At 67.4% G+C, this 57173-nt stretch carries 50 protein-coding genes, 1 tRNA gene and 2 pseudogenes (2 of these 53 cut by a window edge); 33 read left to right on the top strand and 20 right to left on the bottom strand.

Annotated elements, in window-relative coordinates; genetic code table 11:
- The 11 genes and pseudogenes from HEQ16_00865 to HEQ16_00815 all read left to right on the top strand — a co-directional run.
- A protein-coding gene (locus HEQ16_00865) for a cell division protein ZapE (protein ID MCO4052625.1) crosses the window boundary here: on the top strand, positions 1-647 show its 3' portion. It extends 493 nt beyond the left edge of the window; only the last 647 of its 1140 coding nucleotides appear in the window; its start codon lies off the left edge, out of view; it ends in the stop codon at positions 645-647.
- 32 nt (positions 648-679) lie between these two features.
- Positions 680-1255 (top strand): TetR/AcrR family transcriptional regulator, encoded by a 576-nt coding sequence (locus HEQ16_00860; GenBank protein ID MCO4052624.1) that lies wholly within the window; start codon positions 680-682, stop codon positions 1253-1255.
- 331 nt (positions 1256-1586) lie between these two features.
- Positions 1587-2552: a malate dehydrogenase gene (gene mdh / locus HEQ16_00855; protein MCO4052623.1), complete on the top strand. Its 966-nt coding sequence runs from the start codon at positions 1587-1589 to the stop codon at positions 2550-2552.
- 100 nt (positions 2553-2652) lie between these two features.
- Positions 2653-3846 (top strand): ADP-forming succinate--CoA ligase subunit beta, encoded by a 1194-nt coding sequence (sucC, locus tag HEQ16_00850; protein ID MCO4052622.1) that lies wholly within the window; start codon positions 2653-2655, stop codon positions 3844-3846.
- A 10-nt stretch (positions 3847-3856) separates the two neighbouring features.
- Positions 3857-4741 (top strand): succinate--CoA ligase subunit alpha, encoded by an 885-nt coding sequence (gene sucD, locus HEQ16_00845; protein ID MCO4052621.1) that lies wholly within the window; start codon positions 3857-3859, stop codon positions 4739-4741.
- Between the two features lie 11 nt (positions 4742-4752).
- Positions 4753-4950: a YqaE/Pmp3 family membrane protein gene (locus tag HEQ16_00840; GenBank protein ID MCO4052620.1), complete on the top strand. Its 198-nt coding sequence runs from the start codon at positions 4753-4755 to the stop codon at positions 4948-4950.
- A gap of 39 nt (positions 4951-4989) precedes the next feature.
- A complete protein-coding gene (locus tag HEQ16_00835) occupies positions 4990-7950 on the top strand; it encodes a 2-oxoglutarate dehydrogenase E1 component (GenBank protein MCO4052619.1) in 2961 nt (986 codons plus the stop codon).
- A 43-nt stretch (positions 7951-7993) separates the two neighbouring features.
- A pseudogene (gene odhB / locus HEQ16_00830) lies at positions 7994-9254 on the top strand (2-oxoglutarate dehydrogenase complex dihydrolipoyllysine-residue succinyltransferase).
- On the top strand, positions 9254-9973 hold the full coding sequence (locus HEQ16_00825) for a hypothetical protein (GenBank protein ID MCO4052618.1): 720 nt from the start codon (positions 9254-9256) through the stop codon (positions 9971-9973). Before odhB ends, HEQ16_00825 begins: the two are co-directional and overlap by 1 nt.
- A 6-nt stretch (positions 9974-9979) precedes the next feature.
- The gene (locus HEQ16_00820; GenBank protein MCO4052617.1) at positions 9980-11392 is read left to right on the top strand and encodes a dihydrolipoyl dehydrogenase; all 1413 of its coding nucleotides are present in this window, start codon (positions 9980-9982) and stop codon (positions 11390-11392) included.
- A 31-nt stretch (positions 11393-11423) separates the two neighbouring features.
- On the top strand, positions 11424-12236 hold the full coding sequence (locus HEQ16_00815) for a hydratase (GenBank protein MCO4052616.1): 813 nt from the start codon (positions 11424-11426) through the stop codon (positions 12234-12236).
- Between the two features lie 88 nt (positions 12237-12324).
- Here the strand turns inward: HEQ16_00815 and HEQ16_00810 are convergent, their stop codons facing one another.
- Positions 12325-13509, bottom strand: a complete 1185-nt coding sequence (locus tag HEQ16_00810; protein ID MCO4052615.1) for a pyridoxal phosphate-dependent aminotransferase — start codon at positions 13507-13509, stop codon at positions 12325-12327.
- 240 nt (positions 13510-13749) lie between these two features.
- Here HEQ16_00810 and HEQ16_00805 point away from each other — a divergent pair, with 240 nt between their 5' ends.
- From HEQ16_00805 to HEQ16_00790, 4 genes and pseudogenes are all read left to right on the top strand, one after another.
- Positions 13750-15558 carry a dihydroxy-acid dehydratase family protein gene (locus HEQ16_00805; protein MCO4052614.1) on the top strand — a complete coding sequence of 603 codons (1809 nt, stop codon included), beginning with the start codon at positions 13750-13752 and terminating at the stop codon, positions 15556-15558.
- A gap of 10 nt (positions 15559-15568) precedes the next feature.
- Complete coding sequence (fosX, locus tag HEQ16_00800) at positions 15569-15982, top strand: FosX/FosE/FosI family fosfomycin resistance thiol transferase (GenBank protein ID MCO4052613.1); 414 nt, start codon at positions 15569-15571, stop codon at positions 15980-15982.
- Positions 15979-16299, top strand: coding sequence for a hypothetical protein (locus HEQ16_00795; protein ID MCO4052612.1), 321 nt, complete (start codon positions 15979-15981; stop codon positions 16297-16299). The genes fosX and HEQ16_00795 overlap by 4 nt, the downstream gene beginning before the upstream one ends.
- A gap of 27 nt (positions 16300-16326) precedes the next feature.
- Positions 16327-16596, top strand: a pseudogene (locus tag HEQ16_00790) (GNAT family N-acetyltransferase).
- Position 16597: 1 nt separating this feature from the next.
- Here HEQ16_00790 and HEQ16_00785 read toward each other — a convergent pair.
- The 4 genes from HEQ16_00785 to HEQ16_00770 all read right to left on the bottom strand — a co-directional run bounded on the left by HEQ16_00785 (position 16598) and on the right by HEQ16_00770 (position 20343).
- Positions 16598-17920 carry an MFS transporter gene (locus HEQ16_00785; protein MCO4052611.1) on the bottom strand — a complete coding sequence of 441 codons (1323 nt, stop codon included), beginning with the start codon at positions 17918-17920 and terminating at the stop codon, positions 16598-16600.
- Positions 17921-18027: 107 nt separating this feature from the next.
- A complete protein-coding gene (locus tag HEQ16_00780) occupies positions 18028-18702 on the bottom strand; it encodes an LON peptidase substrate-binding domain-containing protein (GenBank protein ID MCO4052610.1) in 675 nt (224 codons plus the stop codon).
- A 31-nt stretch (positions 18703-18733) separates the two neighbouring features.
- Entirely contained in the window at positions 18734-19651 is a 918-nt protein-coding gene (trxA, locus tag HEQ16_00775) for a thioredoxin (GenBank protein ID MCO4052609.1), read from the bottom strand.
- Positions 19652-19773: 122 nt separating this feature from the next.
- On the bottom strand, positions 19774-20343 hold the full coding sequence (locus HEQ16_00770) for a prolyl-tRNA synthetase associated domain-containing protein (GenBank protein ID MCO4052608.1): 570 nt from the start codon (positions 20341-20343) through the stop codon (positions 19774-19776).
- 161 nt (positions 20344-20504) lie between these two features.
- Between HEQ16_00770 and HEQ16_00765 the strand changes: the two genes are divergently transcribed.
- Positions 20505-20579 (top strand) — tRNA-Gly (locus HEQ16_00765).
- 144 nt (positions 20580-20723) lie between these two features.
- A complete protein-coding gene (locus HEQ16_00760; protein ID MCO4052607.1) occupies positions 20724-22550 on the top strand; it encodes an ABC transporter ATP-binding protein in 1827 nt (608 codons plus the stop codon).
- Between the two features lie 7 nt (positions 22551-22557).
- Here the strand turns inward: HEQ16_00760 and HEQ16_00755 are convergent, their stop codons facing one another.
- From HEQ16_00755 to HEQ16_00745, 3 genes are all read right to left on the bottom strand, one after another.
- Positions 22558-23286: a dual specificity protein phosphatase family protein gene (locus tag HEQ16_00755; GenBank protein ID MCO4052606.1), complete on the bottom strand. Its 729-nt coding sequence runs from the start codon at positions 23284-23286 to the stop codon at positions 22558-22560.
- A gap of 79 nt (positions 23287-23365) precedes the next feature.
- Positions 23366-24958, bottom strand: coding sequence for a bifunctional phosphoribosylaminoimidazolecarboxamide formyltransferase/IMP cyclohydrolase (gene purH, locus HEQ16_00750; GenBank protein ID MCO4052605.1), 1593 nt, complete (start codon positions 24956-24958; stop codon positions 23366-23368).
- Between the two features lie 175 nt (positions 24959-25133).
- Positions 25134-26960, bottom strand: coding sequence for an autotransporter domain-containing protein (locus HEQ16_00745; GenBank protein ID MCO4052604.1), 1827 nt, complete (start codon positions 26958-26960; stop codon positions 25134-25136).
- 237 nt (positions 26961-27197) lie between these two features.
- Between HEQ16_00745 and HEQ16_00740 the strand changes: the two genes are divergently transcribed.
- Positions 27198-28811 carry an AMP-binding protein gene (locus HEQ16_00740; protein ID MCO4052603.1) on the top strand — a complete coding sequence of 538 codons (1614 nt, stop codon included), beginning with the start codon at positions 27198-27200 and terminating at the stop codon, positions 28809-28811.
- Here the strand turns inward: HEQ16_00740 and HEQ16_00735 are convergent.
- The 4 genes from HEQ16_00735 to HEQ16_00720 form a co-directional block, all read right to left on the bottom strand.
- Entirely contained in the window at positions 28801-30018 is a 1218-nt protein-coding gene (locus tag HEQ16_00735) for a GNAT family N-acetyltransferase (GenBank protein MCO4052602.1), read from the bottom strand. The genes HEQ16_00740 and HEQ16_00735 overlap by 11 nt on opposite strands.
- A gap of 215 nt (positions 30019-30233) precedes the next feature.
- A complete protein-coding gene (locus HEQ16_00730; GenBank protein MCO4052601.1) occupies positions 30234-31274 on the bottom strand; it encodes a GTP-binding protein in 1041 nt (346 codons plus the stop codon).
- A gap of 95 nt (positions 31275-31369) precedes the next feature.
- Positions 31370-32275 carry a DMT family transporter gene (locus tag HEQ16_00725; GenBank protein MCO4052600.1) on the bottom strand — a complete coding sequence of 302 codons (906 nt, stop codon included), beginning with the start codon at positions 32273-32275 and terminating at the stop codon, positions 31370-31372.
- A 48-nt stretch (positions 32276-32323) separates the two neighbouring features.
- Positions 32324-33943, bottom strand: coding sequence for a D-alanyl-D-alanine carboxypeptidase (locus HEQ16_00720; GenBank protein MCO4052599.1), 1620 nt, complete (start codon positions 33941-33943; stop codon positions 32324-32326).
- A 210-nt stretch (positions 33944-34153) separates the two neighbouring features.
- Between HEQ16_00720 and HEQ16_00715 the strand changes: the two genes are divergently transcribed.
- The 3 genes from HEQ16_00715 to HEQ16_00705 all read left to right on the top strand — a co-directional run bounded on the left by HEQ16_00715 (position 34154) and on the right by HEQ16_00705 (position 37641).
- Positions 34154-35044, top strand: a complete 891-nt coding sequence (locus HEQ16_00715) for a DMT family transporter (protein MCO4052598.1) — start codon at positions 34154-34156, stop codon at positions 35042-35044.
- Positions 35045-35147: 103 nt separating this feature from the next.
- Positions 35148-36314 carry an acetyl-CoA acetyltransferase gene (locus HEQ16_00710; GenBank protein MCO4052597.1) on the top strand — a complete coding sequence of 389 codons (1167 nt, stop codon included), beginning with the start codon at positions 35148-35150 and terminating at the stop codon, positions 36312-36314.
- 118 nt (positions 36315-36432) lie between these two features.
- Positions 36433-37641, top strand: a complete 1209-nt coding sequence (locus HEQ16_00705; protein ID MCO4052596.1) for an MFS transporter — start codon at positions 36433-36435, stop codon at positions 37639-37641.
- 71 nt (positions 37642-37712) lie between these two features.
- On the opposite strand, the gene HEQ16_00700 is transcribed toward HEQ16_00705, so the two are convergent.
- Positions 37713-38672, bottom strand: coding sequence for a zinc ABC transporter solute-binding protein (locus HEQ16_00700; GenBank protein ID MCO4052595.1), 960 nt, complete (start codon positions 38670-38672; stop codon positions 37713-37715).
- A gap of 199 nt (positions 38673-38871) precedes the next feature.
- Between HEQ16_00700 and HEQ16_00695 the strand changes: the two genes are divergently transcribed.
- The gene (locus tag HEQ16_00695) at positions 38872-39300 is read left to right on the top strand and encodes a transcriptional repressor (protein MCO4052594.1); all 429 of its coding nucleotides are present in this window, start codon (positions 38872-38874) and stop codon (positions 39298-39300) included.
- 30 nt (positions 39301-39330) lie between these two features.
- On the opposite strand, the gene HEQ16_00690 is transcribed toward HEQ16_00695, so the two are convergent.
- From HEQ16_00690 to HEQ16_00680, 3 genes are all read right to left on the bottom strand, one after another.
- Positions 39331-40194, bottom strand: coding sequence for a metal ABC transporter permease (locus HEQ16_00690; GenBank protein MCO4052593.1), 864 nt, complete (start codon positions 40192-40194; stop codon positions 39331-39333).
- Between the two features lie 21 nt (positions 40195-40215).
- Positions 40216-41169, bottom strand: coding sequence for an ABC transporter ATP-binding protein (locus HEQ16_00685; protein MCO4052592.1), 954 nt, complete (start codon positions 41167-41169; stop codon positions 40216-40218).
- Positions 41170-41298: 129 nt separating this feature from the next.
- On the bottom strand, positions 41299-41595 hold the full coding sequence (locus tag HEQ16_00680; GenBank protein MCO4052591.1) for a BolA family transcriptional regulator: 297 nt from the start codon (positions 41593-41595) through the stop codon (positions 41299-41301).
- 85 nt (positions 41596-41680) lie between these two features.
- Between HEQ16_00680 and HEQ16_00675 the strand changes: the two genes are divergently transcribed.
- From HEQ16_00675 to HEQ16_00655, 5 genes are all read left to right on the top strand, one after another.
- Positions 41681-42301 (top strand): DnaJ domain-containing protein, encoded by a 621-nt coding sequence (locus HEQ16_00675; GenBank protein MCO4052590.1) that lies wholly within the window; start codon positions 41681-41683, stop codon positions 42299-42301.
- A gap of 196 nt (positions 42302-42497) precedes the next feature.
- Positions 42498-43484 (top strand): cobaltochelatase subunit CobS, encoded by a 987-nt coding sequence (cobS, locus tag HEQ16_00670; GenBank protein ID MCO4052589.1) that lies wholly within the window; start codon positions 42498-42500, stop codon positions 43482-43484.
- An 8-nt stretch (positions 43485-43492) separates the two neighbouring features.
- A complete protein-coding gene (locus HEQ16_00665) occupies positions 43493-43909 on the top strand; it encodes a GNAT family N-acetyltransferase (GenBank protein MCO4052588.1) in 417 nt (138 codons plus the stop codon).
- A complete protein-coding gene (cobT, locus tag HEQ16_00660) occupies positions 43906-45819 on the top strand; it encodes a cobaltochelatase subunit CobT (protein MCO4052587.1) in 1914 nt (637 codons plus the stop codon). Before HEQ16_00665 ends, cobT begins: the two co-directional genes overlap by 4 nt.
- Entirely contained in the window at positions 45816-46838 is a 1023-nt protein-coding gene (locus tag HEQ16_00655) for a twin-arginine translocation pathway signal (protein ID MCO4052586.1), read from the top strand. Before cobT ends, HEQ16_00655 begins: the two co-directional genes overlap by 4 nt.
- A gap of 8 nt (positions 46839-46846) precedes the next feature.
- On the opposite strand, the gene HEQ16_00650 is transcribed toward HEQ16_00655, so the two are convergent.
- Both HEQ16_00650 and rpmB read right to left on the bottom strand, forming a co-directional pair.
- Positions 46847-47089, bottom strand: a complete 243-nt coding sequence (locus HEQ16_00650) for a hypothetical protein (GenBank protein MCO4052585.1) — start codon at positions 47087-47089, stop codon at positions 46847-46849.
- A 70-nt stretch (positions 47090-47159) separates the two neighbouring features.
- Positions 47160-47447 carry a 50S ribosomal protein L28 gene (gene rpmB, locus HEQ16_00645; protein MCO4052584.1) on the bottom strand — a complete coding sequence of 96 codons (288 nt, stop codon included), beginning with the start codon at positions 47445-47447 and terminating at the stop codon, positions 47160-47162.
- A 282-nt stretch (positions 47448-47729) separates the two neighbouring features.
- Here rpmB and HEQ16_00640 point away from each other — a divergent pair, with 282 nt between their 5' ends.
- The 6 genes from HEQ16_00640 to HEQ16_00615 all read left to right on the top strand — a co-directional run bounded on the left by HEQ16_00640 (position 47730) and on the right by HEQ16_00615 (position 55192).
- Entirely contained in the window at positions 47730-48548 is an 819-nt protein-coding gene (locus HEQ16_00640; protein ID MCO4052583.1) for a DUF3108 domain-containing protein, read from the top strand.
- 562 nt (positions 48549-49110) lie between these two features.
- On the top strand, positions 49111-52452 hold the full coding sequence (locus tag HEQ16_00635) for a helicase (GenBank protein MCO4052582.1): 3342 nt from the start codon (positions 49111-49113) through the stop codon (positions 52450-52452).
- A 31-nt stretch (positions 52453-52483) separates the two neighbouring features.
- Complete coding sequence (locus HEQ16_00630; protein ID MCO4052581.1) at positions 52484-52753, top strand: RNA-binding S4 domain-containing protein; 270 nt, start codon at positions 52484-52486, stop codon at positions 52751-52753.
- 88 nt (positions 52754-52841) lie between these two features.
- Entirely contained in the window at positions 52842-53180 is a 339-nt protein-coding gene (locus HEQ16_00625; GenBank protein ID MCO4052580.1) for a ferredoxin family protein, read from the top strand.
- A 345-nt stretch (positions 53181-53525) separates the two neighbouring features.
- A complete protein-coding gene (locus HEQ16_00620; GenBank protein MCO4052579.1) occupies positions 53526-54110 on the top strand; it encodes a CarD family transcriptional regulator in 585 nt (194 codons plus the stop codon).
- A 209-nt stretch (positions 54111-54319) separates the two neighbouring features.
- The gene (locus HEQ16_00615; GenBank protein MCO4052578.1) at positions 54320-55192 is read left to right on the top strand and encodes an RNA polymerase factor sigma-32; all 873 of its coding nucleotides are present in this window, start codon (positions 54320-54322) and stop codon (positions 55190-55192) included.
- Between the two features lie 20 nt (positions 55193-55212).
- Here HEQ16_00615 and HEQ16_00610 read toward each other — a convergent pair whose 3' ends face one another.
- Complete coding sequence (locus HEQ16_00610; GenBank protein ID MCO4052577.1) at positions 55213-56712, bottom strand: M48 family metalloprotease; 1500 nt, start codon at positions 56710-56712, stop codon at positions 55213-55215.
- A 9-nt stretch (positions 56713-56721) separates the two neighbouring features.
- Positions 56722-57173: the 3' portion of a hypothetical protein gene (locus HEQ16_00605; protein ID MCO4052576.1), read on the bottom strand. The gene runs 349 nt beyond the window's last position; 452 of the gene's 801 nt are visible here — the last part of the coding sequence; its start codon lies beyond the right edge, outside the window — the gene reads right to left on this strand; the stop codon is at positions 56722-56724.

Here is a 57173-nt window from a genome sequence, read left to right as displayed (position 1 = left end):
AGCCCTCGCGGCTTTATGAGGGTGGGCTCAACCGCACGCTGTTCCTGCCCTTCATCGCGCAGATTGAAGAACGGGTGGATGTGCTCAGGCTCGACGCGCGCGCCGATTTCCGACTCGAGAAGCTGGCGGGCGCGGCCGTCTATCACCAGCCGCTGGGCCTCAGGGCCAGCGCTGCGCTCGATCTCGCCTTCCGGCGCCTCACGGGCCAGGACCGCGGGGAGGTGGCGGCGCTGGATGTGAAAGGCCACCGGCTGGTGGTTCCGCAGGCCGCCTTCGGCGTGGCCCGCGCCTCGTTCGCTGATCTGTGCGCGCAAGCCTATGGCGCTGGCGATTACCTCGCTCTGGCGCAGCGCTTCCACACGCTCATCCTCGATGACGTGCCGATCCTGCATCAGGAGAACCGCAACGAGGCGAAGCGCTTCATCATCCTGGTCGACACGCTCTACGAGAACCGGGTGAAGCTGGTGCTCTCCGCAGACGCCGAGCCGCACAGGCTCTATCTTGGCGAGCACGGGCGGGAGGCCTTCGAGTTCGACCGCACCGCCTCGCGCCTGATCGAGATGCGCGGCGAGGACTATCTCGCTCTTCCCCATGGCAGGCCGGGCTCTGCGGAGAAGAGCAGCTCCGCCGGTCTGGTGGAAACCTGATGGCGCCGTTCCAGTCCCGCGAGCCGACGGACATGCGCCTTCTGGCGCTGGCGTCGGAGCACCTGCGGCTGATGGGCGCCAAGCGGCTGACCGTGGTTGCGATCGCGGAGGCGGCCGGCATGACCCATGCCAATGTCTACCGCTATTTCCCCTCCAAGGAGGCGCTGATCGACGCGGTGGTCGATGCCTGGATCAAGTCGGTGGAGACGCGGCTGACCGACATCGCGGACGGGCCCGACCCTTCCGACGACAAGCTGGAGCGCATGATCCTCGCGCTGGCGCGCGCCAACCGCGACGGGCTGAGCGAGAACCCTGCGCTTTACGCCGCCTTCCGCGATGCGATGAACAAGCGCCGGGCCGTGGCGCGCCGCCACCGGGTGCGGGTGCGCACGCTGCTTGACCGCGTGATCGAGGAAGGCATCAATGCCGGCACTTTCGAACCCAGGGACAAGGACCGGGCGGCCGTCTTCGTGCTCGATGCCTGCTTCCGCTTTGTCCATCCGGCGGCGGTGGAGCTGGAGGCGGATGTGCCGCAGACCCAGTTCGACCAGCGCCTCGGCAGCGTCGTCAGGGTGGCCCTGCGCGCCCTGGCCAGCGGCGTGATCTGAGGGATTTTGACTGACAAATGACATTATATGTCATTTGAAACCAAATTTTTCTGTCTTAACCTTTTGTTCAGACAGTCGCCTGAAAAGTAAGCAAGCTATTGAATTAGACCGCTTTTCAATCGTTTCGCATAAGGCTGGCCATACCGTTGGCCGGCGGCCTCCACCATGGGTCCAACTTGCCGCAAGGGCGGGCTTGAGTCACAGAAGCCCCGATTTCGCGTGGCTGCGCTGCGGCCATGACCGGTCAATGTCAATGGCACTTCAATGACCCGGAGCCGGCCCATCCAGTGGCCCGGCTGCCTGGCTCAAGCTTCAAGGGAAAGCGCTTCTCATGGCTCGCAAGAAAATCGCCCTCATCGGCGCAGGCCAAATCGGTGGCACGCTCGCCCATCTCGCCGGCATCAAGGAACTGGGCGACATCGTCCTGTTCGACATCGCCGAGGGCATCCCGCAGGGCAAGAGCCTCGATCTGGTCGAGTCCTCCGCCGTGGACGGCTTCGACGCGCTCTACAAGGGCACCAATGATTATGCCGACATCGCCGGCGCCGATGTGGTGATCGTCACCGCCGGCGTGCCGCGCAAGCCGGGCATGAGCCGCGACGATCTGATCGGCATCAACCTCAAGGTCATGAAGGCGGTGGGCGAGGGCATCCGGCAGTACGCCCCCAAGGCCTTCGTGATCTGCATCACCAACCCGCTCGACGCGATGGTCTGGGCGCTGCAGAAGTTCTCGGGCGTCAAGCCGAACATGATCTGCGGCATGGCAGGCGTGCTCGATTCGGCCCGCATGGCCTACTTCCTCGAAGAGGCCACGGGCGTCTCGATCAAGGACATCAAGACCTTCGTGCTCGGCGGCCATGGTGACGACATGGTGCCGCTGGTGCGCTACTCGACCGTCGGCGGCATTCCGCTGCCCGATCTCGTCAAGATGAAGTGGATCACGCAGGAGAAGGTGGACCAGATCGTCGAGCGCACCCGCAAGGGCGGCGGCGAGATCGTCAACCTGCTCAAGACCGGCTCGGCCTTCTACGCGCCCGCCGCCTCCGCCATCGCCATGGCCGAGAGCTATCTCAAGGACCAGAAGCGCGTCCTGCCCTGCGCCGCCTCGCTCAAGGGCCAGTATGGCGTGAAGGGCATGTTCATCGGCGTGCCGGTCGTGATCGGCGGCAAGGGCATCGAGCGCATCGTCAAGATCAAGCTCAACAAGGGTGAGCAGGCCATGCTGGACAAGTCGGTGGCTTCCGTCTCCGGCCTGATCGAGGCCTGCAAGACCATCGACCCGTCTTTGAAGGACTGAGGGCAACAGGCAGTCGGCAACAGGCGGTCGGAACATCGACGCCAACGCCGGAACGACTGCCTGCTGCCGACTGCCCATTGCCAATCCGAAGGATATCAAGATGAACATCCACGAATACCAGGGCAAGGCCGTCCTCAAGGAGTTCGGCGCGCCCGTCTCCAGGGGCCATGCGGCCTTCACCGTCGAGGAAGCCGAGGCCGCCGCCAGGCAACTGCCCGGTCCGCTCTATGTCGTGAAGAGCCAGATCCATGCGGGCGGCCGCGGCAAGGGCACGTTCAAGGAGCTGCCGGCAGGCTCCAGGGGCGGCGTCCGGCTCGCGAAGTCCATCGAGGAGGTCAAGGCGCACGCCGCCGAGATGCTCGGCAACACGCTCGTCACGATCCAGACGGGCCCGGCCGGCAAGCAGGTCAACCGGCTGTACATCGAGGATGGCTCCGACATCGAGAAGGAGTTCTACCTCTCGATGCTGGTCGACCGCGAAACCAGCCGCATCGCCTTCGTGGTCTCCACTGAAGGCGGCATGAACATCGAGGATGTGGCGCACGACAGCCCCGAGAAGATCATCACCTTCTCGGTCGATCCGGTGACGGGCGCCATGCCGCTGCACGGCCGCAAGGTCGCGAAGGCGCTGGGTCTGTCCGGCGACCTCGCCAAGCAGGCGGAGAAGCTGGTGGCCCAGCTCTACACTGCCTTCACCGCCACCGACATGGCGATGCTGGAGATCAACCCGCTGATCATCACCAAGGATGGCCAGCTCAAGTGCCTCGACGCCAAGATCAGCTTCGATTCGAACGCGCTCTATCGCCACCCGAACATCGTCGCCCTGCGCGACGTGACCGAGGAGGACGACAAGGAGATCGAGGCCTCGAAGTACGACCTCGCCTACATCGCGCTCGACGGCACCATCGGCTGCATGGTCAACGGCGCGGGCCTCGCCATGGCGACCATGGACATCATCAAGCTCTACGGGGCCGAGCCCGCCAACTTCCTCGATGTCGGCGGCGGCGCCTCCAAGGAGAAGGTCACGGCGGCCTTCAAGATCATCACCGCCGATCCGGCCGTTAAGGGCATCCTCGTCAACATCTTCGGCGGGATCATGAAATGCGACGTCATCGCCGAGGGCGTGATCGCTGCGGTCAAGGAAGTCGGGCTCAAGGTGCCGCTGGTGGTGCGCCTCGAGGGCACCAATGTCGAGCTCGGCAAGAAGATCATCAACGAGAGCGGGCTGAACGTCATCTCCGCCGATGATCTCGACGACGCCGCGCAGAAGATCGTCACGGCCGTGAAGGGCTGAGGGAAAACAGATGTCCATCCTCATCGACAAGAACACCAAGGTCATCTGCCAGGGCTTCACCGGCAAGAACGGCACCTTCCACTCCGAGCAGGCGATCGCCTATGGCACGGTGATGACGGGCGGAGTCTCGCCCGGCAAGGGCGGTTCGGTCCATCTCGGGCTGCCGGTCTTCGACACCGTGGAGGAAGCGGTGGGCGCCACCGGCGCGACCGCGACCGTGATCTACGTGCCGCCCGCGGGCGCCGCCGATTCGATCCTCGAGGCCATCGACGCGGAAGTGCCGCTCGCGGTCTGCATCACCGAGGGCATCCCGGTCACCGACATGATCAAGGTGAAGCGCGCCCTGATCGGCTCGAAGACGCGGCTGATCGGGCCCAACTGCCCCGGCATCGTCACCGCCGGCGAAAGCAAGATCGGCATCATGCCGGCCAACATCTTCAAGCCCGGCACGGTGGGCATCGTCTCGCGTTCGGGCACGCTCACCTATGAGGCCGTGTTCCAGACCACGCGCGAGGGGCTGGGCCAGACCACGGCCGTCGGCATTGGCGGCGATCCTGTCAAGGGCACCGAATTCATCGACATGCTCGAAATGTTCCTTGCCGATCCGAAGACCACGTCGATCATCATGATCGGCGAGATCGGCGGCTCGGCCGAGGAAGACGCGGCCCAGTTCATCAAGGACGAGGCGAAGCGCGGCCGGAGCAAGCCGATGGTCGGCTTCATCGCCGGCCGCACGGCGCCTCCGGGCCGTCGCATGGGCCATGCCGGCGCGATCATCGCCGGCGGCAAGGGCGGCGCCGAGGACAAGATCGCCGCGATGGAAGCGGCCGGCATCAAGGTCTCGCCCTCGCCGGCGAGGCTCGGCAAGACGCTGGTCGAGGTTCTGAAAGGCTGAGGACGTCCATGATTTATCTTGTCGCGATCCTGCTGCCGTTCCTGGCGCTCATGATCCGCGGCAAGGTCTGGCAGGGCCTGCTCTGCCTCATTCTTCAGTTCACGCTGATCGGCTGGATCCCTGCGGCGGTCTGGGCGGTTCTCGTGGTCAACAACGACAACGCCGAGCGGCGGCACCGCGAGACGATCGAAGCACTGCACCGCCGTTGAAGACAGCGCCAGCCCTCAAGGGCGCAAGGAGACAGACAGATGGGACGCCAGGACGCCAACGACGTGTTCGCCCAGACCTCGTTCCTCTATGGAGGCAACGCGGCCTATATCGAGGACCTGTTTGCACGCTACCAGTCCAATCCCGCCTCGGTGGATGCGGACTGGCAGGCCTTCTTCGGCGCGTTGAAGGATGATGGGGCGGCCGCCGGCGACAAGCCGCGCGGCGCCTCCTGGCAGCGTCCCAACTGGCCGATCCATGCCAATGGAGACCTGATCTCGGCGCTCGACGGCAATTGGGCCCAGGTCGAGAAGACGGTCGGCGACAAGCTCAAGGGCAAGGCGCAGACCAAGGGCATCGAACTCAGCCAGGCCGACGTGCAGCAGGCGACACGGGATTCGGTGCGCGCGCTGATGCTGATCCGCGCCTACCGCATGCGCGGACACCTCCATGCCCAGCTCGATCCTCTCGGAATCGAGGCCAAGAAGGCCAACGAGGAGCTGGACCCTGCGTCCTATGGCTTCACCGCCGCCGACATGGACCGCAAGATCTTCATCGACCACGTGCTCGGCATGGAATTCGCGACCATCCGCGAGATGGTGGCCGTGCTGGACCGCACCTATTGCCAGACGCTCGGCGTCGAATTCATGCACATCACGGATGCGGCCCAGAAGGCCTGGATCCAGGAGCGCATCGAGGGGCCGGACAAGGAAATCGCTTTCACAAGGGAGGGAAAGCGGGCCATCCTCAACAAGCTGGTCGAAGCCGAAGGTTTCGAGAAGTTCATCGACCTCAAATACACCGGCACCAAGCGCTTTGGCCTTGACGGGGGCGAGGCGCTCATTCCGGCGCTCGAGCAGATCATCAAGCGTGGCGGCAACCTCGGCGTGAAGGACATCGTCTTCGGCATGGCCCATCGCGGCAGGCTGAACGTGCTCACCCAGGTGATGGGCAAGACCCACCGCGCGCTGTTCCATGAGTTCAAGGGCGGCTCCTTCGCGCCCGATGACGTGGAGGGCTCGGGCGACGTGAAATATCACCTGGGCGCCTCGTCGGACCGCGAGTTCGACGGCAACAAGGTCCACCTTTCCCTGACCCCCAACCCGTCGCATCTCGAGATCGTCGATCCCGTCGTGCTCGGCAAGGTCCGCGCCAAGCAGGACCAGCACGGCGACATCGTCGAGCGCACCAAGGTGATGCCGCTGCTGATCCATGGCGACGCGGCCTTCGCCGGCCAGGGCGTGGTGGCCGAATGCCTTGGCCTGTCGGGGCTGAAGGGCCACCGCACGGGCGGCTCGATCCACTTCATCATCAACAACCAGATCGGCTTCACCACCTATCCGCGCTATTCGCGCTCCTCGCCCTATCCGTCCGACGTGGCGAAGATGGTGGAGGCCCCGATCTTCCACGTGAACGGCGATGACCCGGAAGCGGTGGTTTTCGCGGCCAAGGTCGCGACCGAGTTCCGGCAGAAGTTCCACAAGCCGGTCGTGATCGACATGTGGTGCTATCGCCGCTTCGGCCACAACGAGGGCGACGAGCCGGGCTTCACCCAGCCGCTCATGTACAAGAAGATCCGCAGCCACAAATCGACGCTGGAGCTGTATTCGGCGAAGCTGCTGGCCGAAGGCGTGGTCTCGCAGGCCGATACCGATGCAATGAAGGCCGACTGGAAGAACCGCCTCGAAGGCGAGTTCGAGGCCGCCATGGGCTACAAGCCCAACAAGGCCGACTGGCTCGACGGCAAGTGGGCCGGGCTGAAGGCCATCAAGGAGGATGCCGACGATCCGCGCGCCGGCGCGACCGGCGTGCCGGCGGCCACACTGCGCGAGATCGGCGAGCGCATCACGGCCGTGCCGGAGGGCTTCACCGTCCACAAGACGATCCAGCGCTTCCTCGACAACCGCAGGAAGGCGATCGAGACGGGCGACGGCATCGACTGGGCTACTGCCGAGGCGCTGGGTTTCTCGTCGCTGATGCTGGAGGGCCACCCTGTGCGCCTGTCCGGGCAGGACTGCGAGCGCGGCACCTTCTCGAGCCGCCACTCGGTGCTGATCGACCAGGAGACCGAGGCGCGCCACACCTCGTTCAACCATATCCGCGAGGGCCAGTCGCGCTACGAGGTCATCAACTCGATGCTCTCGGAAGAGGCGGTGCTGGGCTTCGAGTATGGCTACTCGCTGTCGGAGCCGAACGCGCTGGTGTGCTGGGAAGCCCAGTTCGGCGACTTCGCCAACGGCGCGCAGGTGCTGTTCGACCAGTTCATCTCGTCGGGCGAGCGCAAGTGGCTGCGCATGTCGGGCCTCGTCTGCCTGCTGCCCCATGGCTATGAGGGGCAGGGGCCAGAGCACTCATCGGCTCGCCTCGAGCGCTTCCTGCAGATGTGCGCGGAAGACAACATGCAGGTCGCGAACTGCTCGACGCCGGCGAACTACTTCCACATCCTGCGCCGGCAGCTCAAGCGCGAGTTCCGCAAGCCGCTGGTCCTGATGACGCCGAAGTCGCTGCTGCGCCACAAGCGCTGCGTGTCGGACCTCGCGGACCTCGCCGAAGGCTCGAGCTTCCACCGCGTGCTGCGCGATGACGCCGAGACCCGCAAGGGCGACGCGGTCAAGCTCGCCAAGGATGCCAAGATCAGGCGCGTCATCCTGTGCTCGGGCAAGGTCTATTATGACCTTTACGAGGAGCGCGAGAAGCGCGGCATGGACGATGTCTACCTGCTGCGCGTGGAACAGCTCTATCCGTTCCCGCTCAAGTCGATGGCGACGATCCTTGCCCGCTTCAAGGGCGCCGACATCGTGTGGTGCCAGGAAGAGCCCAAGAACATGGGTTCGTGGAGCTTCGTCGAGCCCTATCTCGAATGGGTCCTTGGCCATTGCGGGGCCAAGTCCAAGCGCGCGCGCTATGTCGGCCGTCCGGCCTCCGCAGCGACCGCGACGGGGCTGATGTCCAAGCATCTGCACCAGCTCAAGGCCTTCCTCGACGAGGCCTTCGCGGCCTGACCCCCTTCAACGCATCGACCTGACCCCAAGAGGCTGCCCCGACATGGCCACCGAAATCCGCGTTCCCACACTGGGCGAATCCGTCACCGAGGCCACGATCGGCAAGTGGTTCAAGAAGCCCGGCGACGCCATCAAGGCCGATGAGCCCCTGGTGGAGCTCGAGACTGACAAGGTGACGCTCGAGGTCAACGCGCCTGCGGCCGGCGTGCTCGGCGAGATCGTCGCCAAGGAAGGCGAGACGGTCGGCGTCGCCGCGCTGCTCGGCATGATCACGGCTGGAGGCGCTGCCGCAGCGCCTGCGCCCAAGGCCGAGGCTGCCAAGGCTGCGCCCGCCGCAACGCCCGCGCCTTCAAGTCCTGTACCTGCAATTCCTGTACCTGCAATTCCTGCGCCCGCCGCTGCCGCGAAGGCCGCCGATTCCGGCCCTGCCGTCTCGCGGCTGGCCGCCGAAAGCGGCGTCAACCCGGCCTCGGTCCCCGCCACCGGCAAGGATGGCCGCGTGACCAAGGGCGACATGCTCGCCGCCATCGCAACGGCCGCCTCGGCCCCTGCGGCAGCGCCGGCTCCCATGGCGGTGCGCGCGCCGATCGCGGTCGATGACGCCTCGCGTGAGGAGCGCGTGAAGATGACCAAGCTGCGCCAGACCATCGCGCGGCGGCTCAAGGAAGCGCAGTCCAACGCGGCCATGCTCACCACCTTCAACGAGGTGGACATGACGAACGTCATGGCGCTGCGCAACCAGTACAAGGATCTGTTCGAGAAGAAGCATGGCGTGAAGCTCGGCTTCATGGGCTTCTTCGTGAAGGCCTGCGTGCAGGCGCTGAAGGAGCTGCCCGCCGTCAATGGCGAGATCGACGGCGCCGACATCATCTACAAGAACTACTACCATATCGGCGTCGCCGTCGGCACCGAGAAGGGCCTCGTCGTGCCTGTGGTGCGCGAGGCGGACACGCTCGGCATAGCGGGGGTCGAGAAGACCATCGCCGATTTCGGCCGCCGCGCCCGCGACGGAGCGCTCAAGATCGATGAAATGCAGGGCGGCACCTTCACCATCTCCAATGGCGGGGTCTACGGCTCGCTGATGTCGACGCCGATCCTGAATGCGCCGCAAAGCGCCATCCTCGGCATGCACAAGATCCAGGACCGGCCCATGGTGGTCGGCGGGCCAGATCGTGGCGCGCCCGATGATGTATCTGGCATTGAGCTACGATCACCGCATCATCGACGGCAAGGAGGCGGTGACCTTCCTCGTGCGTGTGAAGGAAAGCCTCGAGGATCCGGCCCGGCTGGTGATGGATCTGTGATGGATAAGGCAAGGCTCGATAAGTTGCTCGCCTCCAAGGGCATTGAAGCTAGATCTGGCAGGTTAACAATTGAAATCGATAAGGATTTGGCGGAGGAAGCTCACTACGTTGATGCAATGCTTCTTCGCAATAATCGCAAATTTTCAGCTTCTCGGCTCTTGAGGACACAACTGGTTGCGCATTTAGCAAGAATAGCTGAAAGCGCTAACGGGAAGCATTTAAATTTCGATGTTGGAGCTGTTCTGGCAGTAATGAAAAGTATCGCCGACGGCAAGCAGACGGGAGCAAAGCCACCAAGACTGCTGCAAAAGGGTCCGTTGCGTGGGTTGTCTCGAGCCCATGTATTCCAAGCGTCGTTCATCGTCAGAAATTTACAGAATGCGAATGCCAATGGACGAGCTAAGCAACGTCTGATTCGCGCAGTTAAATCAAAATATGGGAAATTTCCATGTCCGGAACATATGATAGATGAAGACGATATTAGGCTGTTCGCGAAATCCTTTGTCGATGACGCGTTACAGGAACGGTCGGCGCGGAATGAACTTACAGGTGAACATATTTACTTTATCAATTTTTTAAATAGGAATTATTTTTTGTTCCTAGCGTCACATGACGATGGCGAAGAAAAATTGACTGAATACAAAACCAGTTCAATGACCGAATATCCGAAAATCGCCGAACATCTCGATGTATATCGTAACGACAGTATAAAAGGTTAGTGCCCCATGTCCTACGACCTGATCATCATCGGCACCGGCCCCGGCGGCTATGTCTGCGCCATCCGCGCGGCGCAGCTGGGGCTGAAAGTGGCCGTTGTCGAGAAGCGCAAGACCCACGGCGGCGCCTGCCTCAATGTCGGCTGCATCCCCTCCAAGGCGATGCTGCACGCCTCCGAGCGGTTTGAGGAGGCTGGCCACGGCTTCGAGGCGCTCGGCATCAAGGTCGGCAAGCCGACGCTCGACCTGCCCGCGATGATGAAGCACAAGCAGGAGACGGTGGACGCCAATGTCGGCGGCGTCGCCTTCCTGCTGAAGAAGAACAAGGTCGAAGCCTTCCATGGCCTCGGCACCATCCTTGCGTCCGGCGCGAACGGGCTCAACCGGGTGCAGGTCACTGCCGGGGATGGCTCGGCCCAGGTGCTCGAAGCGAAAAACGTCGTGATAGCCACGGGATCGGAGCCTGCCAGCCTGCCCGGCATCGCCATCGATGAGAAGACGGTCGTGACCTCGACCGGCGCGCTGGAACTGGCGGGCGTGCCGAAGCGGCTGCTCATCATCGGCGCCGGCGTGATCGGGCTCGAACTCGGCTCCGTCTGGGGGCGGCTGGGGGCGGAAATCACGGTCATCGAATATCTCGACCGCATCCTGCCGGGCATGGACACGGAAGTGGCCAGCCAGTTTCAGCGCATCCTGGCCAAGCAGGGCATGAGCTTCCATCTGTCCTCCAAGGTGACGAAGGTCGAGGCCGGCCCATCGGGCGCCAAGGTCACGGTGGAGCCCGCAGCCGGCGGCGAAGCGCAGATCATTGAGGCGGACATCGTGCTGGTGGCGGTGGGCCGGAGGCCGAACACGGACGGGCTTGGCCTCGAGGCGGTGGGCGTCGCCATGGAGCGCGGGCGCGTCGTGACCGGGGACCATTACGAGACCAATGTGGCGGGCATCTACGCGATTGGCGACGTGATCAAGGGGCCGATGCTGGCGCACAAGGCCGAGGATGAGGGCGTCGCGCTGGCCGAGATCCTCGCCGGCAAGGCCGGCCATGTGAATTACGGCATCATTCCCGGCGTGGTCTACACCATGCCGGAAGTGGCCACGATCGGCGCGACCGAGGATGAGCTCAAGGCCGCCGGCGCCGCCTACAAGGTCGGCAAGTTCCCCTTCACCGCCAATGGCCGGGCCCGCGCCATGCGCGCCACCGAGGGCTTCGTGAAGGTGCTGGCCGATGCCGCGACCGATCGCGTGCTCGGCGCGCACATCATCGGCGCGGGCGCTGGCGACCTGATCCACGAGGTGGCCGTGCTGATGGAGTTCGGCGGCTCATCGGAGGATCTTGCGCGCACCTGCCACGCGCACCCGACGCTTTCGGAAGCGGTGAAGGAAGCGGCGCTGGCCGTGGAAAAGCGCGCGCTCCATATTTGAGCCACCGTTTCAACGCCAGAGGCCGCCCGCCATGCCCATCGCCGCCGCCCTCGCCGACGACATCCTGCTGGCGCTCTCGCGGCGCAGCCAGATCAGGCCCCTGACCGATCATGTCGAGGGCTTCGACGAGGCTGCGGCCTACCGCGTCTCGCGCGCGGTGACGGCGCGGCGCATGGCGCAGGGCGAGACAGTGGTGGGCTGCAAGATCGGCTTCACCAACCGCACGATCTGGGACGAATACGGGGTTCACCAGCCCATTCACGGCGCGGTCTATGACACGACGCTGCGCCATGTGGCGGGCATGGTGAGCGATGACGGGCTCGGCCTGCTGGTGGAGCCGCGCATCGAACCCGAGATCGTGCTCGGGCTTGGCGCGCCGCCCGAGGCCGGCATGGACGAGCGCGCCCTGATGGGCTGCATCGCCTGGGTGGCGCACGGCTTCGAGATCGTGCAGTCGCTCTATCCGGGCTGGGTGTTCAGGGCCGCCGACTGCATCGCCGCCTTCGGGCTGCATGGGCGGCTGCTGGTGGGGCCGCAGGTCGCGGTCGCCGCCGCCGATCGCGACGCATGGCATGAGCGTCTGCGCAGCTTCACCATCGCGCTCGGCCGCGATGGCGCTGTGGTCGACACCGGCGAAGCCCGCAACGTGCTGGATGGGCCTGTCTCGGCGCTGAGGCACCTCGTTGTGACTCTGGCGGCCGATCAGGATGCCGCGCCGCTGCGCAGCGGCGATCTGGTGACCACGGGCACGGTGACGCGCGCCTTCCCCGTGCGGCCGGGCGAGCGCTGGCGCACCAGCCTTTCCGGCCTCGACCTGCCTGGCATGGACGTGACGTTCGTGTGAGGATCGTCATCGCGAGCGAAGCGAAGCGATCCAGAGTGCAGAGCGTCAAGGCTGGATTGCCTCGCTGCGCTCGCAATGACACGATGCCTCAGACCACATTGCGCCGTGTCAGGAAGTCGCCCATCCGTTGCAGCGCCTTTTCGATGTTCGGCAACGAGTTGGCGTAGCTGAGGCGAATATAGCCTTCGCCGTGGACACCGAAATCGGGGCCGCCGATCGTGGCGACGCCGGCATCCTCCAGCAGCGCGGAGGCAAGGGCCTTCGCCTTCCAGCCGGTCTTCGCGATGTTCGGGAAGGCATAGAACGCGCCCTTTGGCGCGATGCAGCTCACGCCGGGCAGGGCATTGAGGCCTGCGACCACCGCGCCGCGGCGGCGGTCGAATTCGGCGGCCATGGCGTGCACCGCATCCTGCGGCCCTTCAAGCGCAGCAAGGCCGGCCCACTGCGCGGCCGCATTGACGCAGGAATAGGAGTTCACCGCCAGCTTGCGGGCCGCGTCATAGAGCGGGCTGGGCCAGACCGACCAGCCCATGCGCCAGCCTGTCATGGCATAGGTCTTGGACCAGCCATTGAGCAGGATCAGCCGGTCCCGGATTTCGGGATAGGACATGAGCGAGACATGGGCCATGCCGTCATAGACCTGCGCGTCATAGATCTCGTCCGACATGATCGCCACATCCGGCCAGCGGGCGAGGCCTGCCACGAGCCTGTCGATCTCCGCCTTGGGCGTGACGCCGCCGGTGGGGTTGGCGGGCGAGTTGACGATGATGAGGCGCGTCTTCGGCGTGATCAGCGAGAGCAGCTCGTCCGCGGTGAAGGCGAAGCCCGCCTCCTCGCGGATCGGCACGGGCACCGGCGTCGCGCCTGTGAATTCGATCATCGAGCGGTAGATGGGAAAGCCAGGGTCCGGATAGAGGATTTCCGCGCCGGGCTCGCCGAACATCAGGATCGCCATGTGCATGGTGATCTTGCCGCCCGGCACGATCAACACGCTTTCGGGGCTGATCCGGGCGCCTGACGAGCGATGCACATAGGCGGCGACCGCCTCGCGCAGGGGCAGGATCCCTGTGGCCGGGGTGTAGCCGTGATGGCCGTCGCGCAGCGCCTTGATGGCGGCCTCGACGATGTGCGGCGGCGTGGGAAAATCGGGCTGGCCGATGCCGAGATTGATGATGTCCTTGCCCTGGCGCTGCAGTTCGGTGGCGCGGGCCAGCACGGCGAAGGCGTTCTCTTCTCCGATGCGGCCGAAGGAATCGACGAGATGCAGGGTCATGGGGAGCGGTCCTCGGCTTAAGCGCGGGTCAAGGCAGCCCGCTTGCCTATCGTATGCGCGCAATCACCCCGTCTGAACAAGAGGGGCATGCGTTGCGCTTTCGGCCGGGCCCCGCATGGCCCGCAAGCGGCCCCGCGCGCCGTGCAGGCTTGTTTTCGCCGCGGATGCCACGAGCCCCCTTTCGCCGTGCGGAGAAATCACTAGCTTGCGAAGGAACGAACAGCATTCGAGGAACGCCCCATGACCGACGAACCCGTCCGCATCAAGCCCTCCGAGCTGCGCTCGAAGGCGTGGTTCGACAACCCGGCCAACATCGACATGACGGCGCTCTACATCGAGCGCATGATGAATTTCGGCCTGTCGCAGAAGGAGCTGCAATCGGGCCGCCCGATCATCGGCATCGCGCAGACCGGCTCCGACGTGGCGCCGTGCAACCGGCATCATCTGCAACTGGCCCCGCGCATCCGCGACGGCATCCGCGAGATGGGCGGCATCCCGCTCGAATTTCCGATCCATCCCATCCAGGAAACCTGCAAGCGTCCGACCGCAGCGCTGGACAGGAACCTGCAATATCTCAGCCTCGTCGAGATCCTGCACGGCTATCCGCTCGATGCCGTGGTGTTGACCACCGGCTGCGACAAGACCACGCCGGCGCAGATCATGGCGGCTGCGACCGTCGACATTCCGGCCATCGTGCTCTCGGGCGGGCCGATGCTCAATGGCTGGCACAATGGCGAGCGGACGGGCTCGGGCACCATCGTTTGGAAGGCCCGGCAGATGCACGCGGCCGGCGAGCTCGACGATGCGGGCTTCGTGGAGCTGATCGCCTCCTCCGCCCCTTCGGCAGGTCATTGCAACACCATGGGCACGGCCTCGACCATGAACAGCCTGGCCGAGGCGCTCGGCCTGTCGCTGCCGGGCTGCGCGGCCATCCCCGCGCCCTACCGCGACCGCTACGAGATGGCCTATCTGACCGGCCGGCGCATTGTAGAGATGGTCTGGGAGGATCTGACACCCTCCATGGTGCTGACCCGCGCCGCCTTCGAGAACGCGATCGTGGTCAACTCGGCCATTGGCGGCTCGACCAATGCGCCGATCCACATCAACGCCATCGCGCGCCATATCGGCGTCGAACTGAGCAATGATGACTGGGAGAAGCACGGCTACCATGTGCCGCTGCTGGTCAACCTGCAACCGGCGGGCGAATATCTCGGCGAGGAATACTATCACGCAGGTGGCGTGCCGGCGGTGGTGAATGAGTTGATCAAGCATGGGCTGATCAACGAAACGGCGATCACGGTCAACGGCCGGACGCTCCACGCCAACTGCAAGGGCAAGGAGACGCGCGACAAGCGGGTGATCAAGTCGGTGGACGCGCCGATGAAGGAGAGCGCCGGCTTCCTCAACATGAAGGGCAACCTGTTCGATTCGGCCATCATGAAGACCTCGGTGATCACGCCGGAGTTCCGCGAACGCTATTTGCAGAACCCGGCCGATCCCAATGCCTTCGAGGGCGCCGCCGTGGTGTTCGACGGGCCGGAGGATTACCACAAGCGCATCGACGATCCCGCGCTCAAGCTCGACGCCTTCTCGCTGCTCTTCATCCGCGGCGTGGGCCCGATCGGCTACCCAGGCTCGGCGGAGGTGGTTAACATGCGGCCGCCGGCCTACCTCATCAAGCAGGGAATCAATTCCCTGCCCTGCATCGGCGATGGTCGGCAGTCGGGCACTTCGGGCTCGCCCTCGATCCTCAACGCCTCGCCGGAGGCGGCGAGCGGGGGTGGCCTCGCGCTGGTGCGGACCGGCGACCGCGTGCGCATCGACCTGAACACGCGCACCGCCAACATGCTGGTTTCGGAGGAGGAACTGGCCGAGCGGCGGCGCGCGCTGAATGCGGCCGGCGGCTATCGCTATCCCGAGAGCCAGACGCCCTGGCAGGAGATCCAGCGCGGCATCGTGGACGAGCTCAGCCATGGCATGGTGCTGAAGCCGGCCGTGAAATACCAGCGCATCCACAAGACAAAGGGCATCCCGCGCGACAATCATTGAAGGCCGGGCCGTGCCGGTCGAGGGGCTCTCGCACATCACGCTCATCGTCCGCGACCTGGGGCGGACGGCAGAGCTCCTGCGCGCTGTCTTCGGCGCGAGAGAGCTCTACAGCTCGGGCGAGGCGACTTTCTCGCGCTCGCGCGAGATGTTCTTCGACATTGCCGGGGTTTGGCTCGCGATCATGGAGGGTGAGCCGCTGCCCATGCGGAGCTACAACCACATCGCCTTCAGGATACCGGAGGCTCAGTTCGACGCCTTCGCCGAGCGGGTCCGGCAGGCGGGCGCCGAGATGGCGCCGCCGCGCCCCCGCGTGGAGGGAGAAGGCCGTTCGATCTATTTCCATGACTTCGACAATCACCTGTTCGAGCTTCACACGGGCATGCTTGCCGAGAGGCTCGAACGCTATGGCCGGGGGCCGGGATGAGCGAGCTTCTGATCAAGCCCGGCGAGCCCGGCGAGCCGGCGCTGTGGAGCATCGATGCCCGCGGGCGCAGCCACGGGACCGATCCTGACGAACTTGGCCTGACCGATGAGCTGTGCGACCGTATCGAAGCCTGGCTCGATGCGCTTGATGCCGCCCATGACGAGGATGCGCCGGGCCTGCGCAGCTTCGACAATGATGCCGTGCGGCGTGCTTATGCGGCCGAGGGCCGGGCCATCGCCGCCGCCATCAGGCAGGAGCTGGGCGAGGAATGGACGATCGAGATCGATCTCGCGCCGTGGGAAAGCGGGCTTTCATGAGCGGGCTGGCGGGCTGGACGCGCCGGGCATGTCTTCGAGGCGCTGGGCTATCGGCGCTTCGAATGGAAGTGCGATGCACGCAATGTGCCCTCCCGGCGCGCTGCGCTGCGCTTCGGCTTCACCTTCGAGGGCATCTTCCGCAAGCACATGGTGGTGAAGGGCGAGAGCCGCGACACGGCCTGGTTCTCGATCACGGATCCGGAATGGCCGGCCGTGCAGGCGCGGCTGCAAGCCTGGCTGGACCCGGCAAACTTCGACGACGAGGGACGGCAGAGGCGCCGGCTGGAAGCCTGCTGATTCAGGCCCGCGCCGGGGAGCGCACGCCAGATAGCAGCAGCGCGCCGGCCGTGAAGAAGAGGATCAGCACGGCAAGCCCTGCCGCCTGGCTGTCGGCCAGATCGGTGGCCAGCGCCACCAGCGTGGGGCCCATGAAGCTCGTGACCTTGCCCGACAGGGCGAAAAGCCCGAAGAACTGGCCGGACTTCTCAGGCGGCGAGAGCCTGGCGAGCAGGCTGCGCGAGGCCGCCTGCATCGGGCCGGCGACAAGGCCGATCACGAGGCCGAGGCCGAGATAGGCCTGTTCGGGCAGGCTGGCGAACAGGCCGTCGCCCGCCGTGCCGCCGGCGACCGGGATCACGAACAGGACATGCTCGCGCCCGAGTGACAGGATGCCGATGCAGGTGATGATCAGGATGAGGACAGAGCCCATGATCACGTGCTTGGCCCCGATCCTGTCATCGAGCCAGCCGCCGGCCAGCGCCCCGGCCGTGCCGGTGACGGTGAGCAGAATGCCGAAGATGCCGACCTCGATCGTGGACCAGCCAAAGACGCCGGCCGCATAGATCGCGCCGAAGGCGAAGAGCGCGACGAGGCCATCCTGATAGATCATGTTGGCGATGAGGAAGCGGGCCATGGACGGCCAGCGGCGCACCTCCGCGAGCGTGGCCTTGAGCTGGCAGAAGCCCTTTGAAGCGGCCTCGCCCAGGCGCATGCCCGTGCGCGGCATGTCGGGCGTGAACAGGAAGAGCGGCGTCACGAAGATGACGAACCAGAGCGCGGTGAGCGGCCCGCTGATCCGGTCGCCCTCGCGCATGGCGGGATCGAGGCCCAAGGCGGGCTGCAGGCCGAGCAGCGTGCGGCCCGTCTCCGGGCTGGCGGCGAGGAAGCCGAGCACCAGGATGAGCGAGACGAGCCCGCCCAGATAGCCCATGGCCCAACCGGTCCCGGACAGGCGCCCGATGCGGTGGGGCGGCGCCAGCCGCGTCATCATGGCGTTGTTGAAGACGGTGGCGAACTCGGCGCCGATGGTGGCGATGATGAAGCCGGCGAGGGCAATGGGGATTGCGGAGGGATGGCCCGGCACGGCGAACCAGAGCAGGCTGGAGCCCAGCACCAGAAGACCGCCAAAGACGGCGATCCACGGCTTGCGCGGGCCGGTCATGTCGGCCACGCCGCCGAGCAGCGGCGACATCAGGGCGATGCACAGGCCCGCCGCGCCGGTGGCGTAGCCCCAGAGCGCCTGCCCCTGCGCCGGGCTGGAGGCCAGCGCCGATGCGAAGAAGGGAGCGAAGATGAAGGTGGTGATCAGCGTGAAGAAGGGCTGGGCCGACCAGTCGAACATCACCCAGGCCGCGACGGCGCGGCGCGGCGGATAGGATGCCGCCCCATCAGGACCAGCGCCCGGCGGCGAAGCCGCGCCGGCGCCGGAAAGCGCGCCCGCCCGAGCGCTCACTGCAGCGTCGTGTCGGAATCGGAGCCGCCGCGCGCCAGCTCCATCTCGGTGATCGCCACCAGCATCTCGGCCCGCGTCTTGAGGTCGGATGCCTCGAGCAGGGCCTGTTTCTCCTTGGCGCCGAAGGGCGCCATCATCGAGAGCGCATTCACGAGCGCCTCGTTCGGCGCCTCGTTGACGCCCTTCCAGTCGATCTTGAGCTCATTCGCGGCCGCGAATTCCTTGAGCGCGCGCAGCAGGCCGACCCGGTCGACGCCCGCCTCGCCGGCACGCGCCTCGAAATCGCTGATGAAGCGATCATAGCTGACGCGGGCCTGGCGATAGGGCGTCATGGCCTGCAGCTCTTCCACCAGCTCGAACCGGGCCACGCCGGTCAACGTGAGCAGGTATCGCCCGTCCCCGGTCTCGGCGAGTTGGGTGATGCGGCCGATGCAGCCGATGGCGTAGAGCGAAGGCGTCAGCCGCGTGGCCTCCGCCGCCTCCTCATTGGGCTGGATCATGCCAATCAGCCGATGGCTGCGCAGCGCGTCATCGATCATGGCGAGGTAGCGCGGCTCGAAGATGTTGAGCGGTATCTGGCCGCGCGGCAGGAGAAGGGCTCCGGGCAGCGGGAAGAGCGGGATGGTGGCGGGGCAATCCCCGGGGCCTCGATACACGGCGTTCATGCTCATGATGCCTTCACGCTCCGGTCGTGCCCGCCGATCACGAGAACAGCACCGTCGACAGCTTGCGCCGGCCTGCGATCGCTGCATCGTCCATGGGGCCCCAGGCCTCGAAGAACTGGACAAGCTGCTTGCGCGCGCCATCCTCCCGCCATTGCCGATCGGCCTTCACGATGGCGATGAGATGGTCGACCGCCTCATCGCGGCGGCCATGGGCGTTAAGCGCCAGGGCCAGGTCGAAGCGCGCCTGATGATCCTTGGGGTTGGCGTCCACGGCCTTCATCAGGCCGCCGACATCGCCAAGCGCCGCCGCCTGCTCGGCCAGTTCGATCGCGGCGCGCACGCCGCTCAGCGCCGGATCGGCGGTCTTTTCGGGCGGCGCAAGTGCCAGAATCTGCCGCGCGGCGTCGAGATCGCCCATATCGAGCTGGAGCTTGGCCATGCCGGCGATGGCGGCGAGATTCGCAGGCTCCTGCGTGAGGACAGCGGCGTACAGCTCCATGGCGCTGGCTGGATCGCCCGCCGCGGCTGCCTGTCCGGCTGCCTCGATCATCTCGGCGGCCGGGCCGGGCCCGACCGGCCCCACCAGCTTCTCGATGAACTGCCTGATCTGGCTTTCCGGCACGGCGCCCATGAAGCCGTCGACCGGCTGTCCCTTGGAGAAGGCAATGACGGCCGGAATCGACTGGATGCCGAGCTGGCCCGCGATCTGGGGATGCTCGTCGATGTTCATCTTGACGAGCTTCACCTTGCCGCCAGCGGCCTTGACGGCCTTTTCGATGACGGGGGTGAGCTGCTTGCAGGGCCCGCACCAGGGGGCCCAGAAATCCACCAGGACAGGCTGCGTCATCGATTCCGTCAGCACATCCTGGCGGAAGCCCTGTGTGGTTGTGTCGCGAATGAGGTTCTGGTCCGCTGCCGGGGCGGGTTGCGGCGTCAAGCCGGTGCTGGCGAACATCGTCACTGTGGGTCCATCCTGGCGGCCGGCCGTGCCGATGCCGCGTCATGCTTGCAAGGTGCAGTCAATGTGGGTGCTCGACCTGACATTGTCCATCCGGCGAGCTGTGTTTTGATCGCTTTTCAGCCTTCTGCGGGCGGCTCGGGCAGGCGCACCGGCAAAGGCTCGTGGCCGGTGGACCGGAAGAAGGCGAGCAGATCCTGGCGACGCAGCGTGGTGGTCATGGTGTTGACGAGAGGATGGCAGTTGATCTCTTCCGCCTCGAACAGCCGCGCATCCACGATCAGCGTGACATCATGGCCATGGTCGTTGACCAGCGCCAGCGCCGTCACAGATCCGGGCGTGACGCCGAGATAGGTCATCATCTGCTCGGCGCTGCAGAAGGACAGCCGGCCCGAGGCGCCGATGGCCTCATGCAGGCGCTTGAGGTCAATTCGCCGCTCATGCTCGGCCACGACGAGGAACAGCCGCCCCTTCTTGTCCTTGAGAAAGAGGTTCTTGGTGTGCGCTCCGGGGATGTGGCCGGTGAGATGCCGGCTCTGCTCCACCGTGAAGGCAGCTTCATGCGTGGTCGTCAGGGCCTCGATCCCGAGCCCATGCAGGCGCGCGAGAAGCTGCGCGGGCGTCAGGGGGGTCTGTTCGGCCGGGCGCACGGCGGCGTCGCCAAAGGGCGTGGAGGTCTCGTCATGCATCGGATCGTTCCGGATGGTGGGCGGGCTGGCGCTTCATGCCGCGCCGGACCGGTGCAAGGCAAGGCTTCAAACTTGTTCGCAAAAGGGGCTTGCAGAGCCGCAGCGTTTGAGGCAAAGAACGCGCCTCGTCAGCGCCCAGCCGCCGGCGGGCCCACACGGATGCGGGTGTAGCTCAGTGGTAGAGCACGACCTTGCCAAGGTCGGGGTCGAGGGTTCGAATCCCTTCGCCCGCTCCAGGTCAATTCTCAGGCCCATGGCCTGGCTCGCCCCGCGCCACCACGCGGGGCGATTTGCGTTCCGGCGGCTCGACAAGCAGAGGGCTTTGCGGCATGCCGGCCCTGACGATCGCGCCCCTCGCCCGATCAGGAGATTTAGCCGCCATGGCCAAGCTGTCCGCACGTGATGCCGCCGAAGGGTGGCCGCTGCTGCTGCGGCTCTGGCGCGAGGAGGTTCGGCCCCATCGCTTCCAGCTCCTGCTGGTGCTGGGGCTGGTGCTGCTGATCGCGGGCACGACAAGCCTTTACCCGGTCCTCATCAAGCTCGCCTTCGATTCGTTCACGACCGGCGCCGAGGGCACCGCCGTGCCCGTGCTGAACACGATCCGCGGCTGGCTGGTGGGGGTGACGGGCGGCGCCGTGGGCCCCATCCATGTCATCGCTGTTCTGGTCGTGATCGTGACATCGATGAAGGGCTTCTCGCTGATGGGGCAGATCGTGCTGACCAATGCGGTGGTCACGCATGTCGAGGCTAGCATGCAGGGGCGGCTCTATGTGCATCTGGTCGATTCCGACCTCGCGCAGTCCCAGCGCGAGAGCCCGGCCGCTCTCACCCAGCGCTTCACCACCGATTTCGCCTTCGTGCGCGAGGCGTTGACGCGCGTGATCAACATCGCGGTCCGCGATGGCATCACCGCGATCGGCCTTTTCGGGGCGATGCTGTGGATCGACTGGCAGCTCACCCTCGTCGCCATCGTTGTGGTGCCCTTCGTGGCCGGCCCCATCATCGCGATCGGCAGGAAGCTCAGGCGCGTGGCCACGAGCCACCAGGAGCAGAGCGGCATCATGGCGGCGCTGGTGGCGGAAGGGCTGCAGGGCGCCCGGTCGGCCAAGACCGACCAGCTCGAGCCCTATCTCAAGGAGCGCGCGCGCGGCACATTCGATCTGCTCCGGCGGCTGAGGATGAAGGCGATCAACGTCAAGGGCCGGATCGAGCCGCTGCTCGAGGTCGGCGGCGGTTTCGCGGTGGCGGTGGTGCTGTTCATCATCGGCATCAGGGTCAACTCGGGCTCTGGCACGATCGGCGACTTCACGGGCTATGTGACCGCGCTGCTGCTGGCCGCGCAGCCGCTGCGCGCCATGGGCAACCTCAACGCCGTGGTGCAGGAGGCGCTCGCCGCGCTCAAGCGCTACTACGGCACGCTGGACGAGCCGGCGCGGATCACCGAGCGGGCCGATGCGCGCCCGCTTGCGCTCGGGCAAGCGGGGCTGAGCTTCGACAACGTGTCATTCGGTTACCGGGACGATCAGCCGGCGGTGACGGGGCTCAGCCTCGAAGCGCCGGGCGGCAAGGTGACGGCGCTGGTCGGCCGGTCAGGATCGGGCAAGTCGACGCTGCTGGCCCTGGTTCCGCGACTTTACGATGTCGGCTCGGGCGCGGTCCTTGTGGATGGTCAGGATGTCCGGACGGTGACGTTGAAATCGCTGCGATCGAGCATCGCGGTGGTGTCGCAGGATGTGATCCTTTTTGACGACACCATCCGCGCCAATATCGCCTTTGGACGGCCGGGCGCCAGCGAGGCGGAGATCATGGCCGCCGCGCAATCCGCCGCCGCGCACGATTTCGTGATGCGCCTGCCCGACGGCTACGAAACCCGTGTGGGAGACCGCGGCGGGCGGCTCTCGGGCGGGGAGCGCCAGCGGATCGCCTTGGCGCGCGCGATCCTCAAGGACGCGCCCATCCTGCTGCTGGACGAAGCCACGAGTGCGCTCGACGCCGAATCGGAGCGGCTGGTGCAGGATGCGCTGGCGCGGCTGATGAAAGGGCGAACCACGCTTGTCATCGCGCACCGGCTCTCGACCGTGCGCGATGCCGACCAGATTGCGGTGATGGAGCAGGGGCGGATCGTCGAGACAGGCGCCCATGCCGAGCTGATCGCGCAGCATGGCGCCTATGCGCGCCTGCACAGGCTGCAGACGCTCGAGGCCTGAGGCCGGCCTATTCGCGGCGCACCAGCCGGTCGACGAGAAGGCTGGCCCAGAAGCCTTCATGGAAGGACGCTTCCAGCGCCGCCGGATCATAGATGTCGCGCACCCAGTCGATGAAGCCGATGCCCCTGGCCTCGCCTTCACGCTCATAGGCATCGAGGAACGCATCGAGGATGCCGGTCTTGGCAAGACGGACATGGCCGTATCTGAGCGAGAGCTGGCGCTTGGCCTCCGCCACCGGGCGACCCTGATGGACCAGCAGATACAACGCCGAGAACATGCCAGCGCGGTCCGCGCCCGACTTGCAATGGGCCAAAGCCGGGTAGGTGATCGAGGCGAAGAAGTCGGGCAGGGAGAGAAGGGTCTCGCGGTCCGGAGCGCCGCGCGAGCGGATGGTGATCTCGCGCAGCTCGACGCCGTTGCGCTCGCAGGCCTCGCGCTGCAATGGCCAGGCGCCGTGCTCGCGTCCGCCGCGCAGGTTGATGATGGTCTTCACGCCCTCGCGGGCGGCGCGGCGGATGTCATGAGGCGCCGGCTGCGCCGAGCGCAGGAAAGCGGGGCTGACGCGCCGCTCGTTAACATAGATCAGCCGCAGGATGCCATGATCCACGAACAGCATGTTGATCCAGGCATCGAAACGCTGCCGCGCGCTGGTCAGGGGCTTGTCCCAGCGCCGGATGCGCTCGAGCCGCGCGCTGGCGCGGGCCTTTGGTCTGAATATGCTCAACACGCGCTGCATCCGCCCCATGGCCCACAGATAGGGCGCTTCTCGCCCGGCCTCAACGGGCCAGGCCCCGGCAGGGCTGCGAACGCCTTCGTCAATGGCGGAAATGCCTGTGGCCGGTGAAGATCATGGCGAGCCCGGCCTCGTCGGCGGCGCGGATCACCTCGTCATCGCGCATGGAGCCGCCGGGCTGAACCACCGCTGTTGCGCCGGCCTCGGCTGCGGCGATCAGGCCATCGGCGAAGGGAAAGAAGGCGTCCGACGCCACGACCGAGCCCTTGGCGAGGCTTTCGGGCAGGCCGGCCGACCTTGCCGCCTCCCCGGCCTTCCAGGCAGCGATCCGTGAGGAATCCACCCGGCTCATCTGTCCTGCGCCAATGCCGACGGTGGCGCCGTCGCGGGCATAGACGATGGCGTTGGACTTCACGTGCTTAGCGACGCGGAAGGCGAAGCGCAGATCCTCAAGCTCGCGCGCGCTTGGCACGCGGCGCGTCACGACCTTCAGTTCCATGTCGTCGATCACGGCGTTGTCGCGCGACTGCACCAGAAGCCCGCCGGCCACGGCCGCCAGAGACAGGCCTGGCTCGCGCGGATCGGGCAGGCTCCCTGCCAGCAGCAGGCGCAGGTTCTTCTTGGCGGCGATGATGGCGATGGCCTCTTCGCTGGCATCAGGCGCGATGATGACCTCGGTGAATATCTCCACGATGCGGCGCGCGGCCTCGGCATCGAGCGTGCCGTTGAGCGCGACGATGCCGCCGAAGGCCGAGACCGGATCGCATGCAAGGGCCGCCTCGTAGGCCTGAGCCAACGTGGCGCCCTTCGCAACGCCGCAGGGGTTGGCGTGCTTGACGATGACGCAGGCCGGGCCCTGGGCGGGATCGAACTCCGCCACGCACTCATAGGCCGCGTTGGTGTCGTTGATATTGTTGTAGGAGAGCTGCTTGCCCTGCACCTGCCGGGCGCTCAGCACGCCCGGCCGCACTGACGGGCCCTGGTAGAGCGCGGCGTGCTGGTGCGGATTCTCCCCGTAGCGCAGCGGGGAGGCGAGCTGCCCGCCAAAGGCGCGGAAGGCGGGGGCTGTCTCTCCAAGCTCGGCCGCGAACCAGTTGGAGATCGCCGCGTCATAGGCCGCCGTGCGGGCATAGGCCTTCTGCGCAAGCTTGCGGCGCAGGCTGAGCGTCACAGCCCCGCGATGGGCGCCCATATCGGCGAGGATCGCGGCGTAATCGGCCACATCCACCACCACGGCCACGTCATGATGGTTCTTGGCGGCGGCGCGGATCATGGCGGGGCCGCCGATGTCGATGTTCTCGATGCAGTCATCGGCCGGCTTGCCGGCGGCGACAGTCGCCTCGAACGGATAAAGATTGACCACGAGCAGGTCGATGGCCGCGATGCCGTGCGATAGCATCGCGGCCTGGTGCTCCGGGTTGGCGCGGATGGCCAGAAGCCCGCCATGAACGCCGGGGTGCAGCGTCTTGACCCGGCCGTCCATCATCTCGGGAAAGCCGGTCAGGTCGGAGACATCGCGCACCGCAAGGCCGGCCGCCGCCAGCGCGGCACGCGTGCCGCCGGTGGACACAAGCTCGACGCCTGCCGCAACGAGCGAGCGGGCGAAATCCTCGAGCCCGGTTTTGTCCGACACGGAGATGAGGGCGCGGGCGATGCGGCGAGTTTGATGTGGCATGGAAGTCAACAGTCCCCCGCGGGCCGTGCGTGTTGGCGCCGCCCGCGTTAAGGCTGGACGCTCCGGCCCTGCCTCATGATCGAAGGCGTGCGGCTAGCACACACGGGCCATGGAATACAGCCCCGGCGGCTGGCCCCCGTTCCCGGCTTGTGGAGGGGCGCAGCCCCTCGCGGCCTCAGAAGGAGGCGCGCACGCCGAGCTGGCCAGTGTGCCGGACCAGATTGCGGTCGCCGAAAGAGGCGCGGTAATCGGCGGTCAGCACCCAGCCGGAGGAGAGCTGCGAGGAGACGCCAAGCCCCATCATGAGTCCGGGGCCGCGCGCGTCGTTCACCACGCTGCGGAAAGACCGGGCGGTGTTGCCGATCAAGCGCGCCGACGCCGTGTTGCCGGTATGGCTGAGATAGCGCTCGTAGCCGATCACGGCGCTGACGCTGATCTTGCGCTCGGCGGTGTTGACGATGTGCGCCGTCGCACGAAGTTCGCCGCCGGCGACCAACGCGCCAAGTCCGCGCGAGCCGATCGAGAGCGGGGCGACGATGCCGGTTTCGGCGATGCTGCCGAGATTGCCGCCAATCCAGGCGAGGCGCGCCCGCGGCGAAAGCTCGAACATGCCGAAGCCATGGACCGTGCCCGCCTCGATGCCGGCATTGTAGGCGACCGCGGTGGCGGTGCTGCGGTTGGTGAGCGGACCGATCGTGGTGCGCTCCATCTCCGAGAACTGGGTAACCCCGAGGCCAGCGCCGCCCTTGGCGAAGAAGACGCCCGAGGTGTAGACAGCGCCCACATCGAAGGCCGCGTTGAAAGTGGTGGCGTTAAGCACGCCGCCCGCCTTGAGCGTGCCGAGGCCCACCGATCCGCTGGCCGCAAGGCCCCAGTTCGCGGTCAGGGCGCGATTGAGGCCGAAATTCACGCCATAGGTCGAGGACCGCACACCCGGCCGCGTGACGGAGGCGTCGGAGTTCGAGACGCCGCCATGGACATTGACGAAGTAGTCATTCACGCCGATCTGGCCGAAGCGAACGCTGTCGAGACGATCAAAGGCGCGGGACATGCCCACGCGCCGCTCGTCGAGCGCGTTCTCGCCAAGCGCCGAATAGACCCCGGCCAGAACGGGGGCGTTCAGATACTGCCCGACCACAGCCGCGACAAGCCTGTGACTGGCTGCTGTGGGGTGAACGCCATCCCAGAAAGCAAAGCCGTTTTGCGCGGCGGGGTTTGTGACGCAAGCCAGTGTCGCAATGCAGGATGAGGCCGCGTTGGTGAAGCCGAAGCTGCCTGGGCTCGCCTGAAGCGCGTTGAAAACGCCCGCTATATCCACCGAAATGAGGTTGGCGCCGGGCGCGCCGGCCGCCGCCGCGCCAAGCGAGCTGGCGAGGACGCTGTTGAACACAGAGGAGCTGAAGCCCGCGAGCCCAGCGGCCGGGCCGTCGGCAAATTGAGGCAAGGTGCCGAAGTTCGTCAGGTTGAGCACGATGATGGTCTGCGCCCCTGCCGCAGCCAGCTGACCGGCCTGGGCGCCGACATTGTTCGCGGCGGCGGTCGCGGTGGCCTGCATCACTGCCTGGGCCGTCGCGGGATTGCCCCCTGCGATCGGCAATTGCTGGAATATGTCGTTGGCGCCGGCCCAGAGCGTGGCCGTGGCGCCGACGCCAAAGGCGCCGCCACGGGCCAAATAGGCGCCGATCTGCGTGCCGCTTCCCGGAGGCAGTGCCACCAGCGCGTCGGTGCGCGCGCCGCCGAACGCGAAGTTCGTGCTGACGGCGTTGTTGACGGGCGCAACGGGGGAGAACCTGTTCATCGGCGTGACGGCCAGCAACTCCACCCAGGTGGGGCCATTGGAAAAGCGCCCGCTGAAATAGGGAAGCGGCGGATTGCCTGTGGCGGCGAACAGGTTGCCATTGTCCGAAAGGCTGTCGCCAAACGCCACATAGCGCTGCTGAGCCAGCGCGCTGGTTGACAGAAACGCGAAGGCAAGGGCCACAAGGCCGGTGTTCTTGAGCATGTTTGCCCCCCAGGCACGACGCAACACGACTGCATTTGAATGCAGTTCATTGTTCATATCTGAACTATTCAGACTCACTGCTTCGAAGGCAAGCCGCCCGCAGCCTGCCGCGTCCAAAGCTTTCGGAGCGTTGCCACAAGGACACACCGCGCCACGCCGCACTGCACGGAGCGGTCTGGCCATTCGCCAGGGGCCGCTTTAGGGTGCGCGCCGCCGACGCCCAGGACGTTTTGCCCCATGCTTCCCGATATCCGCGACCATGGCCGATTGAGCGCCGCCTTCCGTTGGCGCATACCGGCGCGCTACAACATCGGGGTGGATGTCTGCGACCGCTGGGCCGCGGCGGACCCGACCCGTGTGGCGGTGATCGAGGTGGGCGCGGGCGACACGGTCTCTTCCTTCACCTTCGGCGAGCTTCGTGAGCAGTCCAACCGGCTCGCCAGCGCCCTCGCTGCACGGGGCCTGAAGCCGGCAGACAGGGTGGCGATCCTGCTGCCGCAGGGCCGGGCGGTGCCGATCGCGCATGGGGCTGTCTACAAGCTGGGCGCGATTGCGGTGCCGCTGGCTGCGCTGTTCGGGGTGGATGCGATCGCCTACCGCCTCGCCGATGCCGGCGTGAAGGCCCTGATCACCAATGCGGCGGGTCTGGCCAAGGCGCGGTCCTCTGGCGCGGCGGACCAGGTGGAGATCTTGATCTCGACCGATGGCGCGGATGGGACGGCCGAGGATTTCATGGCGGTGATCGCGGCCGCGAGCCCTGACTTCAGCGCCATCGACAGCGGCCCGGACGACCCCGCCCTGATGATCTACACCTCTGGCACGACGGGAAACCCGAAGGGCGCGTTGCATGGGCACCGGGTGCTTCTGGGTCATCTGCCGGGCGTGCAGCTGCCGCACGAGTTCCTGCCCCGGCCGGGCGACAGGCTCTGGACCCCGGCCGACTGGGCCTGGGCCGGGGGCTTGCTCAACGTGATGCTGCCGGCGCTGCATTTCGGCGTGCCGGTCGTGGCGCGGGCCTCGGCCAAGTTCGATCCCGACGAGGCCTTCGACCTGATGGCCCGGCACGAAGTGCGCAATTGCTTCGTGCCGCCGACCGCGCTGCGGATGCTGCGCGCCGTGCCCAACCCGCGCGGGCGCCACGCGCTCGCGCTGCGCACCATCGGCTCGGGCGGCGAATCATTGGGAGCGGAGACGCTGGCCTGGGCGCGAGAGGCGCTGGGTCTCACCGTCAACGAATTCTATGGCCAGACCGAATGCAACCTGGTGCTGGCATCCTGTGCGGCGATCGGGGTGTCGAAGCCCGGCTTCATCGGCAAGGCGGTGCCAGGCCACAACGTGGCGGTCATCCGGCCGGACGGCGCCCAGTGCGAGGCCGGCGAGGAGGGGCAGATCGCGGTGGCGCGCCCCGATCCCGTGATGTTCCTCGGCTACTGGAACCGGCCCGAGGCCACTCGGGCCAAGTTCGTTGGCGACTGGATGACCACGGGCGATCAGGGCATCTGCGATGATGAGGGCTATGTCCGGTTCGTGGGGCGCGATGACGACGTCATCACCTCGTCGGGCTACAGAATCGGACCGGGCGAGATCGAGGATTGCCTGATCACGCACCCGGCGGTCGCGCTGGCGGCGGTGGTGGGCAAGCCCGATCCGCTGCGCACGGAAATCGTCAAGGCTTTCGTGGTGCTGGCGCCGGGCTTCTCGCCGTCGGATGCGCTCATCGCCGAGATCCAGGCCTTTGTGAGGGCGCGGCTGGCGGCGCATGAATATCCGCGTGAGATCGTGTTCCGCGAGGATCTGCCGATGACCACGACGGGCAAGATCATCCGGCGTGCGCTGCGGGCTACCGACTGAACCTCCCGCGAAGGGCGCGCAGCGCGGAGCGTGCGCGGCGGCGCCACTGCTCGTGGCGGAGGGCAGAAGGGGCGCGGGCATCAAGCCCGAGAACCAGATCGCCGATCCGGACGCGGCCCTTCCAGACCCGCTCGATCATGGCGTGGCCCGGCACCGCGCAGGAATCGATGAAGCTGGCGGCCTCGTCCTCGTACAGCATCCGGCCCACTGCGTCGCTCAGCAGCGCGCCGGGCGAGCAGGGCTGCAAGGCCTCGTCATGGGCGATCTTGAGGAACCAGCGCTGGCCGCCGCTAGCCAGCACGAGCCCTGCCGCGACCACGCCGCAGCCTGCCTGCAGGACATGCACGGCGACCTGGCCGTTCTGGCTCAGGGCCCGCGTCAGCATGCGGACATAGGCGCAGTCGCGGGTCTGCGTCAGGATGGCGGTGCCGCGCCGGCCTTTCCAGCCGCTGGCCTCCAGCGCGAGGAAGACCTCCATCAGGTCGCGCACGTCCTCGGGCCGGCGCGCGGTCACCAGAGTAAGGTCGCCATGGGCGGACAGACGCCTTGCATCCCGCGCGAGACTTCCGCTCATGGTCTGAGGCGCGCCGGCATCCTTCCACAGGCAGGCCCGGGCGTGGACGCCAAGCTCATGGCTCTGCAGTCCGGAGAGAGCGGCGGCCGCGCGCAAGGCCCTGGCCGCAGGCCCTTCGAGCGGGATCTGGTTGAACAGGGCAGCGGCGGGGGGCAGGGGAAGGTTCTTCAGGCCCACGATCAGGGCGCAGGCCGCCTCCACGGCCAGCTGTCGATCCAGCAGCGGCGCGCCACAGCCGCCATAGCGGAACGCGAAGCCCTTTGCGATGCGGCTTCCCATGCGCCGGCGTGGCCTCAGCATCGGCCAGAAGGCCAGGAGGCGCGGGCCGACCAAGCCGCGCGGATCCCAGACCAGCACGGCCGCATGACCCGCAGCCTCGGGCAAATGCTGCTGTGCGGCCAGGATGATGTCGGGTTCGAAGAAGACGTTCGGCTCGATCGCCGCCTCGGCCAGCGCGCGCCAGGGCTGGACGATGCTGCGGCAGGCCGCCAGCGAGCGCAGCTCGACGACAAGATCGCCCACCTGCATGGCCAGCGATTGAGGCTCCCCCGCAAGGGACTGCGGACGCCGGGCCGGTTCCGCTCCGGCCAGGAAACCGCTGTATCGAAGCGGATCAATCTCGAGATGCGCCATGACGCCGCCAGACTCCCTTGCCCTGTTCCGGCCCTGCCCTGCGCCGGCACGAGACAACTCGTGAGGCTAGGGCGGGGCCTTTGCCTTATGGTTACAAAAGTCTTGCCAGCAGGCGATGCGCCATCTCGGCGTGCCGAGGCGCTTTCGTGGCGCGAGGGCAGGTCAATTGCGGCAGGGCGCGGCTTTGGTCCTGGCAGCTGTCGGTGAACCGCGCCTCAACCCCGGCCGAGGAACGCCGCCCAGAGCTTCTCGACCACGGCCGGGTCGAGCCCGCGCACGATGAGCACGAGCCGCGAGCGGCGGTCCTCGGAGGGCCAGCCGGCCAGCACCACGGGCGGATGCATGATTTGCTGGGCGGCATGGAGTACAAGCGGCGCGCCGGGATGTTCGGCCACGTTGACGATGCCCTTGAGCCGCAGAAGCCTGGGCCCATGCGTGGACCGCAGAAGCGACCAGAACAGGTCCAATGTCTGCGAGCGGATGGGATGCTCGGCGATCAGCGCAAAGGCGCGGACATCCTCGCCATGGCGCGAGGGGTCGTGGCCATGGGCGCGCGAGGGGTCCAGCACCGCCTCGATGGCGAGCCAGGCCTCGACCTCTGCCGGATGCGCGGCGAGGTCATAAAGACCAAGCCCGATCAGGGCAGCCGCCTCAGCCTCGCCCTTCGCAGCCAGCACCTGGCGTGCGCCGGGATTAAGGCTCGCCAGCAGGCTTTGGAGCGCTGCGGGCGGCCGGCCATCAGGCAGGAGGTCGGTCTTTGTGAGCACCAGACGGTCTGCGACCGCGACCTGGCGGACAGCCTCATCCTGCGCCTGCAGCGTGGCCTCGCCATTCACCGCGTCCACGACGGTGATGACCCCGTCGAGCTGGTAGCGCCGGGAGAGATAGGGGTGCATCAGCACCACGTGCAGGATCGGCACAGGGTCGGCGATGCCCGTGGTCTCGATCACGACGCGGCGAAAGGGCGCGATGCGGCCGTTGTCGCGGCGGCGCAGCAGATCCTCCAGCGTGTTCACGAGGTCGCCGCGGATGGTGCAGCACAGGCAGCCCGATTCCATCAGGATCATGCCATCGCCCGCGCCCTCGATGAGAAGGTGATCGAGGCCGACCTCCCCGAACTCGTTGACGATGACGACGGTGTCGGCAAGCTCGGGCGCGCGCAGCAGCCTGTTGAGCAGCGTCGTCTTGCCGGCGCCAAGAAAGCCGGTGAGGATCTGGAGCGGCAGGGGGGCCGGCCGCGCGGCCTGAAGGGTCAGGTTCACGCCTTGACAGGTGGCCCATCGCGCCGCGCCGGGCAAGGGGGCATTCGCTCATCGCCGCGCATGTCCTCCCGGGGCCGGCTGATGAAGCGTCAGCGCTGGCCGCGCCCCGCGAGGATGCCGTTGAGCGCGATGGCCGCCAGCACGAGCAGCCCGCCGACATACTGCCAGGCCACCAGCCTCTCGCCCAGGATGAGGGCGGCGAACAGGCTGGCGAAGAGCGGCTCGGCGCAGAAGGTGAGGCCGGCGACGGCGGCCGAAATGCGCGCCAGCGAGAGCAGCTGCAGCGCGATCGAGATGATGTAGGCGCCCAGCGTGACCGCCACCGCCACAGGCGCGGCCGCGAAGATGGCAGGTCCGTGGAAGCCGCCGATGGCCGCCAGCGTCGCCATCACGCCAGGCAGGACGAGAAGATGGCCCCAGAACAGCTTGGCGACCATCGGCGTGGCGCGCATCCGCGCCGCCGCGAAGAACTGGACCGCCGCCCCCGCCGCCGCCAGAAGCGCAAGGCCGAGGCCGCGCGGATCCAGGCTTTCGAATCGTGGCCCCACCACAAGCGCAACGCCCGCAAAGGCGAGAAGCACGATGGCGAAGCGCCCGGCTCCGAAATGCGTCCGCTCCACGAAGGGCTCGGCCAGCACGATGATGATGGGGAAGAGGTAGAAGATCACCGCGGCCACGCTGACGGGCAGGAAGGCGACCGAGGAGAGATAGGCGGTGCCGATGACCGAGCTCGACAGGCCGAAAACGACCAGCTGGCCGCGCTCGCCGGGCGCGACCTTCAGGCTCTGCCGGAAGACGACCAGCACGACCGCGATGCAGGCCAGCATCAGGAAAACCCGGTAGAACACCATCAGCGCGCCGCTGATGCCGACTGTCGATGCGATCTGCGCGGTGACGATGTTGAGGCCGTAGCCGGCGCTGCTGCCGATGGCGAAGGCCAGCCCCAGCCTTGCCGACGCAGCCTCGCGCGGTTCGGCGGCGGCGTCAGCGCTCACAGGCGGCGACTGGACATGGCGTCACAGCTCGGCATCGCAGCGGGGGTCTCAGTTCTGGGCCTGCGCCGGGCGGCGCGGGGGCGCAGCGCCGCCGGCCGCGCGCGCAGGCCTGGCTGCAGAAGGCCTGGCTGTAGCGGGCCTGGCTGTAGCGGGCCTTGCCGCAGAAGGCCTGGCCGTAGCAGGTTTTGCCGTAGCGGGCCTTGCGCCAGGCGCGGGGCGGGGCGGGGACATGGAGGCTGGACGCACTGCCTGCGCCGGCTCCTGGCCTGCGCCGGCAAGCGCCGCCGAGCGGGGAGCTGCGGGCGGGCGGATGCCGGCTGCGGCGGAGGGGCGGAGCGGCGCCGGCACCGCTGGCGCACCCATGCCGATGGCGCCCGGCAGGCGGATCGGCCCATCTGCCGCGCCCTGTGAGGCGCGCGTGGCCGCGAAGGCCGCAGCAGCCGCGCCGGCGAGAGCGCCGGGCGCTGCGGGGCTGCGCGCTGTGTCGGACCTGGGCGTCATGCCGGGCGATGCTCCCGCGCCAGCCACTGCGCTGGCAGGGCGGCGCATGACATTGGCGGCAAGCGGCGCCTGCGCCGAGCCGGCGCTGCGGCCATAAGATACCTGTATCGGCGTGAAGGCCTCCCGTGGCCCCAGCGTGATGCGTCCGGCCTGCGCGCGCATGGCGGTTGCGGCCGCCGGGCCGGCGCTGGCGTAAAGCGATACGCCCTCGCCGGCGGAGGCGCCAGGGAAGAACGAGATCGGGCCGGTGGTGTCGGCATCGTCCGCGAGAGGCGCGCCACGGCCGAAGGCCCTGACTTCGGCGCAGATGCTCTGCGCGGTTGTGCCGCTTGGCGGCATGTTCGCGACGCTCCGGCCCCCGCCGCCCCATGAGGAGAAGGCGGCGTCAAGGATCTGGGCGGCCTTGACCGTGCGCTCGGCTCCGGAATAGGCACCGAGCACGACGGCGATCAGCGTGCGCCCCCCGCGCGTGGCGGTGGCCACGACGTTGAAGCCCGAGGCGCAGACGAAGCCGGTCTTGAAGCCGTTGGCGCCGGCATAGCGGCCAATCAACCCGTTGGTGTTGGCGAGCGTGACCCTGCCCAGCTGCACCGCGCCGATGCCCCAGTAATCGGCATGATCGGGAAACTCGCGCAGCATGGTCATGGCGAGGATGGCGAGATCGCGCGCGCTCGACTGCTGCTCGGGATCGTGCCAGCCATTGGGATTGCGGAAGGCGGTGTCGGCCATGCCGAGGCGCCGCGCCTCCGCATTCATCATGTCGACGAAAGCCGGCACCGAACCGCCGACGCCTTCGGCGATGACATAGGCGATATCGTTGGCGGACTTCACCATCATCACCTTGAGGGCGTTGTCGAGCGTGATCTCCTGCCCGGCCTTGATGTAGACCTTGACCCTGGGCTGCCTGGCCGCGAGCGGCGAGGCGGGGATGGCCGTCTCCAGCCCGATGCGCCCCGCGCGGACGGCGCGCAGCGCCACATAGGCGGTCATCATCTTGGTGGTGGAGGCCGGATGCCAGGCGATGTTGGCCTTGTCCTCATGCAGCACTGCGCCGGTCGCGGCATCGACGACAAGGCTGGGTCCAGCGCTCTGCGCAAAAGCCGGAGCGGTCAAGGCCGACATGGCCGTCGCGACCGCCGCGAGCAGGAAAAGCTTTGACGTGTGCATGGATCCTTCAGGAAGGCGGGAGATCAGGAAAAACCGAGCGATTGCCTTGCATACCTAGCGGCCATGCAGCGATTTGCCTAGCGGGCTGCGGCGCGGCCGTGTGAAACAGGCGAAGCCGCCTTTTTCGTGGCCAAGGTCGCAATCTTGCGTCCGAGGCCTGCCTCCACTGGCTCCGTACCTGACCTTCGTCCCGCCGGATCGCTCATGTCGCTGCTCTGGATTCCTGCAACGCTGATCGCGGCCTCGGCCCAGACCGCGCGCAACGCCACGCAGCGCTCGCTGACCCAGCAGATCGGGGTCATCGGCGCCACCCAGGTGCGCTTCGTCTTCGGCTTTCCCTTCGCGGTTCTGTTCCTCGCGCTCGCCTGCGTCATCGCCGGCGCCTGGCCCCCTTCCCTCAACGCGGCGGCGGTCTGGTGGAGCCTTGGCGGAGCGGTGACGCAGATCCTGGCCACAGTGCTGATGCTGGCGGTGATGAAGGAACGCTCCTTCGCGGTGACGACCGCCTACACCAAGACCGAGCCAGTGCAGGCCGCCATCTTCGCGGCGCTGGTGCTGGGCGATCCATTGAGCCCCGCCAAGCTGGCGGCCGTGATCGCGGCCACGGCGGGAGTGCTGCTGATGTCGTTCCGCAAGGGCGAGGACGTGCCGGGCGCGGGGCTCAGGCCGCTTGCTCTCGGCGTCATGGCCGGCGGCTTCTTCGCGCTTGCGGCGGTGTGCTTTCGGGGTGCGATCCTTTCGCTCGACGACGGGGTGTTCTTCCTGCGCGCCTCCACCATCCTTGTCCTCGGGCTTGGCCTTCAGTCGGCGCTGCTCATCGGCTATCTCGCCTTGCGCGACCGGCCCGCACTGATGGGCAGCTTCAGGGTCTGGCGGCCCTCGCTCTTCGCGGGCTTTCTCGGGGCTCTGGCCTCGCAGTTCTGGTTCATCGGCTTTTCGCTGACAGCGGTGGCGAATGTGCGCACGCTGGCGCTGGTGGAGGTCTTCCTTGCCCAGGCCATGTCGCGCCGGCTGTTCGCGGAGAGCGTCATCCTTCGGGAGAAGCTCGGCATGGCGCTGATCGCGCTTGGCGTCGCCGGCATCCTTCTGATCGCCATATAGCCTTTGGCGCCCGCTCGTTTGCGCACGGCTGGGGTGCGGCCGCGCCGCTTGCCGGGCCCTGCATCAGCGACCATGCTATGCTCGAACAAGGGGAGATGCATCGATGAGCGCCGCCATCGTGGGCTGGGCCCACACGCCCTTCGGCAAGCAGGATGCCGAGACTGTCGAGAGCCTGATCGTCCGCGTCGCCAACGAGGCGCTGGCCCATGCCGGGCTTGACGCCGCCGATGTCGACGAGATCGTGCTCGGGCACTTCAATGCCGGGTTCTCGGCGCAGGACTTCACGGCGAGCCTCGTGCTCCAGGCCGATCCGAAGCTGCGCTTCAAGCCCGCGACCCGGGTCGAGAACGCCTGCGCCACCGGCTCGGCTGCGATCCACCAGGCCGCGCGCGCCATCCGCGCCGGCGATGCCCGCACCGTGCTGGTGGTCGGCGTCGAGCAGATGACGACTACCCCCGGCCCGCAGATCGGGCAGAATCTGCTGCGCGCCTCCTACCTGCCGGAGGATGGCGAGACGCCGGCCGGCTTCGCGGGCGTGTTCGGCAAGATCGCGTCGGGCTATTTCCAGCGCCATGGAGACCAGTCCGATGCGCTGGCCCAGATCGCGGCGAAGAATCACCGCAATGGCGTCGCCAACCCTTATGCGCAGATGCGCAAGGATCTCGGCTTCGACTTCTGCCGCGCCGAAAGCGACAGGAATCCGTTCGTGGCGGGGCCGCTCAAACGCACTGATTGCAGCCTTGTTTCGGACGGCGCAGCGGCGCTGGTGATCGCTGACCCCGACACGGCGCGGGGCATGCAGCGCGCGGTCGCCTTCAAGGGCATGGCGCATGTGCAGGATTTCCTGCCCATGTCGAAGCGCGACATCCTCAAGTTCGAGGGCTGCGGCGTGGCCTGGCGCAAGGCGCTTGCGCAGGCAGGCATCAGCCTGGCCGATCTCTCCTTCGTCGAGACCCATGACTGCTTCACCATCGCCGAGCTGATCGAATACGAAGCGATGGGGCTGACGGCCGAGGGCGACGGCGCCCGCGCCATCCGCGAAGGCTGGACCGCGAAGGGCGGCAAGCTGCCCGTGAACCCGTCCGGCGGGCTCAAGTCCAAGGGGCACCCCATCGGCGCCACGGGCGTTTCGATGCACGCGCTCAGCGCCATGCAGCTCATGGGCGAGGCCGGCGACATGCAGATCGGCGGCGCGACCCTGGCCGGCATCTTCAACATGGGCGGGGCGGCCGTGGCCAATTATGTCAGCGTTCTGGAGCGCCTGAAGTAGGCGCCTCTTGCCAGCGGCCCGCGTCAACCGTTACGGCACCACCCACCGTTCGTCAGGACCCGGCCGGAGCAGGATGCTGCGATGAACCGGACTTTGCGCGCGCGGCCAGGCCCTCCGGATGAAAGCTGATCTCGCCTTGCGCATCTTCTTCGCCCTCATCCTCGCCTACATCCTGTCGATCTTCTATCGCTCCTTCCTGAGCGTGATCGCGACGCCGCTGATGGCGGACCTGTCGATCGGCCCTGCGGAGCTGGGGGCGCTGAGTTCGGCCTGGTTCATCACCTTCGCGATCATGCAGTTCCCGGTCGGCTGGGCGCTCGACAGGCTGGGGCCGCGGCTCACGGTCACCGCCTGCATGGCGGTGGGGGCTGTGGGGGCCTTCGGCTTCGCGCTTGCGCCCACGGCGCTGCTTGCCACCGTGTCGATGGCGCTGCTCGGCATTGGCTTCTCGCCGGTGTTCATGGCGGCGCTCTACCTCTTCGCGCGGTCGGGCGCGCCGGGCGCCTTCGCGGGCGTGGCGTCGCTCTTCATCGGGCTCGGCTCGCTGGGCAACCTCATGGGCGCGGCCCCGCTGTCGCGCGCTGCCGACGCCTTCGGGTGGCGGCCCACCATGGTGGGCGTCGCGCTGCTGTTCTGCCTGGCGCTGGCGTTGGCGGCGCTGCTGCTGCGCGATCCGCCGCCGGCGCGGCGCGCGGAAGGCGCTGCCGATGAGGGCGTCATTGCGGGGCTGCGCGCCATCCTCGCCATCAAGGCGCTGTGGTTCATCGCGCCCATCACCTTCTTCGCCTACGCCATCCTCGTGACCACGCGGGGACTCTGGGTCGCGCCCTTCCTGGCGGAGGTCAATGGTCTGGGGCGCGTCGCGCAGGGCAATGGCGCGCTGGTCATGGCCATCGCCATGACGGCGGGCGCCTTCGTCTTTGGATGGGTCGAGAAGCGGGCCGGCGGCCCCAAGCCGACCGTGCTGTGGAGCACGGCGCTGACGGGCCTGCTGTTCGCGGCGCTCGCGCTCAGCGGTCACATGGGCGGGCTATGGGCTGTCGTGCTGTTCGCGGCGATCGGGCTGGCGGGCTTCAACTATGCCATCATCATGGCCCATGCGCGGGGCTTCTTCCCCGACCATCTCATCGGGCGGGGCATGACGACGATGAACTTCCTCTTCATCGCCGGCGCATCCGCGGTGCAGGTCGCATCAGGCTGGTTCATCGCGGTGGAGCGCGAGGCCGGGCTTGAGCCGGCCGCGATCTTTGCGAATCTGCACTGGCTGTTCGCCGCGCTGCTTGCGGTCAGCGTGGCGATCTACGCCAAGGCCCCTGCCAGGCCGTGAACTCCCTGCCAGGCCGTGAACTCCCTGCCAGGCCGTGAACCCGCAGCCGGCCGGAGCCTGGGGTCACGGGTTCAGGCGAGCGCGTCGCCGAGCTGGCGCATGTTGTAGCGCATCATGTCGATGTAGCTCGTTGCGGGTCCGCCGGGCGGGGTGAGCGCATCCGAGTGAAGCGTGCCGCCAATGCGGGCGCCCGTCTCCTGCGCAATGCGCCGCATGAGGCGCTGGTCGGAGATGTTCTCGAGGAACACCGCAGGAATCTTCTCGGCCTTGATCTGGCGGATGATGCGCCCCACCGTCTGCGGCGAGGGCTCGGCGCTCGTCGAAACCCCGCGGGGAGAGATGAAGTTCAGGCCATAGGCGGCCTCGAAATACTGGAAGGCGTCGTGGGAGGTGATGATCTTGCGCCGCTCGGGCGCGATTCCGGCCACCAGCGCCCGCAGCTCAGCGTCCAGCGCGTCGAGCCGGGCGGTGTAGGCGCGGGCGCGGGCCTCGAACCCGTCCTTGCCAAAAGGATCGGCCTCGATCAGCGCAGCGAGGATGTTCGCGACATAGATCCTGGCGTTGCGAACATCCTGCCAGGCGTGCGGATCGTTCTCGCCATGGTCATGGCCGGCGTGGGAATGACCGTGCCCGCCTTTCTCGGCCTTGATCGGCTTGACGCCGCGCGTGGCGGTCACGATCGCGGCCTGGGTTCCCGACGAGCGAATCAGCCGGCTCACCCAGCCCTCGAAGCCGAGCCCGTTGACGAAGACGAGGCGCGCCGCCGCGAGGGCTCGCGCATCGGCGGGCGTTGGGCTGTAGACATGTGCGTCGGCGCCCGGCGCCACCAGCGTGGTCAGGGCTATGCGGTCGCCGCCCACTTCCCGCACGAAATCGGCTAGGATCGAGAAGGTGGCGACCACAGGCAACGGGGCGCTCGTGGCCGCAGGCGCGCCCTGCGCCAGCACCAGGGCGGGACCTGCACCGGCGGGACCTGCACCGGCGGGACCTGCACCGGCGGGATCTGCACCGGCGGCGAGGATCGAACCCATACCCAGGAGAAGATGGCGGCGGTGAAGCATCGGATTCATGTCCTTCAGGCTGGCGGCCCGGACCTGCGAGGCACGGGCGCTTGTGCCGCCCGACCCCAGCCGCTAACGATGCCGGGAGTGCTCGCCGGCTTTTGTGTTATATGATATCATAACATTCGCCTGTCAAATCAGCCCGTCCATTGCGCCTGGATCGCTCCCGATGCCGCAGACCCGCAGCCAGACACTCTCGCCAACCCAGGAGCGCGTGCTCGCGCTGCTGAGCGAGGCGACGCGGCCGCTGACCGCCTACGACCTTCTGGGCCTCCTGCGCAGCGAGGGCGTAAACGCGCCGCCCACCGTCTACCGCGCGCTCGACAAGCTGATGCGCGCGGGCCTCGCCCACCGGATCGAGTCGCTCAACGCCTTCGTGGCCTGCAACCGGCCGCATCATCACGACCTCGCCGCCTTCGCGATCTGCGATGATTGCGGGCTGGTCTCGGAGGTCGCCGACACCGAGCTCGAGGGGCGGCTTGGCTCTCTTGCGGCCCGTTCGGGCTTTCAGGTGGCGCGGGCCATGGTTGAGTTGCGTGGCCATTGCGCGGCCTGCGCTGGGCATCGCTGCGGCCCGGAGGCCGGGCACGCCCATTGAGGGCTCGCGGCTAACCCGTCCTGTGGGGGCTCAACCCGTCCTGTGGCGTCCTGCGCGGCTCTGGGCGATCAGGCCTCCTGCCGGGCCGATGATCACGGAGCCGATGAAGATGGCGCCGAGGGTGAGGATCATGGCCGGGCCGGTAGGCAGGCTGGCGTGATAGGAGAGCATGAGCCCGCTCAGCCCGCCGATCAGCGCGACGACCCCCGCGATCAGCACCATCCAGTTGAGGTCGCGCGCCCAGAAGCGGGCCGCGACGGCCGGCAGCACAAGAAAGCCCACCGCCAGCAAGGTGCCGAGCGCATGGAAGCCGGCCACGAGATTGAGCACGAGCAGGATCATGAAGGCGAAGTAGGACGGCCCGCCTGAACGGCTCACCGTGCGCAGGAAGCCGGGGTCCAGGCCGTCCAGCACCAGGGGCCGCCAGAGCAGCGCCAGCGTCGCCAGGGTCACCGAGGCGATGGAGGCGACGAGCGCGAGCGTCGCGTCATCCAGCGCCAGGACCGAGCCGAACAGGAAGTGCATGAGATCGACATTGGAGCCGGAGGCCGAGACGATGAGCACGCCCAGCGCCAGCGAGATCAGATAGAATGATGCGAGCGTGGCATCTTCCTTGAGCGCGGTGTGGCGCGCCAGCGTGCCCGCGAGCAGCGCGATGGCCGCGCCCGCCGCGAAGCCGCCAAGGGTCATTGGCCAGAGCGAGAGCCCGAAGAGCGCATAGGCCATGGCCGTGCCGGGCAGGATGGCATGGCTCATGCCGTCGCCGGTCAGGGCCATACGGCGCAGCATCAGCAGCACGCCCAGCGGAGCTGCCGCCACGGAGAGCGCGAACACGCCGGCCAGGGCGCGCCTCATGAAGGCGAACTCGATGAAGGGAGCGACCAGCCAGTCCATGTCGGTTCCTCGGGCCTGCCTTCAGCTTTCGGACGCGCGCTCGCGTGCGGAGCCGTGGGCCTGAGCAGGCCCATGGCGATGCCCGTGGTCGTGCGGATGGTCGTGCGGATGGCCATGAGCATGGCCGTGTTCATGGTGATCGCCATGCCCGCGCTCATGTGCGTCGCCTGGTCCATGGACATGGCCCGCGCCCGCATGATCAACCTCGCAGAAGGGCGCGAAGTCGTCGAAGGCCTCGGTCATGGCGCGGGCGCGGGCCATGTTGGCGGGCGAGAGCGTTGCGGCGGTCGCGCCCCAGCCGATCGCCTGCCGGGCCAGAAGCAGCGTCTGCGGGAAATGCGCGCGCACCACGGCGAGATCGTGCAGCACCGCCACCACGGTGCGGCCCTCGGCGTTCCAGCCGCGCACAAGCGTCATCAGATCCTCGACCGTGGCGTTGTCGATGGCGGAAAAGGGCTCGTCGAGCAGGATCACCGGCGCATCCTGCAGGCTGACCCGGGCGAAGAGCGCGCGCTGGAGCTGACCGCCCGAAAGCGTGCCGACAGGGCGCCGCTCGAATCCGGAGAGGCCCACAAGCCCGAGCGCGGCGCTGATCGCCTCGCGGTCCCGGCCGCCGAAGGCGCCGAACAGGCCCCGGCGCTGCCAGAGGCCCATGGCCACCAGATCGAACACCGAGACGGGATAGCTCATGTCGATGCCATCCTTCTGCGGCACATAGGCGAAACGCGCATGGCGGCCGAGGCCGCCCCGGATCTGGCCGCCAAGGGGCCTGATCTCGCCGACCATGCCCTTGAGCAATGTGGACTTGCCGGCCCCGTTCGGGCCGACCACGGCGAGCAGGGCGCCCGGCTCGATGCGCCCGGTGAGGTGATGGACCGCCGGATGCCGGTCATAGCCGAGCGTCAGATCCTCGAGGATGATCGGCTCAGCGCGGAGCGGCGCGCCTGCGCCCCGGCTTATGGGAGGCGCGCTCATCACGCGCTCCTCATCGCCCAGAACACGGCCGCCCAGATCAGGCCGATCAGCCCGCCCGCGACGGCGAGCCGCGCCAGCGCGGACATGCGCATGAGCGAAGGCTGTGGGCCCGGCTTGCTCACGCAGGCCTCACGCGCCGGACGTGCCGGACGCGCCGGCGGCTTCCTCGGGCGTCCGCGTGGCAAGCGCCAGCGCATGCACACGATCCGCAAGCTCGGCGGCGAGCAAGGCGTTGACCATGCGGTGCCGCTCGATACGGCTCCGGCCGGCGAAGGCCGACGCCACAATCTCGACGCGGAAATGGGTCTCGCCGCCCTCGCGCCAGCCGCCATGGCCGGCATGCTGGTGGCTTTCGTCGATCACGACGAGCGACTCGGGCGTCAACGCCAGTTGCAGCGTGGCCGTGATGCGTTCCTTGACGGTCATGACAGTGGCTTACTCCATTGCGGGGCTCATCGCCAAACACCATGTGCGCTTGCCCGACACGCTTTCGAGACCTAATGATCTGAGCATGAATCTCAACTCGCCCCTGTTTGACAGCATCCGCGTCAAGCGCGAGCCGGAGCCGGAGGCCCGGCCCGAGGAGCGCGTGTGCGACCATGCCGGCTGCCGGGGCAAGGGCGAGTTCCGCGCGCCGAAAGGGCGCAACCATGAGGGCCAGTTCTTCTTCTTCTGCCTGGAGCACGTGAAGGCCTACAACGCCACCTACAACTATTTCAACGGCATGAGCGACGATGCCGTCGCCGCCTACCATAAGGACGCCTCGATCGGGCACCGGCCGACATGGACGCTCGGCGCCAACGCCAAGAACCCGCGCGCCGCCCAGCGCGGCGCCAGGCGGGCGCCGGCGGAGGGACCCGAGACCGAGGACCTGTTCGGCCTGTTCGAGAACCGCTTCAAGGCCAGGCAGAAGGCCGAGGAAGAGCGCCGCAAGCTCACCGAGCCCACCCGAAAGGCGCTGGACGCGCTGGGGCTCGAGGATGCCGCGACCAAGCCCGAGATCAAGACCCGCTACAAGGAGCTGGTGAAGCGCTTTCACCCCGACGCCAATGGCGGGGACCGCTCGCGCGAGGCCCGGCTGACGGAGATCGTCAACGCCTACAACCACCTCAAGCGAGCCGGGCGGGCCTGACGGCCGGGGCTGCGCGCTTTGCGCACGACCGTTTCGCAGCCAGGGCGATTGCCGCCCCGAACTGAAATGGGTAAGGAACCCTTGGAGCGGCGATCCCGGTTTCGGGGTCGCTTCGAGCCTTGATGGCCATTGTCTTGCATCCCGGCACGGGCGCAGGCGAAGCCGGCCCTGAGCGCTCCCGCCGGAGAATGAGAGCATGACGATGACGGACTACACGACCGGATTGCCCGACATGAAGGTGTCGGTGCGCCAGCTATTCGGCATCGACGCTGATCTCGAAGTGCCGGCCTACTCGACGACCGAAGCCCATGTGCCGGATCTCGACCCCGATTACCGGTTCGACCGGCAGACCACGCTCGCCATCCTGGCCGGCTTCTCGCGCAACCGCCGCGTGATGATCTCGGGCTATCACGGCACAGGCAAGTCGACGCATATCGAGCAGGTGGCCGCGCGGCTCAACTGGCCGTGCGTGCGCGTCAACCTCGACAGCCATGTCTCCCGCCTCGACATGGTGGGCAAGGACGCCATCGTGCTCAAGGACGGCAAGCAGGTCACCGAATTCCAGGATGGCATCCTGCCCTGGGCGCTGCAGCACAACATCGCGCTCGTCTTCGACGAATACGACGCGGGCCGCCCCGACGTGATGTTCGTGATCCAGCGCGTGCTGGAGCAGTCGGGCAAGCTGACGCTGCTGGACCAGAAGCGCGTCATCCGGCCGCACCCCGCTTTCCGCCTCTTCGCAACGGCCAATACGGTGGGCCTCGGTGACACATCGGGCCTCTATCACGGCACGCAGCAGATCAACCAGGGCCAGATGGACCGCTGGTCCATCGTCTCGACGCTGAACTACCTGCCCCATGACAATGAGGTGGAGATCGTGCTGGCCAAGTCGCCCCATTACAAGGGCAGCGCGGCCGGCCGGGACATCGTCAGCAAGATGGTGCGCGTCGCGGACCTGACCCGCAACGCCTTCATGAACGGGGATCTGAGCACGGTGATGAGCCCGCGCACGGTCATCACCTGGAGCGAGAACGCCGACATCTTCCAGGATGTGGGCTTCGCCTTCCGGCTGACCTTCCTCAACAAGTGCGACGAGCTGGAGCGCACGCTGGTGGCCGAGTTCTACCAGCGCTGCTTCGGCAAGGAGTTGCCCGAGAGCGCGGTGAACGTGGCGTTGAGCTGAGGCGCGCGATGGTGGCCAGCATCAGGGTTGAAGAAAACTCCGGGCCGGCCAGAAAGGCTATCCTCAAGGGCTTGCGCGGCTTCAACCGCAGCAAGATCGGCAAGCAGCCTGCGAATGACCTGGCGATCACGCTCCGGAACGAGGCGGACTACATCGTTGGCGGCGTCTGCGGCGAGGTCTGGGGCGACTGGCTGTTCGTGCAGCTGCTCTGGCTGGATGAGGCTCATCGCGGCGAGCGCTGGGCCACCGCCGCGATGGATGCGCTGGAGGACGAGGCCCGCCGCATCGGCGCCCAGCATGCATATGTCGACACGTTCAGCTTCCAGGCCAAGCCATTCTACGAGAAGCGCGGCTATCGGGTGTTTGGCGAGCTGAAGGATTTTCCCAAGGGAAACAGCCGTTTCTGGCTGTCGAAGGACCTATGAGCATCTCCAACCGCAAGCCCGGCCAGCCGAAGGAAGCGCCCACGGAGCCGCTGAAGCGCTCGGTCGCGTCCTGCCTCAAGGCCATTGCGCGCAGCCCCGAGCTTGAAGTCACCTTCGCCGCCGACAAGCCTGCGCTGATCCCGGGTCGGGCGCGCCTGCCTGAGCCGCCGCGAAAGCTGACCGCCGCCGATGTCGCCATCCTGCGCGGGCATGCCGACTCCATGGCGCTGCGCATGGCCTGCCATGACGCCGCCGTGCACCGGAAGATGATGCCCGAAGGCGAGGGCGCGCGCGCTGTCTATGACGCCGTGGAGCAGGCGCGGGTCGAATCCATCGGCGCGCGGCGCATGGAGGGAGTTGGGGCCAACATCGGCGCCATGCTCGAGGACAAGTATCATCGCGGCGCTCGCTACGAGGACATCACCGACCGTGCCGATGCGCCGGTCGAGGACGCTGTCGCGCTCATGGTCCGCGAGAAGCTGACGGGCCTCAAGCCGCCGCCCTCCGCGCAGAAGATCGTCGATCTGTGGCGCGATGTGATCGAGGAGAAGGCCGGGGCGGATCTCGAGGCGCTGGGCCGCACCATCGAGGACCAGCGCGGGTTCGCCCGCGCCGTGCGCGATCTGCTCGCCTCGCTCGACATGGCCGACGAGATGACGTCGAGCCCTGACGATGACGAAAGCAAGGACGACGACAGCCAGGAGCAGGACCAGCAGGAGCAGGAGGACGGCGAGGCTGAAGACCAGTCCGAAGGCCAGCAGGCCGAGGTCGATGTCAGCCAGGATGCCGCCGAGGAGATGGAGGAGGGGGCCTCCGAGGCCGCCGACGCGCCCTCGGGCGACTGGCGCGAGGATGACGATCAGGCCGATGCCGAGGAGGCCGGGGACGCGCCGCGCCAGCGCGAGATGCGCGCCAATGAGCACAAGGGGCCGGACTACAAGGCTTACTCCCTCAAGCATGATGAAGTCATCGAGGCCGAGGAGCTGTGCGACGCCGAGGAGCTGACGCGGCTGCGCGCCTATCTCGACAAGCAGCTCGCCAGCCTGCAGGGCGTGGTGGCCCGCCTCGCCAACCGGCTGCAACGCCGGCTGATGGCGCAGCAGAACCGATCCTGGGAGTTCGACCTCGAGGAGGGCGCGCTCGATCCTGCGCGGCTGACGCGCATCATCCTCGACCCTTACCAGCCGCTCTCCTTCAAGCGGGAGAAGGACACCAATTTCCGCGACACGGTGGTGACGCTGCTGATCGACAATTCCGGGTCGATGCGCGGCCGGCCCATCACGGTGGCGGCCACCTGCGGCGACATCCTGGCCCGCACGCTGGAGCGCTGCGGCGTCAAGGTCGAAATCCTGGGCTTCACCACCAAGGCGTGGAAGGGCGGGCAGAGCCGCGAGGCCTGGCTGCAGGCCGGCAAGCCGCCGACGCCGGGCCGGCTCAACGACCTGCGCCACATCATCTACAAATCCGCCGATGCGCCATGGCGGCGCGCGCGCAAGAACCTCGGGCTGATGATGCGCGAGGGCCTGCTGAAGGAGAACATCGACGGGGAGGCGCTGGACTGGGCGCACAAGCGCCTGCTCGGGCGCCCGGAGCAGCGCAAGATCCTGATGGTGATCTCGGATGGGGCGCCGGTCGATGACTCCACCTTGTCGGTGAATGCCGGCAATTATCTCGAAAAGCATCTGCGGCATATCATCGGCGAGATCGAGAACCGCTCACCGGTCGAGCTCATCGCCATCGGCATCGGCCATGACGTGACGCGCTACTACAAGCGCGCGGTGACGATCGTGGACGCCGAGGAGCTTGGCGGGGTCATGACCGAGAAGCTCGCCGAGCTGTTCGAGGACAATCATGTGGCGGGTTCGCGCGGGCGGGGCGGGGCGGCCCACACCGGCCGGCGGCTTCAGTGAACCTCACGCGCCGCGGCGCGCTGGGCCTGTCCATCGGCGCCGTCGCCGCCTTGACCGGCCAGGGCGCGCTGGCGCGGCCCGAGCCTGTCGGGCCTGGCCCCGTTTCGCTCGACATCGCCGCCCGCCCGATACCCGCGCTTCTGGCGCGGGCGCCGGGCCAGACACGATTCGGCGCGCTGGCGTTTCGCGGGGGGCTGGTGCTGTCGGCGCGGGAAGCGGCCTTCGGCGGCTTTTCCGGCCTTTGGCGCAGCGATGACGGGCAGCGCATCGTCGCGGTGTCGGACAATGCTCACTGGCTCACGGCACGGCTCCAGCGTGAGGGGGGGCAGCTTGCGGGGCTGACCGACGCCGTGCTGGCCCCGATGCTCGGCGCCGGCGGACGACCGCTCTCGCGCACGCGCTCCTATGACACCGAAGGGCTCGCGATGGCTGGGGGCGTGGCCTATGTCGGCGTCGAGCGCAGCCATGAGGTGTTGCGATTCGACTGGGCGGCGCGCGGCGTGGCCGCGCGGGGCCAGCCCATGGCGCTGCCGGCCGAGGCGCGGCAGCTGCCGCGCAACCGGGGGCTCGAGGCGATCGGCGTCGCTCCGGCCCCCAGCCCGGTCGCTGGCGCGGTCGTTGCGATCTCGGAGCGTTCGGCCGGGCATGACGAGCCGACGCTGGGGCTCATCCTGGGGGGGGCAGGGCCGGGGCGCTTCCGCTACCGGCTGCAGGACGGCTACGAGGTCACTGACCTCGCCTTTCTGCCGCAGGGCGACATGCTTGTGCTGGAGCGGTGGTATCGCCCCTGGCGCGGGCTCGGGATGCGGCTCAGGCGCGTGCCGGCGGCCATGCTGCTTCCCGGGGCGCTGGTCGAGGGCGCGCTGCTCGCCGATCTCGACCTTGCCCATGAGATCGACAACATGGAAGGTCTCGCGGTGCATCAGGAGCAGGGGCGCACCATCCTGACTGTGATATCGGATGACAACTTCTCGATGATCCAGCGCACCGTGCTGCTCGAGTTCGAGCTGGTCGGCTGAAACCGGACTCAGGCCGCCTGCGCGATCACCAGCCTCACCGCGAAATCGGCCAGTCCGAACTGCCTGATCGGATGATGCACCAGCAGTTTGCAGGCGGTCACGACCGCAGCCATGGCCAGGATCGCGAGCATGAAGGCCATGCGGTCTGCGCCGGCGCTGGCGGAGAACCCGGCTTGCCTGCTGGCAGTCGCTTCAATGCGGGCCACAATGGCGGCGTTGCCATTCACGACGCCGAAAAGCGCCGCGCTCAAGCCTTTGGGGGCTCCGAAACGAAAAAAGCGGCCCTGTCAGGCCGCTTTCCGTCAAGCTGCCGAAGATCGATCAGGCGCTGGCGAGCTTCTTCTGAACGTCGCGCTTGAGCGACAGCGCATTGGTGGAAAGCTCGTCATTGTTCGCCTTGAGCAGGAATGCGTCGAGGCCGCCGCGGTGATCGACCGAACGCAGCGCGTTGGCCGAGACGCGCATCTTGACCGAACGGCCCAGCGCGTCGGAGGTCAGGGTGACGTTGACGAGGTTCGGCAGGAACCGGGTCTTGGTCTTGATGTTGGAGTGGCTGACCAGGTTGCCGACCTGAACACCCTTGCCTGTGAGCTCACAACGACGCGACATGCCATCTTCCTTCTTGTGCGTGCGCGGCCCTCAAACAAAACAACCGACGCGCTGTCACGCATCGGCCTGCAAGAGCCGGATAAATCAAGGTCGCGGGGTCTATGGCCCAACCGCGCGGGAAGGTCAAGGCGCAAGCATATGGGGCACAGGGCTCATCACGGGCACGCGAGCGGCGCCACGGTTCATCGCCGGTTGGGAGGCGCCGGGTTACGAAGACTTAACCATGGTCCCGGATCATGCGTGATTCGGGTTCCGGATATCAAAGGACCGCGGGAGTTCGCGATGCGTCGCCAGTGCGTCACGCTTGTTTTGAGTGCAGCAGCGCTGTTCGCTGCGGAGCGCGCCGCGGCGCAGGCCGAGGGCAGGTGGCAGGCCAGCTATGGCGTCACGCTGATCGGCCTGCCCATCGGCACGGCGCAGGTCACGGCCGCGCTCGATCCGGGCCGCTACAAGATCGAGGTCCAGGCCCGGCTCACCGGGCTTGCCGGCATGGTCACGGGCGGCAAGGGGGCAGGCTCAGCCAGCGGCGCCTTCGCGCAGGGACGGCCCGCGAGCACGGGCTATGCCGCGTCCGGCTCGAATGGCAGAGAGGCGCGCACCGTGCGCATGGCGATGAGCGGCGGCACCGCCACATCGGTCGATATCGCGCCGCCGATCGTCAAGAAGCCCGACGCAATCCCGGTCACAGACGCGCACAAGCGCGGCATCACCGATCCGGTCAGCGCGCTGCTGATGCCGGTCCCGGCCGGCAAGGACCCGGTTTCCGCCGCCGCCTGCGATCGCCAGATCCAGATCTTCGACGGCAATGCGCGCTATGACATCGCGTTGAGCTATGCCGGCACGCGAAAAGTCGAGGGGCGCGGCTACAGCGGCGCCGTTGCGGTCTGCAAGGCGCGCTACATTCCCATCGCAGGCCATCGCGATGGCCGCGCCACGCGGTTTATGGCGGATAATCGCGACATCGAGGCCTGGCTCGCGCCCGTGGCGGGCACTTCGCTCGTCGCGCCCTACCGTATTGCGGTGCGCAGCGAGATCGGGATGGTCGTCATCGAGGCCAACCGCTTCGAGGCGCCCACGAAGGCCGCCGCTGCGCGGCCGTGAGGCGATCCGCTCGCCAAGGCTGGACACGCGCGCCTTCCAGGTGCGCAATCATCCGGTGAGGCAGGGTCAGTGATCGATCAGAGGCGGGTTTGTCGGCCTTCTGGCGGGGCCGGCGCTCGTGTTCGTGCGGCTTGCCGCCACCCGCGATGCGGCGTCGGCGATTCGGGCGGCTGCGCCATGGGCTTGTTCTGGGGCGCCGCCCTCGGCGCCTGCATCGGCTCCTGCATCGGCGCCTGCATCCGGGGTGTCGTGAAGCTCGACCGGGACAAGCCGCTCGGGTGAGCGGGCGCCTGTGATGTCCTCTCCGGTGGCCGCATGGTCTGAAACGCCAGGCGGGGAAGGTGCAATTCAGGAAGAACAAAGGCAGATTTGTTCCGGGTCACCGATTCGGGCCGTTTCTGTTCTGCCCCTGTTCACTGTGAAATTTCACCATGAAAACCGGGAACTCACGGCTTGTGCGGGCCGATCGGTGTCTGAGGGGCTGGCGCAAAGGGAAGCGAAGGGTTCGCCTGGGGATAATGGCGGTTGCACCTGGGCTGTCGGCGTGGTGTCTGGAGCCGTCATGCTGATGCGGTCATTACCCCCTGCCGTGCGCACTCGCGGCGTCACAGCCGTGCTCGGGCCCACCAACACCGGCAAGACGCATTATGCGCTCGATCGCATGGCGGCCCATGCCACGGGCATGATCGGGCTGCCGCTGCGCCTTCTCGCCCGCGAAGTCTATGGCCGCCTCGTCGAGCGGGTCGGCGCGCAGGCGGTGGCGCTCGTGACGGGCGAGGAGAAGATCAAGCCTGACAAGGCGCGCTTCTGGGTCTCCACGGTGGAGGCCATGCCGCGCGATGTCAGCGTCGATTTCGTGGCCGTGGACGAGATCCAGCTCGCCGCAGACCTCGACAGGGGCCATGTCTTCACCGACCGGCTGCTGAACCAGCGCGGCCGTTCCGAGACGCTGTTGATCGGGTCCGGCACCATGCGTCCGCTGATCGAGCAGCTTTTGCCCGGCGTGCACGTGGTGACGCGGCCTCGGCTCTCGCAGCTGAGCTTCGCAGGCGAGAAAAAGCTCACGCGGCTGCCGCCCCGGGCCGCGATCGTGGCCTTCTCGGCCGATGAGGTCTATGCCGTGGCCGAGCTGATCCGTCGCCAGAAGGGCGGAGCCGCAGTCGTGATGGGCTCTCTCAGCCCTCGCACACGCAACGCGCAGGTCGAGCTGTTCCAGGCGGGGGATGTCGATTATCTCGTCGCCACCGACGCCATCGGCATGGGGCTCAACCTCGATGTCGAGCAGATCGCCTTCGCTTCTGACCGAAAGTTCGACGGCCAACGCTTCCGGCAGCTCACCCCGCCCGAATTCGGGCAGATCGCCGGACGGGCGGGCCGCCATATGCGCGATGGGCTTTTCGGCTCCACGGGACGTTGCCCGCCGCTGGATCCAGAACTGGTCGAGGCCATCGAGAACCACCGCTTCGATCCGGTCCGCAATCTGCAATGGCGCAATCCGGACCTCGATTTCCGCACGCTCAAGGCGCTCAAGGCCGCGCTGGCCGTGCTTCCCAACGAGGCGGGGCTGAGCAAGGCCCTCGCCGCCGATGACGAGATCGCGCTCGAGATCGTCTCGGCCGATCCCGAGCTGCGCAATCTCGCCAATGGGCGTGAGGCGGTGCAGAGGCTGTGGGATGCCTGCCAGGTGCCCGACTATCGCAAGTCCTCGCCGCAGGTTCATGCCGAACTCGTGGGGACGCTCTACCGTTTCCTGATGCAGCAGCGGGTCATCCCTGCGGATTGGCTCAAACGGCAGATCGCCATGCTCGACCGGATCGACGGGGACATCGACACCCTGTCCAGCCGCATCGCCCAGATCAGGACATGGACTTTCGTGGCCAACCGGCCTGACTGGTTGGCTGATCCTGAGCATTGGCAGGGGCTGGCGCGTCAGGTAGAGGACAAGTTATCCGATGCGCTGCACGAGCGTCTGGCGGCCCGTTTCGTGGACCGGCGGACCAGCGTGCTGATGCGACGCTTGCGGGAGAATACGATGCTTGAGGCACAGGTCACCGCGACGGGTGACGTTACGGTCGAAGGCCAGCATGTGGGGAGCCTTTCGGGTTTTCACTTCATCCCGGACGCCAACGCGACCGGGCCGGAAGCCAAGGCCCTGAACGCGGCGGCGCAGAAGGCGCTGGTGGGCGAGCTTGAAGCCCGCGCGGCCCGCCTGTCGCTGGCTGCCGACGACGCGATCGTGCTCGCCAATGATGGCATCATCCGCTGGACGGGCGAGCCGGTCGCGCGGCTGGCGCCTGGCGAGAAGATCCTGGCGCCGCGCATCCGCCTGATCGCCGACGAGAACCTGCCGCCGGCAGCCCGCGAGCCGGTGGAGCAGCGGCTCGAGCTGTGGTTGAAGGCGCATCTGACCCGTCATCTGGGCGCGCTGCTGGTGCTTGAGGAGGCTCCCGGCATCACCGGCATGGCCCGCGGCCTCGCCTTCCAGCTGTCGGAGTCGCTGGGCGTGCTTGACCGCGCCAAGGTCGCCAACGACGTCAAGGGTCTGGAGCAGGATGCCCGCGCCGCGCTGCGCAAGCATGGCGTGCGCTTCGGCGCCTATCATCTTTACATGCCGCTGCTGCTCAAGCCGGCCCCGCGCGGCCTCGCCTCGCAGCTCTGGGCGCTCAAGCATGGCGGGCTCGACCAGCCGGGCCGCGACGAGATCGCGTATCTGGCGCTGTCGGGCCGCACCTCGATCCCGGCCAACAAGGAGGTCCCGCGCGATCTGTATCGCTCGGCCGGCTTCCACGTGGCGGGCGAGCGTGCCCTGCGCGTCGATATCCTCGAGAGGCTGGCCGATCTCATCAGGCCGGCCATCGCCTACCGCCCCGGCGTGACGCCCGGCGAGCCCCCTGCGGGCGCCGCCGATGGCGACGGCTTCGTCATCACCGGCGCGATGACCTCGCTGGTCGGCGCCTCGGGCCCCGATTTCGCCAATGTGCTGAAGGCGCTCGGCTATGCCGTGTCGACGCGGCTGGGCCCGGCCATCACGGTGCCGCTTCTCAAGCCCGCGCCGACCGAGGCGCTGGTCGTGAAGCCCGCGGCCGGCGATGATGCAAGCGATCAGGAACCCGGCGAACAGGGCTCAGCCGAGGCTGGCACGGGCAAGGCCGACGCTGCGGACCAGGAACTGGCTGCCGATGCGTTCTGCATGGATGCGGCGCCGGGGGGCGATCAGACCGAAGTCCCTGCCGCCACCATGGCTGAAGCGCCGGCGCGCGAGGACGTTGCAGCCGACAAGCTGGCCGCCGAAACCCCTGCCGCCGAAGCCCCTGCCGCCGAAGCCCCTGCCGATGCATCCGCAGCAGAAGCTCCAGCCGCGCCTGCCGCCGCCGCCGAGATCGAGGTCTGGCGTCCGCAGCGCAAGCATCAGCATCAGGGACCGCGCCGCGCCGAGCGTGGCCAGGGGCGCGGACGTGGGCCGGAGGGAGCCGATCAGGCCCGCCGTGCCAATCGCCGTGGCCGTGTGGTTTATCGTGCGCCCGAGCCAGGCGAAGTCGTGGCCGCGCCTGCCGATCCGGCGCGCGCCGAACGGCAGAACCGCCCCCGGCCAGAGCGCAATGCCATTGACAGGACGGACGGGCCGAGGCCCGTGAGGACGGAAGCTGAGGCGCAGCGTCCCGACCGCGCCGGGCGTCCTTTCAAGGCCAGGGATGGCGCGCCCGAGCGCGCTCCGCGCGACGACGCGCGCAACCGGCCGCCCGGCGCCCGCGACGGGCGTGGACCGAGGCCCGACCAGCGCGAGGCGCGGCCCTCCCGGCCCGAGAGCCAGGCCCCGCGGCCCGACCGTCAACCGGATCCGGATTCGCCCTTCGCCAAGCTGGCCGCGCTCAAGGCGCAGCTGGAGGGCCAGCGCAAGCCGTGAACAGGCCCGCCCCCATGACAGGATCTTGATCATGCGGGAGGATCGGCAGCGGCTGGACAAGTGGATCTGGTTTGCGCGGTTCGCCCGCACCCGCGGCGCGGCCCAGCAACTGATCGAGGCCGGGCGCGTGCGCATCGAAGGGCGACGCGTCACCGCACCCGCCCACCCGCTGAAGCTTGGCGACGTGCTCACGGTGGCTGCGCCGCATGAGACCGCCGTGGTGCGCGTCATCGGGCTGGGGGAGCGGCGCGGGGACGCATCGAGCGTTGCGGCGCTTTATGTCAGGGTGGCAGACCAATAAGGATTTGACCTTGCTTGAACCGGCCATCGTCACCGTCTAGAGGTGCTTGTTCGCAGCGAGGAGGCCGAACGGCCCGCGGGGATAAGCAATGACCTATGTCGTCACGGAAAACTGCATCAAGTGCAAGTACATGGACTGTGTCGAGGTTTGTCCGGTCGACTGCTTCTATGAGGGCGAGAACATGCTCGTCATCCACCCCGACGAGTGCATCGACTGCGGCGTGTGCGAGCCGGAATGCCCGGCCGAGGCCATCAAGCCCGACACCGAGCCCGGCCTCGAACAATGGCTGAAGCTCAACAGCGACTACGCCAAGTCGTGGCCCAACATCACCCGGAAGAAGGACGCGCCCGCCGACGCAAAGGCCTTCGACGGGCAGCCCGGCAAGTTCGAGGCGCATTTCTCGGCAACTCCCGGCGAAGGCGACTGAGCCCCTGAGCGGAAGCTCAAAGCGTTAACCAAACTGGCCCCGTCCATGGTTAACGATTCGCTTAAGCTTTGAATTGCGGGCCATTCATGTTATGGGTCCGCCCACAGTCGAAGTTCATGTCCCGTCATCCGCCGCGCGGGGTTCAATCCATCCGGATGCAGCGTATGCAGCCGCGTTTTGTGCGGCCGCTGGCTTGTTGCTTCAATGGGACGTGAAAAACAGGAACGACTGTGGAGTGCGCAAGCGTTGAACTGACGCATGCGGTTTCGGGATCTGGCCTGCCAGAAGGTCTGGCCATCGGGGGTTGTGTCTGCGTTTTGCAGACTGACAGGAGAGTCATTTTAGATGTCCACGATCAAGAAGAGCACGACGCGCCTGGGCTTCAAGACCGGCGAGTTCATTGTCTATCCGGCCCATGGGGTCGGCCAGATCGTTGCCATCGAGGAGCAGGAAGTCGCCGGCTTCAAGCTTGAACTTTTCGTCGTGAGCTTTTCCAAGGACAAGATGACGCTTCGCGTGCCGACCGCCAAGGCCGCCACCGTCGGCATGCGCAAGCTCGCCGATGAATCCGTCGTCGCCAAGGCGCTGGAGACGTTGACCGGCCGCGCGCGCATCAAGCGCACCATGTGGTCGCGCCGCGCGCAGGAATATGAAGCGAAGATCAATTCGGGCGACATCGTCGCGATTTCGGAAGTGGTGCGCGACCTGCACCGTTCGGAGGCGCAGCCGGAGCAGTCCTACTCGGAGCGCCAGCTCTATGAAGCGGCTCTGGATCGCATGGTGCGTGAAATTGCCGCGGTCGATGACGTGACCGACACCGAGGCCCTCAAGAAGATCGAGGCGCAGCTCGCCAGGTCGCCCCGCCGCGCGCCCAAGGGTTCCGAGGAGGCCGAGGCAGAGGATGCCGCCGACGAGGCGGAGGCCGCCTGACGGGCGCTCCCGGCCTCCCCATCAACACCATCAACACCATCAGCCCGGCGCCGCCAGCGCCGGGCTTTTTGTGGCTGCCGCCGCTGCTGGTCCTGTCTGCGTCAATCCGACTCAGGGGGAAGGCACTGGACGATTCTGAACAAGACCTTAAGCGCCGGTGATCCAGCCTGCGCTGCGCTCCGTAACGTTACGTATCACGGGGGGTGAGCATGGCTGATGTTGCCGGGGTCCAGCGCAGTTTCGTGAGGGCGGCGATGAACGCGCCCTTCCTCGAACGCGGGGAGGAACGGGCCCTGGCCGTACGCTGGAAGGACCATGGCGACGAATACGCCCTGCACCAGCTTGCCGCGGCCCATATGCGCCTCGTGATGGCGCTCGCAGCCCGCTTTCGCCATTACGGCCTGCCCATGGCCGATCTTGTCCAGGAAGGCCATGTCGGCCTGCTGGAAGCGGCCGCGCGCTTCGAGCCGGAGCGCGAGGTGCGCTTCTCCACCTACGCCACCTGGTGGATCCGCGCCTCGATCCAGGACTACATCCTGCGCAACTGGTCGATCGTGCGCGGGGGGACAAGCTCGGCCCAGAAGGCGCTTTTCTTCAACCTGCGCCGCCTGCGCGCGCGCCTGACCCGCAATGGCGACGAGCGCATCAGCGACCGCGTGCATCAGGAGATCGCCACCACGCTCGGGGTCTCGAAGGCCGATGTCGCCACCATGGATGCAAGGCTCTCCGGCCCGGATGTTTCGCTGAATGCGCCGCTGCTGGACGACGACTCAGGCTCCGCCGCGCAGCGCATGGATTTCCTGCCCGATGAGGGCCCGCTCCAGGACGAAGTGGTCGGCGACAGCATCGACAGCGACCGCCGCGTGAAGTGGCTGCGTGCGGCGCTGGCCGTGCTTTCGGAGCGCGAGATGCGCATCCTGCACGAGCGCAGGCTCAACGACGAGCAGGCCACTCTGGAATCGCTTGGCGACAGGCTCGGCATCTCGAAGGAGCGCGTGCGCCAGATCGAGAACCGCGCGCTGGAGAAGCTCAAGCGTGCCCTGCTGGAGCGGCACCCCAAGCCCGAGACGGTCCTCGTCTGAGCCGGGCCCGCCCGGCCTTCTCACTCAACGATCAGCTTGTAGCGCTGGCCCGGCGTGAGCGCCGCGCCCCTGTCGAGCCCGTTCAGGATCAGGAACTGGTCGAGCGCGCGCTCGTCGGGAGCCATCCGGGAGGCCAGCGTGGCGGGGGTGTCGCTGCCTGAGGCCACCACTGTCCGGATGCGCAGCGGCCGCACCTGCGCCGCTTCCGCCGCTGACAGCCGCGTGAAGCTCGACACCACCGCGCGGAAGTTGCGGTCGAGATCCGCCTCCGGGCCCTTCGCCGCGAAGATGAAGCGGTAGGTGCGCTGGTCCGACCGGATCGCGGCCAGCCGGAAGCTCCAGTCGGTGCCCTTGCCGGAGGTGAGCGCGGCTGGCAGGCCGTTGATGGTGGAGGTTTCGACCCGGCCAGGCGTGACGCCATCGATCCAGCCGGTTCCGACATAGCTCTCCAAGGTCTGGCTGGAATCGAGCTGCACGGAATCAAAGCGCATCGCCCTGGCGCCGTTCCCGCCCACGCCCAGCACGGCATCGCGCGTGCTCTCCAGCGTCAGGCCCTCGGGCGCTGTGAAGCTCAGGCCAAGGGAGGGGTTCACATAGCGCCGGCCACGCACCGCGCCCTCGCGGGGATCGTCGCCGAAGGACAGGCCGTCGAGCGCGGTCAGCCAGTTGTCCCTGTCCCGCTGGCCGAGGCCGGGCGCGGCGATCTGCCGTGCGGTGGCGAGCGTGAGCTGGATGCGCTCGGTGGTCGAGGGATGGGTGGACAGGATGTCCATGCCGCGAGAACCCGGCCGCTCACCCATCAGCATGGCGCGGTCCCTTGTGGTCCGCCCCAGCGAGGCGAGGAAGCGCGAGGCGCCATAGGGGTCGTAGCCGGCAGCGGCGATGGCCTTGACGGCTATCATGTCTGCCTCCAGCTCCTGCTGGCGCGAGAAGCTGGCGAGCGAGAGCTTCGAGCGCGCCTGCACGAGCGCGCCCGCCACGGGGTCCTCCAGCACCTGCGAGACAACCCGCTGCACCAGTTCGGAGCGCTGCTGGAGTTCCGCGCGCTCGGCGCCGTGGCGCGCCTGCACATGCGCGATCTCGTGGGCGATCACCGAGGCGATCTCGGCGCGGTCATTGGCGAGGGCCAGCAGCCCGCGCGTCAGATAAAGCCGCCCCGTGGGCAGGGCGAAGGCATTGACCACGGGCGAGTTGAGCAGGGTCACTTCGTAATTGTAGCTGGCGCTGCCGGATGCGGCAGCCAGCTTGGCCACGATCTCATCCACCGCCCGCTTCGCAGCCGGCGCGCGATATTCGCCGCCGAAGGCCTGCATGAGGCGCTGATGTTCGCGCTGGGTGGCTGTCCCGGCCGCGCTGCCCTGAAGGGCGGCCGGCTGTCGCGGCGGATCGGGCGGCAGGAAGACCGGACGCTCGCCGGCGCAGCCTGCCACAAGTGCGGCGCCAAGCAGCAACGTCGCCAGACGCGCGGCCGCGCCTTGCGCTTTCTTGACCTGCCGTGCCGTCGCCGATGCCAGCCTCATGCCGTTCGATCAGTCCAGTTTTTCGAGGGCGGACGCCGCGCCGACGAGCAGGCGCGCAGGCCGCGCTTCGCTAACGATGCCGCGAATGCGCACCATCCGGCCCCTGATCGATGCGGAGGTCCAGCCCTCGCGCTCCATCTCGCGCCAGATTGCCAGGGACAGCTCGGCGCTGGCGCCTTCTCCGCGTCGTCCAAAGTTCAGGTAGATGGCGCGGCGGGTCTGGCCCACATGCATGACGCGGCCCTGCATCAGCGCCAGCTGGCCGGCGCGCATGGCTACGGCCGCGCCATCTGCCGCTTCCAGCACCGCATTCTGCATGTCGCTCCAACGCCCCTTCGCGCTGCCCCGCGCGGCTGCCTCCGCGTTAAGATACAGAATGCGGCAGTTTGGGGGCAACTCCGGTGGCCATGTCAGCGCCAGTCCTTCCCGGAGCAGGGCAAGCGCCAGGCTGTCCGCCTGAT

Source organism: Bosea sp. (in: a-proteobacteria) (assembly GCA_023910605.1).
Classification (GTDB): domain Bacteria; phylum Pseudomonadota; class Alphaproteobacteria; order Rhizobiales; family Beijerinckiaceae; genus Allobosea.
Note: the sequence above shows the minus strand (reverse complement) of the source record. Positions and strands in the feature narration are given on the sequence as shown.

Coding starts and splice junctions, on each gene's coding strand:
- HEQ16_00805 (MCO4052614.1), top strand. CDS start 13,750: ATGACCGACGAACCCGTCCGCATCAAGCCCTCCGAGCTGCGCTCGAAG.
- HEQ16_00665 (MCO4052588.1), top strand. CDS start 43,493: ATGGTGGCCAGCATCAGGGTTGAAGAAAACTCCGGGCCGGCCAGAAAG.
- HEQ16_00635 (MCO4052582.1), top strand. CDS start 49,111: ATGCTGATGCGGTCATTACCCCCTGCCGTGCGCACTCGCGGCGTCACA.
- rpmB (MCO4052584.1), bottom strand. CDS start 47,447: ATGTCGCGTCGTTGTGAGCTCACAGGCAAGGGTGTTCAGGTCGGCAAC.
- HEQ16_00835 (MCO4052619.1), top strand. CDS start 4,990: ATGGGACGCCAGGACGCCAACGACGTGTTCGCCCAGACCTCGTTCCTC.
- HEQ16_00700 (MCO4052595.1), bottom strand. CDS start 38,672: ATGGGTTCGATCCTCGCCGCCGGTGCAGATCCCGCCGGTGCAGGTCCC.
- cobT (MCO4052587.1), top strand. CDS start 43,906: ATGAGCATCTCCAACCGCAAGCCCGGCCAGCCGAAGGAAGCGCCCACG.
- HEQ16_00620 (MCO4052579.1), top strand. CDS start 53,526: ATGTCCACGATCAAGAAGAGCACGACGCGCCTGGGCTTCAAGACCGGC.
- cobS (MCO4052589.1), top strand. CDS start 42,498: ATGACGATGACGGACTACACGACCGGATTGCCCGACATGAAGGTGTCG.
- HEQ16_00770 (MCO4052608.1), bottom strand. CDS start 20,343: ATGCATGACGAGACCTCCACGCCCTTTGGCGACGCCGCCGTGCGCCCG.
- HEQ16_00640 (MCO4052583.1), top strand. CDS start 47,730: ATGCGTCGCCAGTGCGTCACGCTTGTTTTGAGTGCAGCAGCGCTGTTC.
- mdh (MCO4052623.1), top strand. CDS start 1,587: ATGGCTCGCAAGAAAATCGCCCTCATCGGCGCAGGCCAAATCGGTGGC.
- HEQ16_00820 (MCO4052617.1), top strand. CDS start 9,980: ATGTCCTACGACCTGATCATCATCGGCACCGGCCCCGGCGGCTATGTC.
- HEQ16_00625 (MCO4052580.1), top strand. CDS start 52,842: ATGACCTATGTCGTCACGGAAAACTGCATCAAGTGCAAGTACATGGAC.
- HEQ16_00745 (MCO4052604.1), bottom strand. CDS start 26,960: ATGCTCAAGAACACCGGCCTTGTGGCCCTTGCCTTCGCGTTTCTGTCA.
- HEQ16_00740 (MCO4052603.1), top strand. CDS start 27,198: ATGCTTCCCGATATCCGCGACCATGGCCGATTGAGCGCCGCCTTCCGT.
- HEQ16_00610 (MCO4052577.1), bottom strand. CDS start 56,712: ATGAGGCTGGCATCGGCGACGGCACGGCAGGTCAAGAAAGCGCAAGGC.
- HEQ16_00780 (MCO4052610.1), bottom strand. CDS start 18,702: ATGAGCATGAACGCCGTGTATCGAGGCCCCGGGGATTGCCCCGCCACC.
- HEQ16_00735 (MCO4052602.1), bottom strand. CDS start 30,018: ATGGCGCATCTCGAGATTGATCCGCTTCGATACAGCGGTTTCCTGGCC.
- HEQ16_00785 (MCO4052611.1), bottom strand. CDS start 17,920: ATGTTCGACTGGTCGGCCCAGCCCTTCTTCACGCTGATCACCACCTTC.
- purH (MCO4052605.1), bottom strand. CDS start 24,958: ATGCCACATCAAACTCGCCGCATCGCCCGCGCCCTCATCTCCGTGTCG.
- HEQ16_00810 (MCO4052615.1), bottom strand. CDS start 13,509: ATGACCCTGCATCTCGTCGATTCCTTCGGCCGCATCGGAGAAGAGAAC.
- HEQ16_00630 (MCO4052581.1), top strand. CDS start 52,484: ATGCGGGAGGATCGGCAGCGGCTGGACAAGTGGATCTGGTTTGCGCGG.
- HEQ16_00825 (MCO4052618.1), top strand. CDS start 9,254: ATGGATAAGGCAAGGCTCGATAAGTTGCTCGCCTCCAAGGGCATTGAA.
- HEQ16_00690 (MCO4052593.1), bottom strand. CDS start 40,194: ATGGACTGGCTGGTCGCTCCCTTCATCGAGTTCGCCTTCATGAGGCGC.
- trxA (MCO4052609.1), bottom strand. CDS start 19,651: ATGTTCGCCAGCACCGGCTTGACGCCGCAACCCGCCCCGGCAGCGGAC.
- HEQ16_00705 (MCO4052596.1), top strand. CDS start 36,433: ATGAAAGCTGATCTCGCCTTGCGCATCTTCTTCGCCCTCATCCTCGCC.
- HEQ16_00860 (MCO4052624.1), top strand. CDS start 680: ATGCGCCTTCTGGCGCTGGCGTCGGAGCACCTGCGGCTGATGGGCGCC.
- HEQ16_00680 (MCO4052591.1), bottom strand. CDS start 41,595: ATGACCGTCAAGGAACGCATCACGGCCACGCTGCAACTGGCGTTGACG.
- HEQ16_00615 (MCO4052578.1), top strand. CDS start 54,320: ATGGCTGATGTTGCCGGGGTCCAGCGCAGTTTCGTGAGGGCGGCGATG.
- HEQ16_00720 (MCO4052599.1), bottom strand. CDS start 33,943: ATGCACACGTCAAAGCTTTTCCTGCTCGCGGCGGTCGCGACGGCCATG.
- HEQ16_00685 (MCO4052592.1), bottom strand. CDS start 41,169: ATGAGCGCGCCTCCCATAAGCCGGGGCGCAGGCGCGCCGCTCCGCGCT.
- HEQ16_00675 (MCO4052590.1), top strand. CDS start 41,681: ATGAATCTCAACTCGCCCCTGTTTGACAGCATCCGCGTCAAGCGCGAG.
- HEQ16_00760 (MCO4052607.1), top strand. CDS start 20,724: ATGGCCAAGCTGTCCGCACGTGATGCCGCCGAAGGGTGGCCGCTGCTG.
- HEQ16_00795 (MCO4052612.1), top strand. CDS start 15,979: ATGAGCGAGCTTCTGATCAAGCCCGGCGAGCCCGGCGAGCCGGCGCTG.
- HEQ16_00695 (MCO4052594.1), top strand. CDS start 38,872: ATGCCGCAGACCCGCAGCCAGACACTCTCGCCAACCCAGGAGCGCGTG.
- HEQ16_00755 (MCO4052606.1), bottom strand. CDS start 23,286: ATGCAGCGCGTGTTGAGCATATTCAGACCAAAGGCCCGCGCCAGCGCG.
- HEQ16_00710 (MCO4052597.1), top strand. CDS start 35,148: ATGAGCGCCGCCATCGTGGGCTGGGCCCACACGCCCTTCGGCAAGCAG.
- HEQ16_00815 (MCO4052616.1), top strand. CDS start 11,424: ATGCCCATCGCCGCCGCCCTCGCCGACGACATCCTGCTGGCGCTCTCG.
- sucC (MCO4052622.1), top strand. CDS start 2,653: ATGAACATCCACGAATACCAGGGCAAGGCCGTCCTCAAGGAGTTCGGC.
- sucD (MCO4052621.1), top strand. CDS start 3,857: ATGTCCATCCTCATCGACAAGAACACCAAGGTCATCTGCCAGGGCTTC.